Raw genomic sequence first — 57,671 nt, 5'->3', positions numbered from 1 at the left:
GGGGCCGACCTCGGCGACGAACTGCGGCTGGAGGTCGTAGTGGTCGCCCACCAGGAAGCCCTCGATACGGCCGCGGGTCTGGATGAGGCGGGCCAGGTTGCGGGGGCCGGGGACGGGTTCGGTGACGTTGTAGACCGAGATCATGCCGCACACGGCGATCCGGCCGCCCTGGTTCAGCGAGCCGATGGCGGCCTCCAGGTGGTCACCGCCGACGTTGTCGAAGTAGACGTCGACGCCGTCCGGCGCCGCCTCCCGCAGTTGCTTGCTCACCGGGCCGTTCTTGTAGTTGAAGGCGGCGTCGAAGCCGTACTCCTCGACGAGCAGCCGGACCTTCTCGTCCGAGCCGGCGGAGCCGATCACCCGCGAGGCTCCCTTGAGCTTGGCGATCTGGCCGACCTGGCTGCCCACGGCCCCCGCGGCGCCGGAGACGAAGACGCTGTCGCCCTCCTTGAAGGACGCGGTGCGCAGCAGACCGGCGTAGGCGGTGAGGCCGGTCATGCCGAGGACGCCGAGGTAGGCGGAGAGGGGGGCGGCGTCCGGGTCGACCTTGACGGCGTGCTTCGCGTCCATGACCGCGTACTCGCGCCAGCCGAAGAAGTGCAGCACATGGTCGCCGACCGCGATGCCCTCGGCCTCGGAGGCGACGACCTCGCCCACCGCGCCGCCCTGCATGACCTTGCCCAGCTCGAAGGGGGCGGAGTACGACTTGGCCGCGCTCATCCGGCCCCGCATGTACGGGTCGACGGACAGGTACGTGTTCCGCACGAGCACCTGGCCCTCGCCCGGGACCGGGACCTCCGTCTCGACGAGGGCGAAGTCCGTCAGCTCGGGCCAGCCGACGGGACGGCTGAGCAGGTGCCATTCGCGGTTGATCATGTGAGTGCCCTTTCACGGAAATACTTCAGCATCTGAAATAATCATGCGCTTCAATATTTAAGGATGTCAAGTAACGGGTAGGCTTGAGTACATGTCAACGCCATCGAAGCACCGCCGCCCCGACGCTCTGACCATCGAGGTCGTCGAGCTCATCGGGGACGTCGTGGCGCGTTTCTACGCCGACTACGAGGATGCGGCGGGCGAGCACACGTTGACGGGCGCGCAGGCCCGGCTGCTGAGCATGCTGTCGCTGGAGCCGCTGCCGATGCGGAAGCTGGCGCAGAAGCTGAAGTGCGAGCCGTCGAACGTGACCGGGATCGTGGACCGGCTGGAGTCCCGGGGGCTGGTCGAGCGCCGCGCGGATCCGGCGGACCGGCGGGTCAAGCTGGCCGCCGCGACGGACGAGGGACGCCAGGTCGCCCGGGATCTGCGCGACGGCCTGCGGTTCGCCCGGGAGCCCCTCGCGGGGCTGTCCGAGGAGGAACGGACGGCTCTGCGGGATCTGCTGCGGCGGATGCTGGACGCCGGAGCGTCATCGCCGCCGTGACGGCCGGCCGCCGGTCAGGTGCGGATGGCGTCCCGCCGGGTGGCGCAGCCGATCAAGTCGCGGGAATCCGCGGGCCGGCGGCGGCTCGGCCCGACCCTGCGCCCAACGGGCCCGCGCAGGGCGCCTCGTGGACCGTCGGCTCGGTGAAGATCGCCTGGAGCCTCGTACCGGAACGAGTGACGCGACGCGGTAGCACCGGGCGAGGCGGACGACGACGGCCCGGAGCCCGGAGCCGTGGCCGCGAGGCGGCGGACGCAGGCGCCCTCGACGCGCCGGTCGCCTTCGCATCACCAGCACTCCGACGGCCGCACCGGTCAGGTGCACCACCACAGGAACTGCTCGCAGGTCTCCGAGGGAGACGGCGACGCGGTAACACCGGACGACGCGGACGACGACGGCCGGGAACCCGGGGCCGTGGCCCGTGAAGAGGCGGACGCGGGCGCCTTCGACGCCACGGCGCCCGTTCCACCGGGGTTGCCGGTCGCGTTCGCGGCCTCGTCGGCCGCGCCTGACGCGTCCGCGCTTCCCGACGGCGACGCCGACGCCGTCGAGGAGGCCGACGGCGAGTCCGAGGCGCCCGGCGAGGGGGTGGCCCCGCCCGACGCCCCGCCGTCCGCCCCGGCCGTCCCCTCCCCCGTGGAGGGCGACGCCCCGTCGTCCGGCGTGCCGTCCGCCGCCGCGGGTCCCGAACCGGAGAAGCCCGGCGCGTCGGCGCCGAGTTCGGCGAGACCCAGGCCGCCCGCGGCGAGCGCCAGCGCCGCGACGGCCAGCACGGTCCGGCGCCGCCGGCGGCGGTGCGCTACGGCCTTGCGGCCCCGGCGGCCGGCAGCGTCGGGCTGGTCCGTCTCGTCATCGGGTTCATCCGGATCGCCTGGTTCGGCGGCTTCGTCACCCTCGTCGGGTTCGCGCGGCCCGCCGTGATCGTCGAGACGGCCGAGATGGCCGAGATGGCCGAGATCGCGGGCCTCGGCGGAAAAACCAGGAGGACCGGAAAAACCGGAAAGACCAGAAAGATCAGGAGGCCCAGGGTGACCGGTATGACCAGGATCACCCGGCTCGCCGACGGCGCCTTCGCCGCCGTACCCGCCAGGGCCCTCAGAGCCCCGAGAGTCCCCGGATCCGGCGTACGCCCCCCGGACCCCGCCGCGCTCCGCGCGAGGCCCGTCCGCTGGTGCGCCGCACCCCGGGCAGGTGAGGGCGCCGTTGAGGTGTCGTCGGCACGGGTGGCAATAATCCATGACGCGGGAACACTAAATTCCGAGAAGGTAACGTTCCTAGACCGTTCCGTGAAGATTCCGTGTGGGGTCGCATGAGTGTCCGAAGAGATTGCCCGAACCGTTCCCTGCCGCACCCATTGACACCCCGCACGGCTCGTCTCTACTGTCACGCCAGCATTTCGAACGTGTGACGAAATCTCGAACAGCCGAAGGGGTTCGCCGTGCGCATCACCGGAGTCAGCACCCACGTGGTCGGCACGCCGTGGCGCAATCTGACGTACGTCCAGGTGCACACCGACGAAGGTGTCACGGGCGTCGGCGAGACCCGCATGCTGGGACGCACCGACGCACTGGTCGGCTACCTCCGCGAGGCCGAGGCGAACCACATTCTCGGCTCGGACCCCTTCGCGACGGAAGACCTCGTGCGCCGGATGAAGTACGGCGACTTCGGCCGCGCCGGTGAGATCGTGATGTCCGGCATCGCGGTCGTCGAGATGGCCTGCTGGGACATCAAGGGCAAGGCGCTCGGCGTACCGGTGTGGCAGTTGCTCGGCGGCAGTGTGACGGACCGGGTCAAGGCGTACGCCAACGGCTGGTACACCACCGAGCGCACCCCGGACGCGTACCACAAGGCGGCCCGCGCGGTGATGGAGCGCGGGTACAAGGCCCTCAAGATCGACCCGTTCGGCACCGGCCACTTCGAGCTGGACCATGAGCAGACCCTCTACTCCGTCTCCCTCATCGAGGCCGTGCGCGACGCCATCGGGCCTGACGCCGAGCTGATGCTGGAGATGCACGGCCGGTTCTCCCCGGCCACCGCCGTGCGGCTCGCCCGGGAGCTGGCGCCGTTCGCGCCGGCCTGGCTGGAGGAGCCGGTGCCGCCGGAGAACCTGAAGGCGCTGGAGAAGGTCGCCGCCAAGACGGACCTGCCGATCGCCACCGGTGAACGCATGCACGACCGCATCGAGTTCCGCGAGCTGTTCGAGAGCCAGGCCGCCGACATCATCCAGCCCGACGTCGGCCACATCGGCGGCATCTGGGAGACCCGGAAGCTGGCCGCGACCGCCGAGACGCACTACACGCTGATCGCCCCGCACAATGTGGGCGGCTCGGTGCTCACCGCCGCCTCGCTCCAAGTGGGCTTCACCACACCGAACTTCAAGATCCTGGAGCACTTCAACGACTTCGCCGACGCGGAGATCAAGAAGGTGGTCAAGGGCGCCCCGGAGGTCGTCGACGGCTACTTCCAGCTCTCCGACGCGCCCGGTCTGGGCGTCGAGCTGGACACCGACGCGGCCGCCGAATTCCCGCAGCAGCAGGCCCGGTTCGACCTGTGGGCCGAGGGCTGGGAACAGCGCCGGCCCAAGGGGACGCAATGAGTACCGCCGTCGTCATCCAGGCGCCGGGCTCGCACCAGCTGGTCCCGCACGAGCCGCGCGAGCCCGGCCCCGGCGAGGCCCTCGTCGCCGTCCACACCGTCGGCATCTGCGGCAGCGACCGCGAGCTGTACCAGGGCAACCGGCCCGAGGGGTACGTCCGTTACCCGATCATCCCGGGCCATGAGTGGTCCGGGACCGTCCGGTCCGTGGGCAGCGGGGTGCCGGAGCCGTTCGTCGGCCGGAAGGTCGTCGGTGAGGGCTTCCGCAACTGCCAGGTCTGCGACCGTTGCCACGCGGGCGAGACGACGCTGTGCACGGCCGGCTACGAGGAGACCGGGTTCACCCAGCCCGGCGCCATGGCCGCCACGCTGACGCTCCCTGCACGCCTCCTGCACATCCTCCCGGACGACGCCGATCTCACGGCCGCCGCCCTGCTGGAGCCCGCCGCCTGTATCGCGGCCGCCGCCCTCAAGGCGAAGGTCCTGCCGGGCGAGCGGGTGGCCGTCGTCGGCACCGGGACGCTGGGCATGTTCGCCGTGCAGTTCCTCAAGGCGAGCTCCCCGTCCGAGCTGCTGGTGGTCGGTGCCCGACACGACCGGTTCCCGCTGGCGAAGGAGTACGGCGCCACCGACTTCCGCGTCAAGGGCCAGAAGTATCCCGACGACTTCGACGTCGTCATCGAGACCGCCGGGTCCACGACCGCCGCACGCACCGCCGCCTCCCTGCTCAGGCGGGGCGGTCGCCTGGTCCTCACGGGCATCCCGGCGCCGGGGGCGGAGGGTTTGGACCCAACGGCCCTGGTCGTACGGCAATTGGAAGTGTCAACTGTGTTCGGAGCTTCACCGGAGGCCTGGGTGCACACGGTGCGGGTTTTCGGAGCCGGTCTGCTCGATCCGCTGCCGCTCGTCACGCACGAGCTGCCGCTGTCCGAGTTCGCGCAGGCCATCGAACTGGTGGGGTCCGGCGACCCCAAGGTCGGAAAAGTCGTGCTTCACCCCTGGACGTACGCCGGTACGGGGGTGACCTGACGGCCTGCCGTACCGGCGTACCACCTGACCCATTGCAGCCCAAGTCTCGAACACCGTCCGAGATACCGAACACATCGAGCATGCCGAAGGACACCTCGTGACCGACCCAGACCCTCCCGCCACGGCGGCCCGTCGCCCCGGCGAGCCGGCGCTCGCCGCGCTCGGCCTGGGCGCGCCTCCTCTCTCCCCCGCCGACACCTCGCCCCACGCCTTCCCGTGCGGTGGCCGCTGGCGCACCGAGATCCCCTCGTGCGAGGGCCCCGAGGCGCTGGCGATCATCCTCAAGGAGTCCTCGCTGCTCGACGTGCCGGTCCACCGGATCAGCCAGGGCAGCGGTGTGTGGATGCTGACCGACGCCGAGATCACCGAGATGGTCGAGGCCACCGACGAACGCGGCATCGAGCTCTGCCTGTTCACCGGCCCGCGCGGCAGCTGGGACATCGGCGGTTCCATACGCACCGACTCGGGGGGCGCCGGGCAGCGCGCCCGCGGGCACGACGCCGTGGCCGGGTGTGTGGAGGACGCTCTCAGGGCGGCGGAGCTGGGTGTCAGGTGTCTGCTCGTGGCCGACGAGGGCGTGCTGTGGACGCTGCACCGGGCGCGGTCCGAAGGGCTCCTCCCGGCCGACACCACCCTCAAGGCCTCGGCGCTGATCGGTCCGGTCAACCCGGCCTCGTACGCCGTCTACGAGATGCTCGGCGCCGACTCCATCAATGTGCCCAGCGATGTCACGCTCGGTCACGTCACGGAGATACGGCGGGTCTCCGCCGCCCCCATGGACATGTACATCGAGGCCCCGGACGATCTCGGCGGCTATGTACGGATGTACGAGGTCGCCGAGCTGATCCGGCGCGGCGCACCGCTCTATCTGAAGTTCGGGCTCTCCAAGGCCCCCGGGATCTATCCCTACGGCCACCACATGCGGGACGTGACGCTGGCCACCGCACGGGAACGTGTGCGGCGCGGCCGGCTGACGCTGGACCTGCTCGAACGGCACGGCGCCGGGGGCGACATGGCGTCGCTCGGGTCACGGCTGCCCGGGAAACTCAGGCGGTTCGACATGCCAACATAACATTTTTGAAACTAACCTTCACAAAACAAGACGTTGTCAAACATAATCCAACACAATCGGCCTTCCCACCCACCCCGGATCGTCTGCAAACCGCAGACCGGAACTGCCCCACTGACATCAAGGAAGATGATCATGCGCACTCGCAGAGCCGCCCTCACCGCCATAGCCGGAGCCGCTTCCCTCGCCCTGACCCTGTCCGCCTGCGGCCAGAGCGGCGAAGGCGGAAGCAAGGACAAGGGCACCAGCGCCAAGGGCGCCACCATCGGCATCGCGATGCCGACCAAGTCCTCCGAGCGGTGGATCAACGACGGGGCCAACGTCGTCAAGAACCTGGAGTCGAAGGGCTACAAGACCAAGCTCGTCTACGGCGAGGACGACCCCGACCAGCAGGTCTCCCAGGTCGAGAACCTGATCACGCAGGGTGTGAAGGCGTTGATCATCGCCTCCATCGACAACAAGTCGATGAACAACGTGCTCCAGCAGGCCAAGGACGCCAACATCCCGGTGATCTCCTACGACCGGCTCATCCTCGGCACGAAGAACGTCGACTACTACGCCTCCTTCGACAACGAGAAGGTCGGCGAGCTCCAGGGCGGCTACATCCTCGACAAGCTCGGCCTCAAGGACGGCTCGAAGAAGGGCCCGTTCAACATCGAGCTGTTCGCCGGCTCCAACGACGACAACAACACCCGCTACTTCTTCTCGGGCGCGATGAAGGTCCTGCAGCCCTACATCGACAAGAAGCAACTCGTCGTCCGCTCCGGCCAGACCGGCCTGACCCAGGTCACCACCCTGCGCTGGGACGGCGGCACCGCCCAGAAGCGCATGGACGACATCCTGACGTCGGCGTACAAGAGCCAGCGCGTGGACGCGGTGCTCTCGCCGTACGACGGCATCTCCATCGGCATCCTCTCGGCGCTGAAGTCCGACGACTACGGCTCCAAGAGCAAGCCGCTGCCGGTCGTCACCGGTCAGGACGCCGAGGTCGCCTCGGTGAAGTCGATCATCGCCGGCGAGCAGTCGATGACCGTGTACAAGGACACCCGCAAGCTCGCCGACGTGGCCTCCGGCATGGTCGACGCCCTGCTCAAGGGCAAGAAGCCCGAGACCAACGACACCAAGACCTACAACAACGGCGCGAAGGTCGTCCCCGCCTACCTGCTCACGCCGGTCAGCGTCGACAAGACCAACTACCAGAAGGAAGTCGTGGACTCCGGCTACATCAAGGCGAGCGACCTGAAGTGAGTCGGCGGGATTTCCCCGACCGAACCCCGAACCAACGCTGATTGGAAGGCACGACCATGGCGGGACCCGTCCTGGAAATGCGCTCGATCGTCAAGACCTTTCCCGGCGTCAAGGCGCTGTCGGACGTCACCCTCACCGTCCAGCAGGGCGAGGTCCACGCCATCTGCGGGGAGAACGGCGCCGGCAAGTCGACCCTGATGAAGGTCCTCTCCGGCCTCCACCCGTACGGCACGTACGAGGGCGAGATCCTCTTCGAAGGAGAGGTCTGCCGGTTCAAGGACATCCGGGCGAGCGAGCACCAAGGCATCGTCATCATCCACCAGGAACTGGCGCTGCAGCCCTATCTCTCCATCGCGGAGAACATCTTCCTCGGCAACGAGCACGCCACGCGGGGGATCATCAGCTGGACCGAGACGCTGCGGCACGCCACCGAAGTGCTGCGGCGGGTCGGTCTCAGCGATCACCCCAACACCCGCGTCGCCGACATCGGCGTGGGCAAGCAGCAGCTCGTGGAGATCGCGAAAGCCCTGTCGAAGAAGGTGAAGCTGCTCATCCTCGACGAGCCGACGGCCTCGCTGAACGACGAGGACAGCGGCAAGCTCCTGGACCTCATCCTGGAGCTGAAGAAGCAGGGCATCACCTCGATCATCATCTCCCACAAGCTCAACGAGATCCGCAGGGTCGCCGACTCGGTGACGATCCTGCGCGACGGGCGGACCATCGAGACGCTCGATGTGAAGGCCCCGGAGACCACCGAGGACCGGATCATCAGCGGCATGGTCGGCCGCGACCTGGAACACCGTTTCCCGGAGCGGACGCCGCACAAGCAGGAGACCGACACCGCCCCGGCCCTGGAGATCCGCAACTGGACCGTCCACCACCCCATCGACCAGCAGCGCAAGGTCGTCGACGATGTGTCGCTCCAGGTACGGCGCGGGGAGATCGTCGGCATCGCGGGCCTGATGGGCGCCGGCCGCACCGAGCTGGCGATGAACGTCTTCGGCCGCTCCTACGGCCGGTACGCGGGCGGCACGGTCCTCAAGGACGGCGAGGAGATCCGTACCAAGACCGTCGCCGAGACGGTCAAACACAAGATCGCGTACGTCACCGAGGACCGCAAGCACTACGGCCTCAACCTCATCGACAGCATCAACCGCAACATCTCGCTGACCGCCCTGGGCAAGGTCGCAAGGCGGGGGATCGTCGACGAGCACGAGGAGCAGCAGGTCGCCGAGGGCTTCCGCAAGTCCATGAACATCAAGGCGCCGACCGTCTTCGAGCGGGCGGGCAAGCTGTCCGGCGGCAACCAGCAGAAGGTCGTCCTCAGCAAGTGGATCTTCGCGGGTCCCGATGTACTGATCCTGGACGAGCCGACGCGCGGTATCGACGTCGGTGCCAAGTACGAGATCTACACGGTCATCGACCAACTGGCCGCCGAGGGCAAGGCGGTCGTCTTCATCTCCTCCGAGCTGCCGGAGCTGCTCGGCATGTGTGACCGCATCTACACGATGGCTGCGGGACGGCTGACGGGCGAGTTCTCGAGGGCCGACGCCTCGCAGGAAGCGCTGATGCGCCAGATGACTAAGGACAAAGAGGTAACCCGATGAGCACGGAAGTGACCGCCACGACGCCGGCCCCGGCGCCGCCCGGCAAGGAAGGCACGGGTACGGGCGACGGCCTGCTGCAACTGTTGTTGGACGGCATGCGTCGCAACATGCGGCAGTACGGCATGCTGATCGCCCTCGGTCTGATCGTGGTGCTGTTCGCCGTGTGGACCAACGGCGACCTGATCCTGCCGCGCAACGTCTCCAACCTGGTGCTGCAGAACAGCTACATCCTGATCCTCGCGATCGGCATGATGCTGGTCATCATCGCGGGCCATATCGACCTGTCGGTCGGCTCCTTGACGGCGTTCATAGGCTCGATGGCAGCCGTCTTCATGGTCAAGCACGACCTGCCCTGGCCGCTCGCGGTGGTGCTGTGCCTGGCCATCGGTGCCGCCGCGGGTGCCACGCAAGGTTTCTTCATCGCGTACGCCGGCATACCGGCGTTCATCGTGACCCTGGCGGGCATGCTGGTCTTCCGCGGTCTGACAGAGATCTTCCTGGACGGCCAGACCCTGGGCCCGTTCCCGGAGGGTCTGCAGAAGGTCGCCAACGGCTTCCTGCCCGAGGTCGGCCCGGACACGAACTACCACAACCTCACCTTGCTGCTCGGCTTGGTGCTGGTCGCGTTCGTGGTCTTCCAGGAGCTCCGCAACCGCAAGCGGCAGCGCCAGTTTGAACTGGACGTCCTGCCCGCCAACCTGTTCATGCTGAAGCTGGTCGCGATCGGCGCCGCGATCCTCACCCTCACGATGCTGCTCGCCAGCTACAAGGGCGCCCCGATCGTCCTGCTGATCCTGGGCGTGCTGCTCGTCGGCTTCGGCTATCTGATGCGGAACGCGGTCTTCGGCCGTCATATCTACGCCATCGGCGGCAATCTGCCCGCGGCCCAGCTGTCGGGTGTCAAGGACAAGAAGATCACCTTCCTGGTCTTCGTGAACATGGGCATGCTCGCGGCCCTGGCGGGTCTGGTCTTCGCCGCCCGCTTCAACGCGGCCTCTCCCAAGGCCGGCCTCAACTTCGAGCTGGAGGCGATCGCGGCCTCGTTCATCGGCGGTGCGTCGACGAACGGCGGTGTCGGCACCGTACTCGGCGCGATCATCGGTGGCACGGTCCTGGGCGTGCTGAACAACGGTATGAACCTCGTCGGCATCGGCACCGACTGGCAGCAGGTCATCAAGGGCCTGGTGCTCCTGGCGGCGGTCGGGTTCGACGTGTGGAACAAGCGCAAGTCCGGTTCGTAAGCAACGGGCCCCGCATGCACCGCGGTGCATGCGGGGCCCGACCTCATTCGGCTCGGTCCGCCCCCGGAGGTACACCCCCCGCGGCGGACCGGGCCACAGACAAGAGGAGCCGCGCATGGAACTGAACAGACGCACAGTCATCGCAGGAGCGGCAGCGGCGGGTGTGGCCGCCACCGCACTCGGCGGCACGGCCCACGCCTCGGAGGCCTCGGAGGCCTCGCAGGCCCCAGTCGGCGGGAAGCCGACGAAGGCGCTCTTCGGCAAACTCGCCGACGGCACCAAGGTCCACCGGTGGTCGCTGGAGAACGGCGGCACCCGGCTGAAGGTCCTCTCCTACGGCGGCATCGTCCAGTCGCTGGAGATACCGGACCGTCACGGCCGCCACGCGAACGTCTCCCTCGGCTTCGACACCATCGAGGAGTACGTCGCCTCCAGCCCGTACTTCGGCGCCCTGATCGGCCGCTACGGGAACCGTATCGGCAAGGGGACGTTCACCCTCGACGGCAAGAGCTACCAGCTCTCCGTCAACGACGGCGTGAACAGCCTGCACGGCGGCGCCAAGGGCTTCGACAAGCGGGTGTGGGACGTCGAGCCGTTCACCAAGGGCTCCGACGTCGGCCTGCATCTGCACTACACCAGCGTCGACGGCGAGATGGGCTACCCCGGCACGCTGAAGGTGAAGGTGACGTACACCCTCACCCGGCACGGCGACTGGCGCATCGACTACGAGGCCACCACGGACAAGGCCACCGTCGTCAACCTCACCAACCATACGTACTGGAACCTCGCCGGCGAGGGCAGCGGCACGATCGAGGACCACGAGCTGACGATCGCCGCCTCCCGCTACACGCCGACCGACTCGGGGCTGATCCCCACGGGCGAACTGGCGAAGGTCTCCGGCACCCCCTTCGACTTCCGCAAGGCCAAGTCGATCGGCCGGGACATCCGCGCCGGGCACGTCCAGCAGGTGCAGGCGAAGGGCTTCGACCACAACTGGGCCCTGGACAAGGGGATCACCGCGAAGCCCGAGCACGTGGCCACGCTGCACGACCCGCGCTCCGGCCGCACCCTGCGCATCGCGACCGACCAGCCGGGGCTCCAGTTCTACTCGGGCAACTTCCTGGACGGCACCCTCACCGGCACCGGCGGCCGCACCTACCGCCAGGGGGACGCCCTGTGCCTGGAGACGCAGCACTTCCCGGACTCGCCGAACAAGCCGTCGTTCCCGTCCACCACGCTGCGGCCGGGGCAGGTCTACCGCTCGACGACGGTCCACTCGTTCGGCCGCTGACGGCTCCTCGATCTCCTTGAATTTCCGCACACAAAGGGCGGCCCGTGCTCTCCGGAGAGCACGGGCCGCCCTTTGTGTGTCACACACGGGGCTTGGCGGTCAGCCGCCGGTCACCTCCGGGTTGCCGTAGTACGCGTCGGGACCGTGCTTACGGGTGTAGTGCCGGTTGAGCAGGTGACGCGGGGGCGGGGCGGTGGACGCCAGCGCCATGGTGTGGATCGCCATGTCGGCGATGGCCATGGTGTGGATCGCCATCTCCGCGACGGCTTCGCAGATGATGGAGTGTTCCAGGGACTTGCGGGCGGTGCTGCCCCAGGTGAAGGGCCCGTGGTTGGCGACCAGCGCGCCGGGGACCTCGGCCGCCCGGTCGTCGTCGCGGAGCATGTCGACGATGACCTTGCCGGTGTTGTACTCGTAGTCCTTCGCGCACTGGTCGGCGGTCAGGTCCGGGGTGCACGGGATGGGCCCGTTGAAGGTGTCCGCGTGCGTGGTGCCCAGCACCGGTATCTGCTGGCGCGCCTGGGCGAAGGCCACCGCATGGGTGGAGTGGGTGTGGGTGACGCCGCCGATGGACGGGAACGCCAGATACAGACAGCGGTGCGTCTCCGTGTCGGTGGACGGCTTCAGGTCGCCTTCGACGACCGCTCCGTCCGAGAGACGTACCGTCACCAGGTGCTCGGCCCTCAGGTCCTCGTACGGGACCCCGGAGGGCTTGATGACGAACACCCCCGCCTCACGGTCGACCCCGCTCACATTGCCCCAGGTGAGGGTGGCGAGCCCGGCCTTGGGGATGGCCAGGTTCGCCTCCAGCACCTCCTGCCGCAGGGCGTCCCGGTCTTGTGCGGTCATCAGGTGTCTCCTCTTCTCCTGCGTCCCCGGTTTATCCGGTTTCTCCTGCTTTCCTGCGTCACAGGACCTGGGCGAGCCGGTAGTAGGCGGCGTTCCACCTGATTTCCTTGGCGAGCTGACCCGGCGTGCTGTTCTCGTCGATGGTGAGGAGTTCGACGTCCAGCATGGCCGCGTAGTCGGTCAGCGTCTCGACGTCGACGGCCGAGCTGAGCACGGTGTGGTGGGGGGCGCCGGCCAGCAGCCAGCTCTCCGCCGACTCGGCCAGCGACGGGCGCGGTGCCCACACCGCGCGGGCCACCGGCAGATTGGGCAGCGGCTGGCTCGGCTCCACCACGTCGATGGCGTTGGCGGTCAGCCGGAACCGGTCGCCCAGGTCCGAGAGGCCGACGACCACGGCGGGGCCGGGAGCGGCGTCGAAGATCAGCCGGACCGGGTCCTCCCGGCCGCCGATCCCCAGCGGGTGGATCTCACAGCGGGGACGCTGCGCGGCGACGGACGGGCAGACCTCCAGCATGTGGGCGCCTAGGATGCGCTGGGCACCGGGGCCGAGGTGGTAGGTGTAGTCCTCCATGAAGGTGGTGCCGCCGGGCTGTCCGTCGCCCATGACCTTCATCGTGCGCAGCAGCGCCGAGGTCTTCCAGTCGCCCTCGCCGCCGAAGCCGTAGCCGTCGGCCATGAGCCGCTGGACCGCGAGGCCGGGGAGCTGACGCAGTCCGCCCAGGTCCTCGAAGTTGGTGGTGAAGGCGGTGAACCCGCCGTCCGTGAGGAAGGTGCGCAGACCGATCTCGATCTTGGCGGCGTAGAGCAGGGAGTCGTGGCGGGGGCCGTCCGCGCGCAGGATGGGGACCAGGTCGTACTGCTCCTGGTACTCGGCGGCGAGTTCGGCGGCCTCCTTGTCGGTGACGTTGTCCACGATGGCGACCAGGTCGTTGACGCCGTAGGTGTTCACGGAGAACCCGAAGCGCATCTCCGCCTCGACCTTGTCCCCCTCGGTGACGGCGACATCGCGCATGTTGTCGCCGAACCGGGCGAGACGCAGGGTGCGGGAGGCCTGTCGGCCCGCCGCGGCACGGGACCAGGCCGCGACGCGCCGGACGACCCGGGGGTCGGTGGCGTGACCGGCGACTATCTTGCGGGGCACACCCAGCCGGGACTCGATGTGGCCGAACTCGCGGTCGCCGTGGGCGGCCTGGTTGAGGTTCATGAAGTCCATGTCGATGCTCGACCAGGGCAGCGACAGGTTGTACTGGGTGTGCAGATGCAGCACGGGCCGGTCGAGGGCGTTGAGCCCCGCGATCCACATCTTGGCCGGGGAGAAGGTGTGCATCCACACGATCAGACCCGCGCAGCTGTCGGACGCGTTGGCCTCCAGGCACATCCGCCGGATCGACTCGGAGTCGGTGAGAACCGGCTTCCAGACGATGTTCGAGCGGATCTCCGGGGCGGAGCCGAGGAGTTCGGCGATCCGCTGGGACTGCTCGGCGACCTGGCGCAGGGTGTCCTCGCCGTACAGGCCCTGGCTGCCGGTGAGGAACCAGATCTCCTGGGTCCCGTGCGTCTCGTTCGGTGCGGTCATTGGTGCTTTCCTTTCAGGCAAAGGCGGCATGCGGCAGGCAGGGCTTAGGCGGACGCCTCGGCGCGGATCCGGCGCAGGCGGTGCATGACTTCGTTGCTCCCGCGGCCGAAGTAGTCGTGCAGCAGCTTGTACTCCGCGAACAGGCGGTCGTAGGAGGCGGCCCGTTCGGGGTCGGGCTGGTAGACGCCGCGGTGGACCTTGCCCATGGCCTGCGCGGCGGCGTGGATGTCCGGGTACGCGCCGGCCGCGACCGCGGCGTGCATCGCCGAGCCGAGGGCCGGGCCCTGTGCGGAGGCGATGATGCTCAGCGGACGGCGGGTGACGTCGGCGTAGATCTGCATCAGCAGCGCGTTCTTGGTCAGACCGCCCGCGATGATCAGCTCCCGCACCGGGACGCCCGCGTTCTCGAAGGCCTCGATGATGGTGCGGGTGCCGAAGGCGGTGGACTCCAGCAGCGCGCGGTAGATCTCCTCGGGCCGGGTGGAGAGCGTCAGCCCCACCACCACGCCGCTGAGGTCGTGGTCGACCAGGACGGACCGGTTGCCGCTGTGCCAGTCCAGGGCGACCAGACCGTGCTCACCGATCTTCTGCCCGGCCGCGAGGTCGGTCAGGTACTCGTGCGGGGACTGCCCGGCGGCCGCGGCCCGTTCGGCGTAGGCGGCGGGCAGACTGTTGTTCACGAACCAGGCGAAGATGTCGCCGACGCCGCTCTGCCCGGCCTCGTAGCCCCACAGCCCCGGCAGGATGCCGCCGTCGACGACACCGCACATGCCCGGGACCACGCCCTGCTGGTCGGAGCTCATCACATGGCAGGTCGAGGTGCCCATGATGGCGACCATCTGGCCCGGTTCCACCGCGGTCGCCGCGGGTGCCGTCACATGGGCGTCCACGTTGCCCACGCAGACCGCGATGCCCTCGGGCAGCCCGGTCCACGCGGCGGCCTCAGCGGTCAGCCCTCCGGCGGACGCCCCTAGCTCACCGATCGGGTGCTCCAGCTTGTCGGTCACGAAGGAGGCGAAGTCCGGGTTCAGCGCCGCGAGATACTCGGGGGACGGATAGACGCCGTCCTGGAACTGGCCCTTGTAACCGGCGGTGCAGGCATTGCGGAGGTAGGTGCCGCACAGCCTCCACACGATCCAGTCCGCGGCCTCCAGCCAGCGCTCCGTCCGGCCGTAGATCTCCGGGTCCTCCTCCAGCACCTGGAGCGCCTTGGCGAACTCCCACTCCGAGGAGATCTTGCCGCCGTACATCTCCAGCCACGGCTCCTTGCGCTCGGCGGCCAGAGTGGTGATCCGGTCGGCGTGGGCCTGGGCGGCGTGGTGCTTCCACAGCTTGACGTAGGCGTGCGGGCGGCCGGTGTACTCGGGGAGTTCGCACAGCGGGGTGCCGTCGGCGAGCACCGGAAGGACCGTGCAGGCGGTGAAGTCCGTGCCGATACCGATCACCTGCTCCGGCGTCACACCGGCGGCCGCCAGCGCCTGGGGCACGGCGTTGCGCAGGACGTCGATGTAGTCGGCGGGCACCTGGAGGGCCCAGTCGGGCGGCAAGGGCGTACCGTCGGGGAGCTCCCGGTCGAGGACCGCGTGCGAGTAGGCGTGCTCCGCCGTCCCCAGCTCCGCGCCGTCCCGGACCCGGACCACCACGGCCCGTCCCGACAGCGTGCCGTAGTCGACCCCTACGACGTAGAGATCGGCGTCCTTGTGCCCATCGTGCTCGGCTCTCATCTGCCGGCCACCCTTTCAAGATGTTCGAGATATCGACCACTGTTCGAAATCACAGCTCATATTGTGCGGGACGGCGGTCCCGCTGTATAGGCCTGACGGCCTACACGCGAGGGGGCAAACGGCAGTGATGCGCGACACCCCGCCTGCTCCCGGCCTCCTGCCGGGCCCTCAGCAGTCGACGGCCCTGGCCAGGCCTCCTGCCGGCCTCTCAGCGGCCGACCGCCCTGACCCCGTCTCCTGCCGGCCTCTCGGCGGCCGACCGCCCGGGCCCCGCCCCCTCCGGGTCTCTCAGCGGTTGAACAGCGGCACACCTGTCTCCGTATGTAGAGGCGGCCCGTGCTCCCCCGCGCGGGCCACCCACAGACGACGGACCCGGTCCCCCCGCCGGGTCCGCCCCATGACGGTTCCGGTCCTCCCCCGCCGGGTCCGCCCCATACGGAGGTTCCATGGCCGACAACGTCACCTCGTTGTTCCGCAGCACCGCGGCCCACAGCCCCTCGATGGCGGCGCTGACGCGGGAGGGCGGCGAGGGTGCCGGGCCGGTGGACTTCTGCATTCCCTGCAATCCGTACTTCCCGACCCCGGCCATGTTCGAGGACATGGCGGCCAGACTGCGCGACATCATCACGTACTACCCGAGCAGCGCGGACACCATCACCGCCGAGCTGTGCAGCCTGCTCCAGCTGCCGCCGCAGTGCGTGGCGATGGGCAACGGCTCGACCGAACTGATCACCTGGATCGACCATCTCCTGGTCCGGGAGTCCCTGGCGATACCCGTCCCCACCTTCGGCCGCTGGACCGACCAGCCGATGGAGACCGGCAAGCGGGTCGACATGTTCCCGCTCCAGGAGTCCGGCGGTTTCGCCCTCGACCTCGCCCAGTACGCCGAGTTCATCCGGGCGCGCGGCACCCGGGTCGCCGTGATCTGCAACCCCAACAACCCCGACGGCGGTTTCCTCCCCAAGCACACGGTCGTGCAGTTCATGGACGCGATGGCCGACCTGGACCTGGTCGTGGTCGACGAGTCCTTCCTGGAGTTCGCCGACGCCGAGGCCGAACCCAGCGTCGTCCAGGAGGCGATGCTGCGCCCCAATGTGGTCGTGCTGCGCAGCCTCGGCAAGAACTTCGGCCTGCACGGCATCCGCTTCGGCTATCTCGTCGCCAACCCGGCGCTCGCCGGGCGGGTGCGTTCCATGCTGCCCAAGTGGAACCTCAACTCCTTCGCCGAGCACGTGGTGTTCATGCTGAAGGAGCACGGCGCGGAGTACCAGCAGAGTCTCCACCAGGTCCGCCGCGACCGTCTCGACATGGCGAGCCAACTCTCCGCGCTGCCCGGTCTGACGGTCTACCCCTCCCAGGGGAACTTCCTCTTCGTGCGTCTCCCCGTGGGCGCCGAGGGCACCGTGGTCCGGGACCGGATGCTCACCGAGCACCGCATCCTGGTCCGCGAGTGCGGTAACAAGATCGGCTCGTCCAGCCGCTTCCTGCGTCTCGTGGTGCGCCCCCAGGTCGATGTGCGCCGCCTGGTGTCCGGCCTGGAACAGGCGCTCTACGGGACCAGGAGAGGCGCCGCCGTGCCGGAGCTCGCCACAGGGAGCGGCTACAGCTCGGGTACGGCGGCCGTCGACCGGCTGGTCAGCGAGACCAACGGGGCGGGAATGCGGGGCCTCGCGCAGGCCGTCGGCGCCGGCCCCGTCGCGGGGCTGCCTGCCGCCCCGGCCGCCGGCACCGGCATGCCGCTCCCCGTCGCCGCCCAGGCCGCAGTGCCGGGCGCCGTCGGGATGCCGATGCCGGCGGCAGCCGCGCCCGCACCGGTTCCGGTTCCGGCTCCCGTGCCCATGGCCGCGCCCATCCCCGTCGCCATACCGGCCCCGGACCCGCTGGCAGGGAGCCTGTATCCCCTGGGCGTGCCCGAGCCGTTGGCCGCACCCGCTGCCGTACCGGCCGTACCCGCGCCGATGGCCGTACCGGCCGCGGCGGCCGTGCCCGCGCCGATGGCCCCCGCCGCGGCGGCCCTGCCGCCTGCCATGGTCGCGCGCGGCCCGATGCCCGTACCGCCCCCGATGGGCACGCCGATGGCCGCACCGATGGCCGCACCGGTGCCCGGCCCCACCCCGCCCGGTGTCCCCGCCCGCGGCGGCCTCACCGCCGCCCAGGTGCGCGGCACCACCGGCCCCGGCCCCGGCCTCGCCCCTGCCCCGGCGACCGGCTGGCCCAGCGCCGCCGCCCAGGCCCCGCAGAACTGGCCGAACCCGGCGGGCATGGGCCAGGCGGGCTGACGCCGCGGGCGGGTGTCCGGCTGCCGGGGCACACACCGCCACGGCCGCCGGACACCCGCCGGTCCGCGACGGACACCCACCGTTCCGCCGCGGGCACCCGCCGCGGCGGCCCTCACCGCACATGGCGCACCGCACCGCACATGGCGGACAAGAAACTTGACACCTTGTCACTTTACGATTCGCACAGCTCGGCCCCAGGTTGCCTCTCTATTTTGCTGTGCTCATGACAGACACCTCGGATTCCCCCCACGTCGGGCGCCGCACCGTACTCGTCGCCACCGGCACCACGGCCGCCGCACTGGCCGTGAGCGCCGCGGGCGCCTCCCAGGCCGCACCCAACACCCCCACCCCCCACACCGCACAGCAGCAGGCCGCTCCGGCCGCCGCGGCAGCTGTGTGCACCCTCACCAAGGAGATGACCGAAGGCCCCTACTACCTCGACGGACAGCTCGTCCGCGCCAATGTCACGGAGGGCAAGCCGGGCGCCCCGCTCAAGCTCGCCCTGACCGTCGTCGACGACTCCACCTGCGCGGCGATCCCCAACGCGCTGGTGGAGATCTGGCACGCCGACCACCTCGGCGAGTACTCCGGCTACGTCGGCAACAACGGCCACAGCGAGTCCGACGACGGCACCTTCCTGCGCGGCGGGGTGCTGACCAACTCCAGCGGCGTAGCGAACATCACCTCGATCTACCCGGGCTGGTACCGGGGCCGCTGCGTCCACATCCATGTGAAGGTCCACACCGGCGTCACCCTCACCTCCGACGGCTCCTTCACCGGCGGCACGACCCTGCACACGGGCCAGCTGTTCTTCAGCGAGACGATCACCACGGCGATGGCCAAGATCTCGCCGTACTCGGCGAACACCGTCACCCGCACCACCCTGTCCGGGGACTCGGTCTACGACGGCGGAGGCGCCGCGTCCGGCCTCCTCACCCTCACCGCCCTGGGCAGCACCACGTCCGCGGGCTACACGGGCACCCTGACCCTGGGCGTGGACCAGAGCTGACCCAGATCTGACCCGGACGGACACCGCCCGCCACCGCACGACACCGCCCGCCCGGCACGCACCGGGCGGGCGGTGTCTTCTTCGGAGCACCGGGCGGGCGGTGTCTTTCGCACAGCACCGCCTACGGGTTCACGGGTTCTCCCACGACGCCGGCTCCGCCGCCAGCTGTTCCACCGTCTCCGGCAGCGTCCCCGCCGCCAGATCGGCGATCGTGACGCCCTCCAGGATGCGCCGCACATTGGCCCGCAGCGCGATCCACAGCGGCAGCAGCGGCCGGGCGGAGCCCTGGTAGGTCAGCCCCGTGGGCCGTTCCCCCCGTACCGAGACGATCGGGCCGTCGACCGCGCGGATGATGTCGGCGACGGTGATCGCCGCCGCCTCCCGGGCGAGCCGGTAGCCGCCGCCCCCGCCACGCCGACTGCCGATGACCCCGGCGCGCCGCAGATCGCCGAGGATCCCCTCCAGAAACTTGTACGGGATATCCTGCGCGGTGGCGATTTCCTCAGCCTTCACCGTGCCGTCACCTTGCCGTACGGCGAGCTCCAGAACCGCCCGTACCGCGTAATCCGCGCGTGCCGAGATCCTCATGCGTCCATTGTGGGGTGCGCGACCGGGGAGAATGGCCGGGCCCGCGCCCCGTGACATCGCGCAGGAGGCTTTCCTTGGCGCTCAGCAGACGTTCTTTCAGTGCCCTCGCCGGTTCCGCCGCGCTCGGGCTCGCCCTCGGCGGCAGCGGCGGCCCCGGGGCGCCGTCGGCCTACGCGGCGCGCAGTGTGCCCACAGGGCCGCCGCCCGCCCCGCCGAGCGCGGACCGGGTGCGGCACACGGTCGGGTACGACAGCTACTCGCTGCTGGTCGACGGGAAGCGGCTGGTGCTCTGGTCGGGCGAGATGCACCCGTTCCGGCTGCCCAGCCCGTCGCTGTGGCGGGACGTGCTGGAGAAGATGCGGGCGCACGGCTACAACGCGGTCAGCGTCTACGCGGCGTGGAACTATCACTCCCCCGCGCCCGGACAGTACGACTTCACGGGCGTCCGCGACCTCGACCTGTTCCTGCGCACCGCCGCCGAGACCGGTCTGTACGTCATCATGCGTCCCGGCCCGTACATCAACGCGGAGGTCGACGGCGGCGGCTTCCCCGGCTGGCTCACCGCGACCCAGGGTGTCGCCCGGACGGACGACCCGACGTATCTGGCGTACGCCGACGAATGGCTGACGGCGGTCAACTCGATCGTGAAGGGCCATCTGTTCACGCACGGCACCGGCACGGTGCTGCTGTACCAGATCGAGAACGAGTACGACGCCCATGTCACCGAGGACATCGGGCGGGCCTACATGGCGCACCTGTACCGGAAGGTGCGCGCCGACGGCATCGACGTGCCCCTCTTCCACAACGACAAGGGCCGCAACGGCTTCTGGATCCCCGGCTCCTTCGACACCGTGGGCGAGAAGGGGAACTGGCTGTACGGCTTCGACGCGTATCCGGGGCCGTCCCAGGTGCCGCCGGACTGGGGGCGGTTCGGGCCGGGCGGACTCAAGGGCGGGACCACGGCCAGCCCGCACACCCCCGGGTTCGTACCGGAGTTCGGGGGCGGCTGGTTCGACCCGTGGGGCGGCGTGGAGTTCCAGGGCAAGGGATACGCCGAGTCGCGGCACACCCGAGACGCGGCCTACGAACGGCGCTTCTACCTCACCAACCTCGCCAACGGCATCACCCTGCACAACGTGTACATGACCTACGGCGGCACCTCATGGGGCTGGCTGCCCGCGCCGCAGGTCTACACGTCGTACGACTACGGCGCCGCCTTCGACGAGGCCCGCAACGCGACCCCGAAGCTCGCCCCGATGCATCAGTTCGGCCATCTGCTCCAGCGGGTGCCGGACTTCGCCAAGCTGGACCGGGCGGCGGACGTCTCCGCCGGGGCCGCGGACGTACGGACGTACCATCTGACCAACCCGGACACCGGCACCCATGTGTATGTGCTGCGCAACGACGGCGCCGCCGAGGTCACCGCGAAGCTGGCGACCGAGGAGGCCGGCGAACTGCCGGTGCCGGTCCCCGCGCACGACGCCCGGCTGGTGGTCACCGATCTCGCGCTCGGGCAGCGGAAGCTGAAGTTCGCCACGGTGGCGCCGATGATGTGCCTGACCGTGGGACGGCAGGACATCGCCGTCTTCGCCGGACGGCGCGGCGAGATGGCCCGCCTGGTCCTGGACGAGCCGGACGAGCCGACGGTCACCCGGCTCGACGCGGACCCGGCGTGGGTGTACGACCGCGGGGAGCTGCGCATCACCGCGCCGCTCGGCATCGGCGGACTGACCCGCGTCCTGGTCGAACAGGGCGGCTCCGACCGGCCGCTGCTGGTGCTGCTGGCCGACGAGGCGACGGCACTGCGGCTGTTCCAGTACGACACCCCGTCCGGGACGGTCCTGGCGTACGGCCCGGCGCTGCTGCGCTCCGCCGCCGTGCACGGCGACACGGTCCGCCTCACCGGCGATGTGAGGGCGACGACGGGCCTGGAGGTGTGGGCGCCGCGCGGCATCGACCACGTGACCTGGAACGGGACCGCCGTACCGACCGAGGCCACCACGGCGGGCGCGCTGCGCGCCCTGGCGCTTCTGCCCGCGGTGCCCGAGGTGCGGCTGCCCGCACTGAAGGACTGGCGGCGGCACGCCGAGAACCCGGAGGCGGAGCCCGGCTTCGACGACTCGGCGTGGCAGGCGGCCGGGCTGACCTCGTCGTACAGCACGACCCCGGTCCCGGACGGGCAGCCGGTGCTCTTCGCGGACGACTACGGCTTCCACTACGGCGACGTCTGGTACCGGGGCCGCTTCCGGGCCGGCAAGGGCGGGGTGACTCAGGTGTCGCTCGGCTACAGCACCGGTACCCAGGGCATGCTGATGGCCTGGCTGGACGGTGAGCCGCTGGGTGTGCACCGGATGCCGGTGCCGGACAAGTCCACGGTCCGCAAGGGCAGTTGGACCGCGACGGCGGTCTTCGATGTGCCGAAGAAGCTGCGCAGGCGGGGCGGCCGTGTGCTGTCGGTGCTGGTGCGGCGGATGCAGCACGACATGGACGGCAGATCGCAGGACACCCACAAGGCGGCACGCGGGCTGACCGGGGTCGCCCTGGAGGCCGCCAAGGGCGACGACGCCCCGAAGGTGAGCTGGCGCATCCAGGGCGAGAGGGCGCCGGACCCGGTGCGCGGGCCGCAGAACAACGGCGGGCTGTACGGGGAGCGGCAGGGCTGGCATCTGCCGGGGTTCGCGGACGGCGGCTGGGCTCCGGTGTCCTTCCCGCGCGCGGACCGGGAGCAGGGGGTGACCTGGTACCGGACGACGTTCCGGCTGGCGGTGGACTCCCGGATCGACGCCTCGGTCGGGCTGGTCCTGAACGACGACCCGGCGCGCGCCTACCGCGTCCAGATCTTCCTCAACGGCTGGAACATGGGCCAGTACATCAACGACGTGGGCCCGCAGCACACCTTCGTGCTGCCGAACGGCATCCTGCGCACCCGCGGCACCAACACGCTGGCGCTGGCCGTACTGGCCGACGGCACCACCGAGTCGGGACCGCGGGACGTGCGGCTGGCCGTGCTGGGCAGGGCGGCGGGCGGGGTGCCGGTGACTCCGGTGGCCTCGCCCGGGCGGTGAAGGACCACCGAGTCGGGCCCGCGCGACATGCGGCTGACCATGCCGGGCAGGACAGCCGGAGGCACACCGGCGGCTCCGGTGGCCTCCCCCGGCCGCTGAAGGACCACCGGGCCACGGGACCAGGCCGTTGAGGGCCGCCGCTCGCGGTTCAGGCCGGCCGGAGCACGTTCCCGGACAGCGGTTCCCCTACGGGTGAGGGTGCCGTCGGACAGGGCGGCGCCCTCGGCCCGGTGCGGGAGCACCCGCTCCGGGCCGTCGAGGGTGGTGCGGGCGTCCGGGTCGGCGTCCGCGAGCACGGTGTGCTCCACGACCTCCGAGGTCGTGCAAGGTCGAGCGGGGTCGAGCGGGGTCGTGTGAGGTCGTTGCGAGGTCGTTCAACGGGAAAGCACGGTCACCGGATCGCATGACGCGGGCACTTCCGGGCGCGTAGGCTCAAAGCCGCTGCCGACACGCCGCCGTACGGCCGGTGAGATGGGGGTTCGATGGACTTCGCGGGCGCGCGGACGCGGGCGACCCGGTTCGCCGCGCGGCTGAGGCCCCGCCGTCCCGGTTCCGCGATGCGGCAGCTCGCGGCCGATCTCACCGACGCGCTCCGGACCGGGCCCGAACCGCCCTCCGACGTCCGGGAGTTGTGCCGTGCCCTGTGCGCGGAGATGGGAAGGCAGCGCGGCGGGCGACCGGTCGAGCTGCGCTTCGAGCGGTTCCCCGACGAGCTCGAAGTCACCGGACTGTGGGTGGAGTTCCATGACTTCGACCTGGTCATCGTGGAGGAGCGCGCCGAGGCGGTGCAGCAACTGGTCATCCTCGGACATGAGTTGTGGCACATGCACGCCGGGCACCGGCACCACCGGGTGGGCGGTGCCGCCGGGCACGCGCTGGCCCGCTGGGACGACGAGACGCTCTCCCCCGGGCTGTCGGCCTCCCTCGAACGCGGCGGCACCCCCATCGCGGCCCGCAACGGCTCCCGCGAGGCCGACGAGGCGGAGGCCGACGACTTCGGGCACCGGCTCGCCGCCCTGCTGCGCGGCAGGCTGACCGACGGGGGCGGCGGGCGGCCCCTCGGCCCGGTGCAGCGGAGCCTGGGCTACCGCGGCGGCCGGGGTGCGGTGCGGTGACGGCCCTCGGCACGGGCGCCGCCCTCGCGGGCGGAACGTCGTACGTCTCCTTCTGGCTGCCCACGACGGTGCTGACCCTCGCCCTCGCGATCAAGCTGCCCGGCATCGTCAAGATGTGGCGCGATCCTCTGCTGCGCGCGGTGGGCGGACTGCTGCTGTTCGGATGCGCGGTGTTCGTGTTCGCCGCGCCGCGCACCATCGCCTGGACCAACCGGGTCGTCGGCATCCCCAACATCGCGGCGCCCTGGGTCTATTCGCTGCTCACCGCGCTGTGCGCATCCTGGCTGCTGCTGATCATCGCCTGGCGCAACGGGCTGACCGACCGCTCCGCCGCCACCCGCCGGGTCATCCGCTGGGTGGTCGCCGCCTACGCGGGCGTGGTCGTCGCGTTATGGGTGCTGTTCGCGCTCGCCGACGCCCCGGTGGAACGCCCGCGGGACCTCGACACCTACTACGCGAACACGCCGTTCATGCGCGAGGAGATCCTGCTCTATCTGCTCGCGCACACCGTGGCCTGCACCATCACCGCCCGGCTGATCTGGAACTGGGTCCGCACCCCCGGCCTCGACGGCTGGCTGCGCGGGGGACTGCGCCTCCTCGGCATCGGCTACGCCACCAATCTGCTGTTCGCCGCGGCCAAGCTCACCGCCGTCGGGGCCCGTTGGAGCGGCCACGATCTGGACTGGCTGAGCACCGACCTCGCTCCGTCCGCCGCCTGCGTCTCCGCCACGCTGGCCGCGGTGGGCTTCATCCTCCCGCACGCCGGCCAGTACCTCAGCGAGCAGCGGCGGGTACGGTCCGGGCACCGGGCGCTTCGGCCGCTGGAGCGGCTGCTGCGGACCGTCACCGGCGGGCGTGAGCCGTTCACACCCCGCGCCACGGCCGAACTGCGGCTGATCCGCCGCGAGACGTCCATCCGCGACGCCCTGCTCCAGCTCTCCCGGCATCTCGACGAGGACCTGCGCACCCGCGCCCGCGGCGCGGCCCTGGCCCTCGGCCACGACGACGACCGGGCGTCCGCCCTCGCCGCGGCGGTGACGATCCTGGACGCGGTGGAGACCAGGCAGCACACCCCGGCCTCCGTCCCTCCCACCTCTTCTGCCTCCCGTCCCTCGCCCTCGCCCGCCGGCCCGGACACCACCTACCTGCTCCAGGAGATCCAGGCCGTGTCCCGGGCGCTGAGCCGTCCCGACGAGATCCAGGCGGTACGCGCCCGAGCGGCCGCCCCGGCAGAGAGCGTGCCCGCGCATGACTGAACGCCCCTCCCCCGTGAGAAGCGCCGTCGTCCTCGGGGGGTCCCAGGCAGGCCTGCTCGCGGCGCGTGCCCTGGCGGGCTCCGCCCACGTCACCGTCGTCGAACGCGATGTGCTGCCGCGAGGCCCCGAGCCGCGCAAGGGACTGCCGCAGGCCCAGCACGGCCACATGCTGTGGTCGGGCGGTGTGCTGGCCATGGAGGACCTGCTGCCCGGCATCGGCGCGGAACTGGCCGCCGCCGGGGCCCGCCGGTCACCGGTGACGACCGACGTCGTCGCGCTGTCACCGCAGGGCTGGTTCCGGCGCTGGCCCGAGTCCCACCATCTGATCCTGGCGAGCCGGGACCTGCTGGACGCCACGGTACGGGCGCGGGTCCTAGCCGACCCCGGGATCGAACTCCTCGACGGCACCGAGGTGCTGGGCCTCACCGGCACCGACGTCGCGGTCACCGGCGTACGGGTGCGGGAGCGGAACGGCACCGAACGCACCCTGGAGGCCGGCCTCGTCGTCGACGCCACCGGCCGGGGCTCGGCGGCGCCCCGCTGGCTCACCTCGCTGGGGCTGCCGGAGGCTGAACGCCGCGAGGTCGACCCCGGGCTGGTGTACGCGAGCCGGCTGTATCTCGCGCCCGAGCAGGCCCGGAACGGGTTCCCCGTCGTCAATGTGCAGCCCGACGCGCGGCAGGGCGGTCCCGGTCGCTCGGGCGGGGTGCTGCCCATCGAGAACGGCCGCTGGATCGTCACCCTGTCCGGCACCCGGGGCGGCGAACCGACCGCACGGAACGCCGACTTCGTGCCCTTCGCCCGTGACCGGCTGCGCCACCCGCTGATCGGCGAACTGCTGGAGCACGCCGAGCCGCTGACCGACGTGACCCTGACCCGCTCCACCGTCAACCGCCGTCACTACTACGAGCGGATGCCGGTGTGGCCCGACGGCTTCACCGTCGTCGGCGACGCGCTCGCCGCGTTCAACCCGGTCTACGGCCACGGCTTGGCGGTCGCCGCGCAGAGCGCCGTACGGCTGCGGGACGTCGTCCGCCGCCACGGATGGGGCTCGCCCGGACTGTCGCGCCGGATGCAGCGGGCGGTGGCCGGACCGGTCCGCGCGGCGTGGGACCTGGCCATCGGGCAGGACGTCTTCTACCCCGGCGCCACCGAACACGGCCCGACCCTGCGCGACCGCCTCCTCGCGGCCTACATCGCCCGCCTGATGTACACGGCCACCGGCAACGGCCGGACAGCCCGCCGTGTCACGGACGTGACGTCCCTGGAGCGCGGCGCGGCGGCGCTTCTCGCCCCGCGGGTCCTGCTGGCGGCGGCGATAGGCCCGTTGAAGCCCCCGCTCACCCGGCCGCCGCTCATGGCGGAGGAACGGAAGGCGGCGGGGTTGTAGGGACGGGCGGCTGCGCCGAGCTGCGCTGGGCTGGGGCGACGGGGGTGGCGGGGCCCGGTCCGGGGGGCGCGCCCCTGCTCCGGGAGGAGGGTCGGCTGAGGGTTTTCGCCCCCGCCACCCCTTCCCGTTCCCGACCCTGGGGGCTGCGCCCCCAGACCCCCCTGTCGGCCCTTCGGGCCTCGTCCTCAAACGCCGGACGGGCCGGAGGAGTCAGCCCCCGAAAGCCGGCTGCGGCAGGCCCTTGCCCGCGCCCGGGATCACCAGGAGGGAACCCGCCACCGGGTGGGGGCGGATGAGGCCCACGCGGGCCGTCGTGATGTAGAGGTCCGTGAGGTCGGGGCCGCCGAAGGCACAGGCCGTCGTACGCGGGACCGGGAGTTCGATCACGCGGTCCAGTTCGCCGTCGGGCGTGTAGCGCCGTACCGCAGCGCCGTCCCACATCGCCACCCACACACAGCCGTCGGCGTCCACCGTCAGCCCGTCCGGGAGGCCCACGCCCTCCTCGATCTCCGCGAAGCGGCGCCGGTCGGTGACCCGTCCGGCGTCGTGATGGAAGACGTCGATGCGGCGGGTGGGCGTGTCGATGTAGTACATCAGGTGCCCGTCCGGACTCCAGCCGATGCCGTTGCTCACCGTCACGGCGTCGAGGACCGTCTCGGCCGAGCCGTCCGCAGTGATCCGGGACAGCGTGCCGCCGCCCGCCACCTCGTCGTAGCGCATGGTGCCGGCCCACAGCGAGCCGTCCGGGGCGACGGCGGCGTCATTGCCCCGGCGGCCGGGCACCGGCTCACGGCGCAGCCAGCGGAAGGTGCCGTCCGGGTCGGTGAGGCCGATCCCGTCGCGGAGGTTGAGGACGAGACCGCCGTCCGCCCGCGGCTTGGCGGCGCCCACATGCTGCTCGACGACCCGCACAGTACGGCGCCCGGTGACCGGGTCGTAGGTGTGCACCCGCGAGCCCATGACGTCGACCCAGATCAGCCGTCCGGCGGCCGCGTCCCAGGTCGGGCCCTCGCCCAGGGTCGCCTCGGCGCACACCGCCACCTCGTAGGCCCTCATGCCGCGCCCCGGTGGCCGAGCCGCTCGGACAGTTCGGCGGCGCCCTTCAGGGCCAGCTGCTCCAGCTCGCCGCGGCGGTCGTCGCTCCAGCGGATCATGGGCACCGAGATGGACAGCGCGGCGACCACATGGCCGGTACGGTCCCGCACGGGCGCGGCGACACAGCTCACGTCCGGGTTGGACTCCCGGTTCTCCCCGGCGATGCCCCGCTGCCGGATCTCCGCCAGGGCCTCGCGCAGCTCGGCCGGGTCGGTGATGCTGTTGGGGGTCATCGCGGCCAGCTCGGCGCCGTCCGGGATGCGCGCGGCGAGCTCGGGTTCGGGGAGGGAGGCCAGAAGCATCTTTCCCACGGAGGTGCAATGGGCGGGCAGCCTGCGTCCCGCGGCCGACACCATGCGCACGGCGTGCGTCGAGTCCACCTTGGCGATGTAGATCACATCGGTGTCCTCCAGGATCGCCACATGCACCGTCTCGTCGCAGGTCTCGGCGACGGAACGGGCGACCTGCTGGCCCTCGGCGGCGAGGTCGAGCTGCTCGGCGTAGCGGCTGCCGAGCTGGTACGGCCGCACGCCCAGCCGGTAGCGCCCGGGCTGGCCGGTCACCGGCACGATGTACTTCCGGGCGGCGAGTGTGGTGACGAGTTCGTGCACGGTGGTGCGCGGGAGCTGGAGTCGGCGCACTATGTCGGGGGCGGACAGCGTGCCGTCCCCGTCCAGGAAGAGCTCGAGTATGTCGAGTGCCCGGGTCACGGCTGGTACGAGGCGTCCCACGACCGGTTCCCTCCCTTGTCGTCTGATGTCGCCGATATCGGCCGAGCTGTCCGTTGTCGGTCGGTTCGGCGATCGGTTCGGTTGAACTCGGTTGACGTCGGTTGATGTTTGTTCGAAATTTCAACGGGCGATCGGGATGACGAACACAGGCTAGTCATCCCCGGTCGTGTGGGCAATGCAGCGGGTGGGAAACATGTGCAGGGACCGCTGTCAGTGGTGTGCGGGACGATGGGTCCCATGCCCGCCTCCGGAAAGCGCCCCGCCGGTCCGTTCACCCCGCTCGACTTCCAGCTGGTGCTGCTGCGCCGCATGGCCGACCACAACCCGGGGCTGGTCGAGGACGCCCGCCGTGAGCTGGGGGTGTCCATCGCGGAGATGCGTGAGGCCAACAGACGCTGGCAGGCCATGCTGCACGCCCCGCACGGCCGCTCCGCCGCGTCGCGCTACCGCTCGGTGCTCGGCGCCCCGGAGTCCGTGACCGCCCGCCGGATCGGCGACCTGGACTGCGAGGCCCGCCGGTGGCCGGTGCCGCTCTGGCCGGACCTGCGGTTCGAGGTGCTGGTGGGCGCGAACGGAGCGGTATGGAACGAGTGGCTGGTCCGCGCCCCCGGCGCCCCCGGCCCCGCCCTGCGGGGCCTCGACGACCTCACCCCCTGGTCCTGCACGGTCGACGAGGCCGCCCGCGCCTTCGCCCCGGCCCGTCCTCTGGAGGGCACCGCCCCGACCCGTTGGGGCCTGACCTTCACGGCACCGGACGCCACCGGCACGCCGCGCCCGGTCGTCGCGGAGTTCACCTGGGGGCTGCTCCAGCGGACGGCGACCAGCGTCAGCGAGCAGGCCGGCGTCAGCGAGTAGCGGTGCCGGAACCGTCGGGGGAGGCGGCCGCGAGGACCGCCGTGACGACCTTGTCCAGCGACCCGGGATGCAGAGAGAGGAAGAGGTCGGGCTCGACGAGCTCCAACTCCATCACCATCGGCTCCCCGTCGTCGCCGGTGACGAGGTCCACGCGTGCGTACAGCAGCTCGGGCGTGTTCGGGACGGCGGCCAGCGCGCGTGCGGCGACGGCGAGTTCCGCCGGGGTCGGGGTCCAGGGCTCCAGACCGGGGTGGGCCACCTTCTTGTCGTCGTGGCCGGTGCCGGGGGCGAGGACGGCACGCTTGCGGCTGGCGTGCAGCAGTTCGCCGCCGATGAACTGGAGGGCGCGCTCACCGCTGACGTCGACGCCGGTCACATACGGCTGGACCATGGCGGTGAGCCCCTCGCCGTGCAGCCACGCCAGATGCTCCAGGGCCCGCTCGTACTCACCGGGCGCGTAACGGGCGGCGTGCCGGGCGCCCGCGTCGGAGGTGGGCTTGACCACATACCCGGAGGACCCGGAGGACCCGGCGAACTCGGCGAACTCGGCGAACTCACCGCCGAGTTCCTCGCCAGGGGCGACGTAGCGGGTCGGGACGACCGGCACACCGGCCGCCGCGAGATCGCCGAGGTAGCGCTTGTCGGTGTTCCAGGCCACCACTCCGGCCGGGTTCGCCAGCCGGGTCACCGCGCCGGTGCGCCGCGCCCACGTCACGAACTCGGCCGCACGCCAGGTGTAGTCCCAGGTCGACCGTATGACGACGAGGTCGAAGCGGCCCCAGTCGGTGTCCGGGTCGTCCCACGGCACGGCGACGGCGTCGGCCCCGGCGTCCCGCAGCGCGGCGAGCAGCACCGGCAGATCGCGGTCGGGGTGGGGTTCGGGGGCGGGGTCGAAGGTGGCGAGTGCGACACGGGGCACGGCGGGCTCCTTCTCCGTACGGCCGGAAGGCGATGCGTCGGACAAGTTGTACGCCGGACAGTTGCACGTCGGACAATGGTACGTCGTCATGAGCGACAGGCATATGACTACTGGCCGTTTCGAAGGCTCACCAACTTCATTAATTATCCCTAGTGTTGTGCATGTATGGTTGCGTGCATGGAGTTGCTGCGTATGTCCAAGGCTGCGAAGCGTCTCGGGATACACCCGATGACGCTTCGCCAGTGGGCGTTGGACGGCAAGATCCCGTTCACGTGGGTCGGCCGGGAGCGCCGGTTCTCCTCCGTGGATGTGGAGAACATGAAGCGCGGCAGCGACTCCTCGGCTTCGCGACCGCGCCTGGAGTTGCTGTATGTGCGAGCGTCCGGCTCGTCCGGGCAGGAGTCCTCTCTGGAAGCGCAGGAGGGCGAGCTGCGGGCCACCGCAACGGGCGAGATCGTCAAGGTCGTCAAGGATCGTGGCTCGGGACTGAAGGAGAACCGGCCGGGTCTCAACCGGGTGTTGGCAATGGTGTCGGACGGCTCGGTGACTGTGGTCCGCGTGACGCATGAGGACCGGCTGGCCCGTTTCGGGGTCGGCTGGCTCAAGCGACTGTTCGCCGTGTACGGGGTCACCGTGGAGGTGCTGCACCCGAAGAAGCTCGGCGGCCGGGATGAACTCCTCGCAGACTTCGCCTCTTTGGTGACGACGTTCGCGGGCCGCTTGTACGGGATGCGCAGTGCGCAGAACCGCAAGCGGCTGCTGGCCGAGTCCGGTCAGTGCAGCGACGAGGGCCGTGCCGCGTGAGCCGGAAACTGCCGCTCGCCGAAGGCGAGACGTCCCGAACCGCCTGCGCCCGCACCCTGGCGCGCGGGGGTGTGGACGAGAAGACCGGCGAACTCCTCACCGCCACTGCCCTTGCCGAACGCGTGGGCTGGTGCACCGAACTGGTGACGGGGATGACCGGCTCGCTGCTGTCCGGGCACTGGACCACCCCCGACGTGGACGCTCTCGCCTCCGGGCAGGACGCCGGCGGCAGGAAGCTGCCCTCGAACGCGTGGATGGCCTTGCGCCGCCTCGGCTGGACGGTCGCCTCCGAGGCGAAGGTGAACGACCGGACCGTACGCATGGCCCAGGAGCAGGCCGGACGTATCCTCCGCTCGGTAAAGTGGCGCGCCGGTGTGACTGCCGGGGTTCTGGCGACCTGGCCCGCTGATCCGAACAAGCGCACCCCGGCCGAGTGGGACGCGGTGCGCGAGGCGATCCCGGGCGGCGAACACCTGCCGTCCGGCATCATCCGCTCACGCACCCGCCAAGTCACCTCCTTCGAGCGCAGGCACGGCCGTCTCCCGACCGACGTGTTCGAACTGGAGCCCACACCCCGCGTCCCGCGCATGCTGCTGCTGGCCGCGTGCGACGGGCAGCAGGCCACCATCGAGCGGTCCACGACCGAGCCGACGCACGTCCTGCTGCGCCTGCAGCTCCCCACCCGTCCCGACCCGCAGGCATACCACGACTGGACCTGGGTGGAGTGCCCGGTCACACTGCCCCCGACCGTTCCGGCGAACGCGGTCATCCACCTGCCCACCCTGCGGATCGCCGGAGGCAAGGTGCGCGCCGACCTCGCCTACACCCATCCCGTGCCCAAGACCCGGCGCACCGGGCACACGGTCGCGCTCGGCGTGGACTGGGGCCTGAACACCCTTCTCTCCGCCGGGGCCGCCCGGCTCCACGACGACGGGCGTATCACCACCCTCGGAGCGGGCGCCCAGTTCCGGGCCTCCGGAGTGCTCGCCAAGCAGCACAGGCTGCGCCGCATCAGCGAGCGCCTGCACGCCAAGACCGACCACTACGCCCGGCTTGCCAACCCCGCGCTGGACGCCAGGGCGGCGATGCTGGCGGAGGAGATCCGCCACGTCTGCGAGCGCCGCTCGAACCTCAGCGACGCCTTGTCGTGGGCTGCTGCCCGCTGGGCCGTCGACCAGGCCGTTGCCGCCGGGGCCACGGCCATCTACCTGGAAGACCTGCGGTCGATGGAAGCCGGGGGAATGGGCCGCACCCACAACACCCGCCTGTCGCAGACAGTGCGCGGGCAGATCACCGACCGCACGCGGCACCTCGCCGCCGAAGTCGGCATCGCTGTGGTCGTCGTGCCCGCACGCAACACCTCCAAGCACTGCCCCCACTGCCTCACCCCACTCCGCCACCGCAAGGCCCCCGACCGGACCACCGTGCCGGGCTGGAAGTGGGCCATCTGCCCCGGCTGCGGCTGGCAGGGCGACCGCGACCGGGGCGCCTGGCGCCGCATCGCAGCACGCGGCCTCGCCCACCAGGCCAGGACCGTCGTGGACCGTCCGAGCGGCGCCATGGTGATCCGCGCCGTGGCGGACACGATGGAGGCCAAGGCCGTCATCACGACCAACCCGAAGACCAGCCGGACGGACCGGTCCAAGAACGGCCCCACCCGACCGCGAACCAACCGCCTCACGCCCAGGCGACGTGAGGTTCCCTCCCCAGTACGTCCTTCGGGCCGCGCTGGCCAGTGTCCGGAGGGACACGCACCAACGGACCGGACCCGGCTGCCCCGCGCAGTCCACCGGCACCAGGACGTGACCACGATCAGCACACCCACCAGCCGACACCGGCCACGCGGAGCAGCACTAGGGCCTGTCTGGAGTTGTGATCTGGATCAGGGAGCGGGGCGTGGTGCGTGCGATCGCAAGGCGCCGGAAGGTCCTCGTAGCGGAGCTACTAGGACCTTCCGGCAACGCCGCGAGCGTGCGTGCCACGCCCCGCGAGCCCAGATCACAACTCCAGACAGGCCCTAGGCGCGGGATTCCATCTCCACGCTCACGCTGCCCCACCAAGGCGGGCAGAACCCACACCGGACCTTACAGTCCGCATGGGATCGCATAGCTGATCAGAGACGCTAGCAACGGCCCCGGGGGGGGTTCGGTCAAGGGCTGTGGGCTTGGTCAGGCTACTTGAACCGCCCCGGCTCTACTCCCTCAGCCCTCGTCGCTGGTGTAATCGTGGTAGAGCTGCTCGGCCAGCGGAATGCTGTCGCGGGGTCAGGTCGTGACGGGCTCGTCCTCTAGCTGGTGTGCGCCAGCGGCGACGAGCCTGGCGACGGCGAGCGGCCGGCACAGGGACCCAGCCGACTCCATGGGCACGGCCCAAAACGGGTCACGCATCATGGGCTCGCGGGTGCGGTCCGGGCGCGGTACCCCGAGGTAGGTGTCACGCCCGAGCGCGTCAACGTCCTGGCCGCGCCAGTCGTCGAAGGCGGCGGTCCAGGTGCGGGGCATGCTCGCGGGCACGAGCGCGTAGTACCGCTGGTGGCGCGGGTCACAGATGACCGGGCCGCCGTCGAGGACTTCGGCGAGGAACACATCCAGCTCCTCCGGCGACGGGCACCCACCGGCCGCCGCGGTGACGAGGGCGGCGGGCAGGCGGACGGCGGAGAACAAGGTGCCCAGGCGGAGCAACGTCACCCCCTGCTCCAGCCACTCCGCCCGGGCCCGGGTGCGGGCGTCGTCGGGGAGGGTGCAGAGGAGCCACTGGGTAACCGCGAGACGGCGGTCAGCGGCTGGGTGGATCAAGACTCCGGGTTCAATCTGAACAGGTCCTACGGCTGCCGTGGCAGCCTGCGGGGCTGTACGGTGCGTCATGTCGATGCTCCCTAGAAGCGTTGGCCAGCCTCCGGCCGGTAGCACGGCGCGGGGGCCTTCTCGTGCCCGCAAGGATAGCCTAGCTAGCTAGGTCCGCTAGTCGCTCTTGGCCATCTCGTCTCGCTGAGCGTGATGAGAGCGCCTAGCGTCGAGCTCATGGAATGGGAGCCGGACGTGCCGAGGTGGCAGCAGGTATACGCGGTCTACGAGGAGCGCATCACCGACGGCACCTACCCGCCCGGCACGAAGTTGCCGGGCGTGATGGCGATCGTGGCCGAGTTCGGGATCGCACAGATGACGGCCCGCCGCGTGTTGACCGAGCTGCGGGTGGCTGGGCTGGCGCAGATGCAGCCGGGTATCGGGACCTTCGTCACGGAGCTGCCGAAGGCGGACGGGTAGGCATGACGAAACGACCCCACCCCCGTGCTGCTGGGCAGCTGAGTCCCTACCCGCGTGATGCGTCCTTCATGGTCAGTGAGCTGCCACTGATGGCCGTCACACAACTTGCCCACTCGGCTCGCTACCGCTCGCCGCGCGCGTCCCGGCCCCCGGCCGGGCCTGCGCTCCTGTCTCCGCCCCGCTCCGCCCCGGCCAGCGCCCGGACCGCGCTCTCAGCACCAGCCGACTGACGCCAGAAAATGGACGTCGTTATGTGATGAAGATCGAGTTCTACGGCTGCCTCTACACCCGGGCGGATGCGCTCTTCGAGCTCACCGACGCGGTGCTGTGCTCCGACGGCCCGGTGACGTCGCTGGTCGAGCTGACGCTGACGGCCGAGCACCGGCGCGGGCACGGGGCGATGTACGACGCGGTCAATCACGGCTGGCTGGAGCCGCGCCGCCTGCGCAGGCTGCTGGCCTCCACGCCGCTGCCGCGTGCCGCCGACGGGCGGATCGTGCTCGCCGTCGACGTGAGCAACTGGCTGCGGCCCGACGCCCCGACCAGTCCGGAGCTGTTGTTCTGCCACGTCTACGGCCGGGGCCGCAGCGCGGATCAGTTCATCCCGGGCTGGCCCTACTCCTTTGTCGCCGCGCTGGAGACGGGACGCACGTCCTGGACGGCCGTGCTGGACGCGATCCGGCTGGGGCCGGCCGACGACGCCACCGCGATGACCGCCACCCAGCTGCGCGAGGTGGTCACCCGGCTTGTGCACGCCGGGCAGTGGCGGCCGGGCGACGCGGACATCCTCGTCGTCATGGACACCGGCTACGACGTCACCCGCCTCGCCCACGTCCTGGCCGACCTGCCCGTCGAGCTGGTCGGCCGGCTCCGCTCGGACCGCGTCATGCTCCGGGACGCCGGCCCGCGCCGTTCCACCCCGCGCGGCGGACAGCCCCGCAAGCACGGCGGCGTCCTCACCTCCTCCAAGCCGGACTCCTGGCACACCCCCGACCAGACCACCACCTGCGACACCACCCGCTACGGCACGGCCGAAGCCCTGGCCTGGGACCGGATGCACCCCCGATTGCAGGCCCGTGGCCCCTGGCTCGACCACTGCGGTGAACTCCCCTTGATCCACGGCACGTTGATCCGACTCAAAGTTGAGCATCTACCCGGTGACCGCGACCCGAAGCCGGTGTGGCTGTGGTCCTCGCGCACCGGGACGACCGGCGCAGGCGTCGACCTGCGCTGGCAGGCGTTCCTCCGCAGATTCGATCTTGAACATACCTTCCGGCTGTTCAAACAGACCCTGGGCTGGACCGTCCCCAAGGTCCGCGATCCGCACACGGCCGACCTGTGGACGTGGCTGATCATCGCCGCCCACACCCAACTCCGCCTTGCCCGGCCCCTCGCCGAGGACCTGCGCCGGCCCTGGGAACGACCGGCGCAGCCTCGTCGGCTCACCCCTGCCCGGGTCCGCCGGGGGTTCCGCCACCTCCGCGTGAAGACCGCCCGTCCCGCCGACGTGCCCAGACCCTCCAAGCCCGGCCCCGGACGCCCACCCGGCTCGAAGAACCGCAGGTCAGCCCCGCGTCACGAGCCCGGGAAGACCGTGAAACGCATCGAAACCCTCACCGAACACGTCCGCCTGAAACAGCAGCGAGGTTAATGATCAAGCCGAGATCATGCTTCGACGATACGACCCGCGGACCGCCGGACAGGCCGCCCACGTGATAGGGATGTAATGATCTTGCGCGGGCAAGGGCCCGCAGCCGCTCCGTCGCAATTCAGGGCCCTACAGCCCGAAACCGTCGTCTGGTCTCCGGAACCGCTCCACACCCTTTGACCTTCCCCCTTGGTGAAGCCCCACAGTGCTAGCGGAACGAGGAACGACGGGAAACGACTGGTCACGAAGTACTGACACGGGGGTGCGCACGTGGATCTCGGCAGGGACATGCTGACGATCGGGGCCTTCGCGAGGGCGAGCCAGCTGTCGCCGAAGGCACTGCGGCTGTACGACGAGCTGGACCTGCTGCGCCCCGCCCGGGTCGACCCGGACACCGGATACCGCTACTACACCCTCGCCCAGTTGGAACGGGCGCGGCTGGTGGCGTGGCTGCGGCGGCTGGGGATGCCGCTGGCGGAGATCCGGCAGGTCTGCGCCCTCGGCCCCGCGTCCGCCGCCGGGGAGATCCGGGCCTTCTGGGCCCGGGTCGAGACGGAGACGGCGGTACGGCGTGACCTGGCCGCCTTCCTCGTGGACCACCTGACCGCGACAGCGGCATCGGGATCACCAGGACCGGGATCACCGGTCACGGACTCGACGAAGGAGACCGCCATGCTGGAACTGCGCTACTCCGCCCACTCGGACATCGGGCGGGTACGCCCCGCCAACCAGGACACCGCGTACGCGGGCCGCCGGCTGCTCGCCGTGGCCGACGGCTACGGCCCCGCCGGTGCGCCCGCCAGCAGCGCTGCCGTGGAGGCGCTGAAGTTCCTGGAGACCGAGGAGCCGCCGGCGGCGGGCGGCGTCCTCAACCTGCTGGAGGACGCCGTGGAGGAGGCGGGTCAGGCCGTCCGGGACGCGGCGGGCGGCTGGGAGGCGGGGACGACGCTGACCGCGCTGCTGCTCACGGGGTCGCGGCTGGCGCTGGTGCACATCGGCGACTCCCGGGCGTATCTGCTGCGCGACGGCGGCCTGTTCCGGATCAGCCACGACCACACCATCGTCCAGGCGATGATCGACGAGGGGCGGCTGACGCCGGAGGAGGCGAGCACCCATCCGCAGCGCGCGCTGCTACTGAAATCCCTGTCCGGCGGCACGCCCGGCACACCGGCCACGCCCGATCTGAAGCTGCACGACGCGCTGCCCGGTGACCGTTATCTGCTGTGCTCGGACGGCCTGTCGAGCGTCGTCGACGACGACCGCATTGCCCGTCTGCTGGCCACGAACGACGGCCCGGAGGACGCGGTGCGCACGCTGGTGGCGGAGGCGAACGGCGCGGGCGGCCCGGACAACGTGAGCTGTGTGGTGGCGGACGTGATGGAGCGGGCGGCGGCAGCCTGAGCCGTCCTCGGGGAACCACTCCCCCGGCCCCACCTGCACGCGACCGAACCGCGGCTTGTGTCGGGCCTGAGCACCGTCGTACGGGTGGGGCGGCTGGGGTAGGAAGGAGGCAGTCGTACCGCAAGCTCAGCTCCGTTGTCCTGCCCGACTCGAAGGAGTGCGCCGCGTGTCCTCCCTCTTCCCGGCCCTGGAGGGCCGCCCGGACCCGACCGTCCGCCGCCCCGTCGCGGCCGATCAGGTCGCCCTGAGCTTCGGCGCCCGGTCGCTGACATACGCCGAGCTCGCGGCCGCCGCGGGCGCGGTGGCCGAGCGGGTCACCGGGGCGGGGCGGGTGGCGGTGTGGGCGACGCCTTCGCTGGAGACGGCGGTGGGGGTGGTGGGCGTGCTGCTCGCCGGGGCGGCCGTGGTGCCGCTCAACCCGAAGTCGGGCGGCAAGGAACTGGCCCACATCGTGGCCGACAGCGCCCCGGCCCTGGTGCTGGCGGCGCCGGACGACGAACTCCCGGCTCTGGTGTGCGACTTGAAGCGCCTGGACATCGACGTGCGAGACGTGCGGGCCACCGGCACAGCCGCCCGAGCGGGGGAGAACGCGGACGAGGGCTCCCCGGCCCTGGTCGTCTACACCTCCGGCACCACCGGCCCGCCCAAGGGCGCCGTCATCCCGCGCGGGGCGTTGGCCTCGACGCTGGACGCGCTGGCCGACGCCTGGCAGTGGACCGAGGACGACGTCCTCGTGCACGGGCTGCCGCTGTTCCATGTGCACGGCCTGGTCCTGGGCGTGCTCGGCCCGCTGCGGCGCGGCGGTTCGCTACGCCACCTGGGCCGCTTCAGCACCGAGGGCGTGGCGCGGGAACTGAAGGACGGCGCGACCATGCTGTTCGGGGTGCCGACGATGTACCACCGCATCGCCGAGGCGCTGCCCTCCGACCCCGCGCTGGCCGAGGCGCTGGCCGGGGCCAGGCTGCTGGTGTCGGGGTCGGCGGCGCTGCCGGTGCACGACCACGAGCGGATCGCGGCGGCGACCGGGCGGCGGGTGATCGAGCGGTACGGCATGACCGAGACGCTGATGAACACCAGCGTGCGGGCGGACGGCGAGGCACGGGCCGGCACGGTCGGGGTGCCGCTGCCGGGAGTGGAGCTGCGGCTGGTGGAGGAGGACGGCTCGCCGGTGACGTCGTACGACGGTGAGACGGTGGGCGAGATCCAGGTGCGCGGCCCGAATCTGTTCACCGGGTATCTGAACCGCCCGGACGCCACGGCGGCGGCGTTCACGGCCGACGGCTGGTTCCGCACCGGCGACATGGCGGTACGGGACCCCGACGGCTATGTCCGCATCGTGGGCCGTAAGGCAACCGACCTGATCAAGAGCGGGGGTTACAAGATCGGGGCCGGGGAGATCGAGAACGCTCTGCTGGAGCACCCGGGGGTGAAGGAGGCGGCGGTGACCGGCGAACCGGACGCGGATCTGGGCGAGCGGATCGTGGCCTGGATCGTCCCGGCGGACCCGCAGTCACCGCCTCCCGCCGAGGAGTTGGCGTCCCATGTGGCGACCCGTCTGGCCCCGCACAAGCGCCCCCGGGAGGTCCGCTACCTCGATGTGCTGCCCCGCAACGACATGGGCAAGATCATGAAGCGGGCGCTGCCCGGTGGCTGACCGCCGAAGCGCCCGCGCCGTCCTCGCCCTCGTCACGGACCCCGGCACGTTCACCGAACTCCCGCACCCGGCACCGGAGTCGGTCCCGGACGGCCCGATCGCCTGGCCGGGCTACGACGCGGCGCGCGCCCGGGCGGCGGACCGCACCGCCGAGCAGGAGTCGGTGGTGACCTGCACGGCGAAGGTGATGGGCACTCAGGCGGTGCTGATCGCCTTCGAGTTCGGCTTCCTGGGCGGCTCGCTGGGCCGGGGCACCGGCGACCGTCTGGAGGCGGCGTACAGCCACGCCCGCGAGCAGCGGCTCCCAGTGGTGCCGCTCATCGCGACGGGTGGCAGCCGGATGCAGGAGGGCATGATCGCGCTGACCCAACTCCAGCGCGTGGCACGGCAGTCGGCGCTGACGCGGGAGGCGGGTCTGCCCCAGATCGCTGTCCTGCGCGACCCGACGACCGGCGGCGGCTGGGCCACCCTGGGCGCGGGCGCCGATGTGATCCTGGCCCTCCCAAAGGCCCAGGTGGGCTTCGCGGGCTCCCGGGTACGCCCGGCGGACGCGGACCCGGCGGCGTACACGGCGGAGGCGCAGCAGACGGCGGGCGCGGTGGACGCGGTGGTGGCGCCGCAGCACCTGCGCCACGAACTTGGCACCTGGCTGGCCCTGTTGACCCCCCGCCCGCACGGCAGCACCCCACCCCCCGTGCCACCGGCCCAGGGCACCCCCGCCCTCCCCGCCACGGGCTGGGAAGCGGTCCGCCGGGCCCGCTCCCCCGAGCATCCGCGCGCCCGGTCCTACCTGGACGCCTACTTCACCGACCGCCGCCCCCTGAGCGGCGACCGCTTCGGCGGCACGGACGACGGGATGCTCTGCGGCTTCGGCAGGCACCAGGGCCGTACGATCGCCTACGCCGCCCAGTGCGGCACGGCGACCCGGCCCGCCGGTTACCGCAGCGCCGCCCGGCTGATCCGGCTGGCGGACCGGCTCGGCATCCCGGTGCTGACGCTGGTGGACACCCCGGGCGCGGCGAACGACGCCGAGGCGGAGCGGCAGGGCGCGGGTGCCGCCATCGCCGACCTGTTCGCGGCGGTGGCCGCGGCCCGCACACCGATCACCACGCTCCTGATCGGGGAAGGCGGCTCGGGCGGCGCCCTGGCCCTGGCGTCCCCGGGCAACATGTGGGCCACCCCGGACAGCTACTTCAGCGTCATAGCCCCGGAACTGGCGGCAGCCATCCTCAAGCGCCCCCCGACACCGGCGGAAACCGAAAGAACGGCCGACCAGCTCCACCTCCGCCCCCAGGACCTGCTGGTCCTGGGCCTCATCAGAGGCATCGCGCCCCCGGCTCCGTCCCGGCCCGGCTCGACGCCACCGGAGTGACCGAACCGGAGCCACAGCGCACGGCACAACCGCAGAACGGCGGCCTCCGCGTATCCCCAGAACGGGCCTTGCGCACAACCCGTACCGGTGACCTCCGCACAACCCCAGAACGGCCCCCTCCCCAAGAAATCCCCCTTCCGGCCGCACCCCGCCCGGCCCCCCACAACAGGCGCAGCACTCCCTCCCACCGCAGGATGCAACAGAGGACCGGCCACCGGCCGGCCCCGCGCCCCGCGCGCGCACGCACCCACGTACTGGCTCGCCTGCTCGCTCGCACTCGGGAGGACCGTCATGACCACCACGACCGCCAGTCTGGAGCAGCTGCGCCGCTGCCACTTCGCCGTCGATCTGGGCGCGGCGCGGACGCGGGTGTGGGTGAAGGGTGCCGGGCTGGTGGTGGACCAGCCGTCGGCCGCGGCCGTGAACACCCGCAGCGGGGCGCTGATCGCGGTGGGTGATTTCGCGGAGCGGATGACGGGCCGTACGCCGGACTACATCCGTGTGGTGCGCCCGGTCTCCGGCGGCACGGTGGTGGACATCGAGATGGCGCAGCGGATGCTGCGTCATCTGATCGGCGACAAGGTGCGCCGCGCGCTGCGCCGCAAGCCGAGGCTGCGCGCGGCGGCCTGCACACCGCACGACGCGGATCCGCTGGCGCAGCGGGCGGCGATCGAGACGCTGGTGGGTCTCGGCGCGCGCCGGGTCGAGCTGGTCGACACGCTGATCGCGGCGGCGGTGGGGTGCGGGCTGCCGGTCGAGCAGCCGGAAGCCACCATGATCCTGGTCTGCGGGGCGGCGACGACCCAGGTGGCCGTGCTGTCGCTGGGCTCGATCGTGACGGCGGCGCGGGTCCCGGTGGGCGGTGAGGCGGTGGACCACGCGATCGTGCAGCTCCTGCGCCACCGGCACGAGCTGATGCTGCCGAGCCAGTCGGTACGGCCGCTTCAGCTCGCCTTGTCGGGCAACGGGCTGAGCCCGCAGGGCCCGGCGTCGACGGAGATCCACGGCAGGGACGTCGCGACGGGACTGGCCCGGTCGGTCCAGGTCGACACCGCCGCGGTGCGGGACGCCATCCAGACCCCGCTGACGGCGGTCCTGGACGGTATCGGCAGGGTGCTGCGCGAGTGCCCGCCCGACCTGGTCGCGGATCTGGGCGACCGGGGGATCATGATGGTCGGCGGCTCGGCCCTGCTCCCCGGCTTCGACCAGATGCTCCGTCAGGCGACCGGCATGCCGGTGCACATCGCCGATCGCCCGGACATCTGCGCAGCCCGCGGCCTGGGCGCCATGCTGGAGGGCAGGATCAAGCCCCTGACCCTCAACCCGCTGGCTCCCTGACCCGCTGACCCTGGCCCCTGCCCCCGGGCCCACGCCTGATCCGGTACCGCCCCGCACGCCCCACACACCCCGCTGCCGTCTTCCTCATCCTCTTCCTCCTCTTCCTCCTCTTCCTCCCCTTTCACCTTCTCACCGATGCGTTGCCCGCTCCCGGCCATGGCATTCCCCGGTCGCGCGCCCTGGCAGACCTCGGTCCACGTCCGCCCTTGGGCCCGCCCCCGGGCCGACGTCCGGCGAGGCGCCGCGAAAGGCGGAGGAGTACCATCCCCCGCATGATTCCGGGCCGCAGCCGTGAGCATGTCAGTGCCACCGCCACGGCGGCACCGGCCCGTGCCCACACCCCGGTCCGCCGGGACCCGGCCGCGACCGTCGCGCCCGCCGCGCCCGTCACGCCCGCCCTCGCACGGCGAACGGCGTCCGACACCCGCACCAGCACCCGGTGTCCGCGGCGCCCGGAACCCGTCGTATCGCCAGGTCCCGCACCCGTGCCTCCGGGCCATGTGAAGGCTTACGACTTATGGAAAAATCGCACCAGGCAGCCCCAAGGGAGACTCTCGTGAGCAGCAGCTCCACCGACCAGGCCGACTACTCGGGCCTTCCGCTCGACCGCACGGGCCAGGCCGAGGCCTTCGACGCCATCGGCAACCGCTACGACGAGGCCTTTCCGCACAAGGAGGGCCAGGTCGCGGCTGTCGAGTGGCTGGTCGGGGAGCTGTCCGACGGGGCCCGGGTGCTGGATCTGGGATGCGGCACCGGACTGCCCACCGCACGCCAGCTGGCCGACGGCGGGCTCGACGTCGTAGGCGTCGACCTGTCCGGCGGGATGGTGGACCTCGCGCGCAAGCAGGTGCCCGAGGCGACATTCCACCAGCTCGACATCGCCGATCTGCGGGTGTCCGGCCCCGTCGACCTCGGCCGGTTCGACGCCGTGGCGGCCTTCTTCTCCCTGCTGATGCTGCCCCGCGCCGAAATCCCCCTGGCCCTGGGGACCGTCCACCACCTCCTGAGGCCCGGCGGCCTGTTCGTGCTGTCGATGGTGGAGGCGGACGTGGACAACTTCGCGATCCCGTTCATCGGCAGCACCGTCCGGGTCTCCGGCTATCTCCGGGACGACCTGCGCGCCGTCGTACGCGGCGCCGGTTTCGAGATCGTCGACGAGACCTCCTACACCTACGCACCGGCGACCGCGGACGTCCAGCCCGAAGAGCAGATCTTCCTGCGCTGCCGGCGTCTCGACTGATCGCGCCAGCCCGCCGACGGGACATCCACGGAAGCACTTTCTCGTGACCAAGCATCTCGGAGCCGACGGCCCTGGCGGCCGCACCACCGCCAGGGCCGCCCGGCGCACCGGTACACCACGGCGGCCGCGTCTGCGGGACAGGGCCGCGGCCCCCGCCGACCAGTTGCGGTTCCTCGACGACGCCACCCGGCGCATCGCCGGCGGCATGGACGTCGACGAGACGCTGCTGGAGCTGCGCCGGGCCGCCGTTCCCGCATTCGCCGACCGGGTGCATGTCCTGCTGCGCGAGCCGCTGGCCGTAGCGGACGACGCGCCCGCCGTCCCGGCCACCCTCCTGCGCCAGGGGAACGGGGACCACCCGTCGGCGCCGCCCGGCGTGATCCACCCCGACGGCGACGGCAGACTCGCCGAACTCCTCCTCGCCGGTCGCCCCGTGTTCGCCAACGCCCCCGGGAACGCCGTCGCGGCGGCGGAACTGTTCGACTCCCCCGACGCCGACGACCCCCCTGCGCTCCCGCCCGGCCGCCGCCTCCTCATCGCGCCGCTGCACGGCCGTTCCCATGTCCTCGGCACCCTCGTCCTCGCCCGCGACCCCTCCCGGCCGCCCTTCACCGGCGAGGATCTGCTCGCGGCGTCCCTGCTCGCCACCCACACCGCGATCGGCGTCGACAAGGCCGTGTTCTACGGCCGTGAGGCCTCCGTCACCGACGCGCTCCAGCGCACGATGCTGCCGCCGTCCCTCCCGGAGCCGACCGGGATCCGGCTGGCCAGCCGGTATCTGCCCGCGTCGAAGACCGCCCGGGTCGGCGGCGACTGGTACGACGCGATCCCGCTGCCCGGCAACCGCGTCGCCCTGGTCATCGGCGATGTGATGGGCCACTCGGTGACCTCCGCCGCGATCATGGGGCAGCTGCGGACGATCGTGCAGACCCTCGCCGGTCTCGACCTGCCCCCCGACGAGGTCCTGCACCATCTCGACGAGCAGGCCCAACGGCTCGGCGGCCAGCACATCGCGACCTGCCTCTACGGCGTCTACGACCCCGCGCTGCGCCGTCTGGTGCTGGCCAACGCGGGTCATCCGCCGCCGCTGCTGCTGCACCCGGACGGCCGGGGCGAGATCCTTCTGGTGCCGCCCGGGCCGCCGATCGGCGTCGGCGGCGGCGCCTTCGAGACCACCGACCTGTCCGCGCCCAGCGGGGCGACCCTGGTGCTCTACACCGACGGCCTCGTCGAGTCGCGCGACTCCGACCTGCTGACCGGCGTGGAGGAACTCCTCGGCCGGCTGCGCGCCACCACCGACGGCACGACGCTGCCGCCGCTGGAGGCGCTGTGCGACGAGGCGCTCGGCCCGCTCGGCAAGGCGGACCGCGACGACGACGTCGCCCTGCTCGCCGCGCGCTTCATGGGCGTCGCTCCGGAGACCGTCGTCTACTGGTACCTCGCGCCCCATCCCCAGACCGCGGGCCAGGCCCGCCGTCTCGCCCGCCGCACCCTGTACCGCTGGGGGCTGGAGGATCTGCTGGAGACGACAGAGCTGCTGGTCAGCGAGGTCGTCGCGAACGCCGTGCGCTACGCCAACCGTCCCATAACGCTACGGCTGCTGCGCACCGACGTCCTGCGCGTCGAGGTCGGCGACGACTCCCCGCTGGTCCCCCGGATGCGGCACGCCCTGCTCAGCGACGAGGGCGGCCGGGGACTGTTCCTGGTCGACCAGCTCGCCGACCGCTGGGGGGCGAACCGGCTGAGCACGGGGAAGCTGGTGTGGTTCGAGCAGTCGCTGTCCGGAGAGGCCGGTGAGACCGGGGATGCCGGGGATGCCGAGGCACGGCCCACTTCCCTCTGGGCCGCGCCCGTCATGCCTGTCCCTGGTAAAGCCAAGTGGCTAGGTACTAAGCCAACCGACAGACCCCCACCGTCCGCTTCGCCATCCGGCTGAGCGCTGCCGAGCTCAAGGGGCCACACCGTTCCCGGCGTAGAGGAAGCCGCCAGGCCGGGCCGGGTTGGCGGTCAGCAGGACCTGGTCGCCGGCGCGGGGGATGCGCAGCTTGACCGGCTCCCGGCCGACGAAGCACGCTCCCTCCATGCCACCCCCGAGCCGACCGACCGGCGAACGCCGACCGCGCGCAAACCCGCGCGGCGCCGGGCGGGGCATGCTCCTGGTCCAGTTGCACGGAGTCGATGCCGGGCAGCCCTGGGCGCCGGTCGCGGCCCGCCGGATGCTCGGCCGGGCCGCGACCACGTGCCGGACTGGTGAAACCCCATGCCTGCCGGCACACTTCCACCTCCGCGGTTCTCGACGCGGCCGACGTACGCATCGATCCTGCTCCGCCGTAACCACAACCGCCGCCGGGTCTGACGACAACCCGGCCGATGCTGATCGCCGTCCGCCCCGGCGTGCTCACGGTGCTGGGCGCGCTGGCCGTGTACCCGCTCAACCAGGAACGCAGCGACAATGCCGTGGTCGTCTGTCTGCAAGACGTACCCACCGTGGTGCCGCTTGTCGGCGTCCTGCTCGTGTTCGGCACGTTCGGGCCTCAGCACACGGCGTTCGGCCTCCACGTCCACACTGTTGGCGGCAACGCAGAAGCTGCCCGCCGGGCGGGCGTCAACGTCGCGTTCATAAGGATCGCCGCATTCGTCATCTGCTCGGCCATGGTGGCGGTCTGCTGCGTCATCGCGGCTTCCCGGGGCAGCTCCGTCGACCCCGACACCGGCGGCAGCAACGTCCTGCTGCTCACCATCGGCAGCGCCGTGATCGACGGCACGAGCCTCTTCGGCGGGCGAGGTCAGGTCATTGACGCCGTCCTCGCGGAAAGGTGGTGGCCGTGATCCAGAACGGCATGGGTCTCATGGGATACAGCTCCGGTGTCAAGTACACTGTCACGGGTTGGGCCCCCCTGGTGGCCGCGGGCGTGGACTCGCTGTCCCAACGCCGAGCCGTACAACGATGAGCGTTCCGTGTTCACGCGATGATGGGGTTCCTGTGCGATGAAAGCCGGTCCTTCCCAGGAGGAGATGCGACGGCACAACCTCAGCGCCCTTCTGCGTCACGTGCATAGAGAAGGACCCGTCTCCCGGGCCGTCCTCGCCGACCGCATGGGGGTCAACCGCAGCACTATCCTGGGCCTGGTCACGGATCTGACCGCGGCTGGGCTGGTCCGGGAGGTGCTTCCCCGCGACACCGGCCGGGCGGGCCGGCCCTCACTGGTCGTACAGCCCGAATCGTCGCAGGTGTACGTACTCGCGTACGACGTCGGAGTCGACCGCCTCGCCGCCGCCCGCATCGGACTTGGCGGCATCTTTCTCGACCGCCGTGAAAGCGCCTGGCCCCTGGACGAGCCGAACGATCCCGGAAAGGTCGCCGATGCTCTCACGGGGTTCGCCCGGCAGATGCTGGCGACCGCCGAGCCCGGCAGCCGGTGTGTCGGCGTCGGCGTCGCGGTACGGGGAATCGTCCGTCAGCCCGATGGCCTGGTGCGGCGCGCGCCGAACATGGGCTGGGCCGATCAGGACGTCCGCTCGGAACTCGCCCGCCGACTCGACCTCGGCGTCCCCGTCGAGGTCGACAACGAAGCAAACCTCGGCGCCCTTGCCGAACATCTTCGGGGCGCCGGAGCCGACAGCGACAACGTCGTCTACCTCCACGGGGACATCGGCATCGGCGGCGGCCTCATCACTGACGGCCGCCTGCTGCGAGGCACGGAAGGGTACGGCGGCGAGGTCGGCCACATGATCGTCAACCCGAAAGACGGCAGCCTCTGCGGATGCGGCGCCCGCGGCTGTCTGGAAGCCGAGGCCGGTGAACGAGCGTTGCTCGCCGCTGCCGGCCGTGACCCGCAGGCAACCGGCCAGGAGGTGGTGCAGGCCGTCGTGACCGCCGCCGACCGAGGAGACATCGTCGCACGCGCCGCACTGCAACAAGTCGGCGACTGGCTCGGCATCGGCGTCGCCAACCTGGTCAACATCTTCAACCCCAGCGTCGTCATCTTCGGAGGCATGCTTCACGAGGTGTTCCTCGGCGCGGGCGCACAGATCCACAGCCGCGTCAACGCCAGCACGCTCGCCGCCTCCCGTGAGAACGTCCGTCTACGCGCCAGCGCGCTTGGCAATGACGCTGTCCTCGTGGGCGCCGCCGAACTGGGCTTCTCCACGTTGCTGGCCGATCCCTTGGCGATCCCGGCCGACGCTTCCGAAGAACAACCGGCCCCGTTGCCCAGATGACGCCGATTCACGGCGACCTGCCGCGATGATCGCCGCTCGTCCCGGGCCCGGATCACCGAACCGCCCATAGTGAACGTGGCCCTTACCATTCGCAGCGTCACCACCGGCAGGCTCGTGCCACCGCAGCGACACCCGAACACCTTTGTTTTGTCCACCAAGAAGACTCTGCTGTGCAATTCCGGGGTCAAGCCGTAAGCCGGTCGTCGTGTTCAAGGCGGCTGCTGCGGGTGTGGTGTTGGTCGTGTCGGGTCCAGTACGCCTCGAGTCGGATCACGTTGAGCGCGGTGGCGGAGAAGGCTGCTGGAGGCGGACTTTCGGCAGTCGCCTCCAGCGGGCCCGGAGCATGCCGGTGACGTCCAGGGCCTGGTCGATGGTGCCCTCGACTCCCGCACGCAGGGCGTACTTGGCCTTCCAGTTCTCGGCCTTCTGCTCGGCGCGGCCCGGACGAGGGCCTCGTGCGGGCCCCGGGACCGCAGGGTGAGCATGTGCCGGCCCAGCGCGGAACTGCTGCACTGTTCCTGGAAGGGACGGGGGTGGCAGGTTGGATGCTGAAGGTGATGACGATCGCGTCCGCGCCATGCTGCTTCACCGGGTTCCAGTGCGCGCTGCTCTTCCCGGCGGGACAGCGGACGTGGCTTTCCGGTCGAAGGCGTTCGGCCGCACCTCGATGAGACCTTCGACGCCGACGTCATGTGCCGCTTCCTGGACCGGCTCGCAGGCCATTTCGGCCGCACGGTGCACCTTGTCCTGGACGGGCACTCCGCACATCGCTCGCGCAAGGTTCGTGCCTGGCTCGCCGATCATCCCGTTGGCGTAGTTGCTCCAGCCGAACATCGTGCCCGCTATTGCCGTTATGGACCCGTGACTAGCCCGTGATGGCGTTACCGGCACAGACACAATATGTTCGGGGCTGCAACAATCAGCTCCCCGGCGAGCCAGGGGCTTGACGGGTCGACCCTGCGGTCCACATCTGTGCCCAACCGCTAGAAAGGACACATCGAGGTGTCCAAGAAGCTCAGCATCTTCGCGACTGTGACCGTCGTCACGACACTCGCCATGGCGTCGACGGGCTGCAGCAGCACCCGTTCCTCTGACAGTGGCGATTCCAAGGGTCCCGCCCTCATCGGCATCGCGATGCCGACCCGCAGCCTGGAGCGCTGGAACAATGACGGCGCTCACCTCACCAAGCTGCTGAAGGAGGCGGGTTACAAGACCTCTCTGCAGTATGCGGACAACAAGGTCGACCAGCAGATCACGCAGCTGCAGAACATGATCAACCAGAACCCGAAGGTTCTGGTCGTCGCGTCGATCGACGGTACCGCCCTCGGCCCGGTCCTGGAGAAGGCCGCCCAGCAGAAGATCAAGGTCATTGCCTACGACCGGCTGATCAACTCGACGAAGAACGTCGACTACTACGCGACGTTCGACAACTACCAGGTCGGCAAGTTGCAGGGCCAGTTCATCGTCAAGCAGCTGGGCCTCGACAAGGGCAAGGGCCCGTTCAACCTGGAGCCGTTCGCAGGGTCGTCCGACGACAACAACGCGAAGTACTTCTTCTCCGGCGCCTGGGACGTGCTCTCGCCGTACGTCAAGAGCGGCAAGCTGGTCATCCGGTCCGGCAAGAAGCTCTCCAGCAACGACGATTGGAAGAACGTCAGCATCGACGGCTGGAGCTCGCAGAAGGCCCAGTCCGAAATGGACAACCGGCTCAACTCCTTCTACACCGGCGGCAAGAAGGTCGACGTCGTCCTGTCGCCCAACGACTCGCTGGCGCTGGGCATCGAGCAGTCACTCGCCTCCCAGGGTTACAAGGTCGGCAAGGACTGGCCTGTGATCACCGGGCAGGACGCTGACCTGGCCAACACCAAGAACATGCTGGCCGGCAAGCAGTCCATGACGGTCTGGAAGGACACCCGCACGCTTGGCGACTCGGTCGCCAAGATGGTCGACCAGCTCGTCAAGGGACAGAAGGTCGACGTCAACGACACCAAGACCTACAACAACGGTGTCAAGGTCGTCCCGTCCTACCTGCTCCCGCCCATGGTCGTGACGAAGAGTGACGTCCAGTCGAAGCTGGTCAAGTCTGGGTTCTACACCGCCGACGCACTCGGCCTGTAGCGGATAACCGCCCCTACCGGGGCTCGGTCGGGTTCATGCCCTCGGGCGCGGACCCGGCCGTGTCCCAGGCCCCGAACCCGACCAGCAAGCGAGTCGTCATGCCGATCGACACGACCCCGATCCTCGAAATGCGAGAGATCACCAAGACCTTCCCCGGCGTCAAGGCGCTGCAGGACGTCACGATGTCAGTGAAACGAGGGGAGGTCCATGCCATCTGCGGAGAGAACGGCGCGGGCAAGTCCACCCTGATGAAGGTGCTCAGCGGGGTGTACCCGTACGGGACCTACGAGGGCGACATCGTCTTCGAGGGCCGGCCCTGCCGCTTCAAGAGCATCCGTGACTCGGAAGAGCGCGGAATTGTCATCATCCATCAGGAACTCGCCCTGAGCCCGTATCTGTCGATCGCCGAGAACATCTTCCTCGGCAATGAGCGGGCCAACCGAGGCGTCATCAGCTGGACCAGGACCAACCAGGAGGCGGCTCGGCTCCTGGCCCGGGTGGGCCTCGACGAGCTGCCCGACACGAAGATCCTGGACATCGGCGTCGGCAAGCAGCAACTCGTCGAGATCGCGAAGGCGTTGTCCAAGGAGGTGCGGCTGCTGATCCTCGACGAGCCGACCGCCGCGCTCAACGACGAGGACAGCGCCCATCTCCTTGAACTGATCCGCCAGCTCAAGGGTCAGGGGATCACGTCCATCATCATCTCGCACAAGCTCAACGAGATCGCCGCGATCGCCGACACAACGACGATCATCCGCGACGGCAAGAGCATCGACACCCTGGACATGCACGGCACCGAACCGGTCACCGAGGATCTCATCATCCGCGGAATGGTCGGCCGTGACCTGGCCCATCGATTCCCCGAGCACACCGCGAACATCGGCGATGAGGTGCTGCGCATCGAGGACTGGACGGTCCGCCACCCCATCGACCACAACCGGGTCGTCGTCGACAATGCCACCCTCAACGTCCGCAGCGGTGAGATTGTCGGCATCGCGGGACTCATGGGTGCCGGGCGCACCGAGCTGGCGATGAGCGTGTTCGGGCGCAGCTACGGCAGCGGCATCTCCGGTCGGCTCCTGCTGCATGGTGAGGAAGTCAGCATCCGGACCGTCGACTCGGCCATCGCACACGGCATCGCGTACGCCACCGAGGACCGCAAGCACTACGGCCTGAACGCCATCGAGGACATCAAGCGCAACACCTCCGCTGCGAAGCTGCAGAACGTCTCCCGCCTCGGCGTCGTGGATTCCGCGAAAGAGATCAATCTGGCGGAGCATTACCGCAAGGAGATGAACACCAAGGCCGAGAGCGTGGACGTCCGTGTCGGGACGCTGTCCGGCGGCAACCAGCAAAAGGTCGTCCTCAGCAAATGGCTGTTCGCCGAGCCTGAGGTCCTCATCCTCGATGAGCCGACGCGCGGTATCGACGTCGGCGCCAAGTTCGAGATCTACGAAATCATCAATGCCCTGGCCGACGCAGGCAAGGCGGTCATCGTGATCTCCTCCGAACTACCGGAGCTCCTGGGCATCTGCGACCGGATCTACGCCATGAGCCAGGGGCGGATCACGGGTGAGGTTTCCCGCGCAGAGGCCACCCAGGAGGGACTGATGCGTTACATGACCATGGAGAAGAGCGGAGCATCACGGTGAGCACGTCCACCACGCTGGAGCAGCCCCAAGAGGAGCAGCCCGGCGGCAAGAACAGCAAGCCAGGAGCGCTGACCGCGTACTTCGGCCAGAACCTGCAGCAGTACGGAATGATGGCGGCTCTGGGCGTGATCGTCATCTTGTTCCAGATCCTCACGGACGGTCGGCTTCTCTACCCGAACAATGTGGCATCCCTGATCCAGCAGAACGCCTATGTGCTGGTCCTCGCCATCGGCATGGTCATGGTCATCGTCGCCGGGCACATCGACCTGTCGGTCGGTTCGGTGGTGGCCTTCATCGGTGGACTGTGCGCGTTGATGATCACGGATATGAAGTTGCCGTGGTTCCTGGCCGTCGTGGTCTCGATCGCGATCGGCGGGCTCGTCGGCTGCTGGCAAGGCTTCTGGATCGCCTACGTCGGCATCCCCGCATTCATCGTCACCCTGGGCGGCATGCTTCTCTTCCGCGGCCTGGCCATCGTCCTGGTCGGCACGACGGTTGCGGGGCTGCCCGAGGGGTTCAACGCGATCAGCAACAACTCCCTGCCGAACGCACTGGGCTTCCTCGGCGTGCTGGACGGCCTGACGCTGCTCATCGGCATCGTCGCCATCGCCGGCCTGGCCCTCAGCCAGTTCAGCACTCGCCGGGCACTCGTGCGCAGCGGGCTTCGGGTCGATCCGTTCGTCGCCTTCATCGGCAAGATGGTGCTGTCGGCAGTGCTGATCGCCTACATCACCTACCTGCTGGCCAAGAGCGCCGGCGGCACCCCGATCGTGCTGATCATCGTCGGCGTGCTGGTGATCCTCTACACGTTCATCATGAACAACACCGTCTTCGGCCGGCACATCTACGCGATGGGCGGTAACCTCCCCGCCGCCATGCTGTCCGGCGTGAAGACCAAGCGCCTGAACTTCATGATTTTCGTGAACATGGGTCTGCTCTCCGGCGTCGCGGCCGTCATCACCACGTCCCGTGCCGGTGCTGCGGTGGCCGCCGCCGGGCAGAACTTCGAACTCGACGCGATTGCCGCAGCGTTCATCGGTGGTACGGCGGTCTCCGGCGGCATCGGCAAAGTGTCCGGCGCCATCATCGGTGCGTTCATCATGGGCGTCCTGAATATGGGCCTGTCCATCATGAACGTCGACCCGGCATGGCAGATGGCCGTCAAGGGCCTGGTGCTCATCGTGGCCGTCGCGTTCGACATCCTGAACAAGCGGCGCGCGAAGTAGTGACTCCACACCCCTCCGGTACGGAGCGTCCCGTGGTCCGCCAGCGGCGCTCCGTTCCGCATTTCTTGGCGGACAGGAAGGCAGAGCGCTGCCATTCGACCGGCCGGACTGGGCACCAGACGGGGTCGATGTCCTCCAGGTGCTCGCGCCGCTCGTCGGACAGTGCCCCAGCCGACGGCTTGATCGGCAGGCCCTCGGCCTGCCGCTGTTCGGTCTCCTGCGTCTTCCTGACTGCGGCCCGCGCGTTCTTCAGCCAGATGCCCACCCGGTAGCCCTGGTGGGTGGCGTGCAGCGGGGCCAGGAGGTGGCCCGCTTCGGATGCCCACCCGCTGCCGCTACCGAGGACAGGGAAAAGCCCACATCCAGCACGTCCTATTCGGCCATCGCCGTCAACATCGAGCGCCTCAGCGGACTGCCACCGGCCGAAGCCCCCCTCGCCCCGCCGGCCGACCGCCTTCCAGAACTACCTCGACCAGCGCGAGATACCCCGGCCGAAGTCCTGGCGGACCCTGGGCAGCTGACCTCGGCATCCCCAAGATCACCGACAGAGTCAAGCCAAGCGGCGCCAGCGAAGTCGACTCCGGTTCGGCAGCACCCCCAAGGGGCGCGGGGCTGTGATGATATGCGGCTCCGCCGCGTGGGCGCGACCAGCCACGACGGTGCCGCAGACGACAAACAACAGACGACAGAAGGCACATCGCGGCACTTCCAGCGGAGCGCTTACTTGCCGTTGTCGACAATCACCGGCGTGCCGTTGGAGTCCGTCCCGCACGGAACGGCGTACACCGGGTTGGCCTTGGCGGCCTCCTTGTATGCCTCCAGGCACTGGTTGTAGAGGACCTTGTCGCTGAGCGACCGCTCGATGATCTTGTTGGCCCGGGCGATGCCCTCGGCCTCGATGCGCTTGCGCTCCGCCTCCGCCTTGGCCGTACGGGACGCCTCGACGGCGCGCTCGGTGGCCTGCTCCTGCTGGATCTTCTTGTCGATCTGCTCCTGGAGCGTCTGCGACGGCTTCACATTGCGCAGATTGACGGCCGTGACGTCGATCCCGCGGGGCGCGAGGCGCGCCTTGATCAAGGTGTCGATCTGCGACTCGATCTCCTCACGCGCCGAGGCGTACCCCTGCTCGCTGGTGTGCTTGGCGAAGACGTTGCGGATGATCTCGCGGCTGTCCGGCAGCACCATACGGGCCTGGATGGCGCCCTCGCTGCCCGCGAGCCGGTACAGCGCGGTCGCCTTGCCCGGCACCACGGCCCACTTGATGGTGACGTCCACATACAGCACCCCGCCCTGCGAGGAACGGACCTCGACGACGTCCTTGTCGTAGAGGTTGAGGTCGACGGGCCGGGTGGAGAAGGAAGTGACGTCGGTGAACGGCGACTTGAAGTGGATGCCGGACCTCATGGGCGTCCCGATCTTCCCGAAGGTCACCGGCACCCCCACCTCGTAGGCGCTCACGACGTACACACAGGAGAACACCCCGGCAAGCAGCCCCGCGACAGCGCTGAGCACCGCCCCGAGCCGCCACCCCCCTTCGCTGCGCGAGCGTCCGACGAGGAAAAGCACAACCGCCGCTATGAGCAGCAGCACAGACATCACGAACATGGAAATCCCCCCTCTGGAAACGGAATCCACGCCCGCCCCGGGCGTGATCCGCAGCGCATGGTAACGACCCCCGGCCGCGCGGCATACAGCCGCCGCACGTCCCGGGAACGTCAGGCGAGAGTGCGTCTCCAGGGTGACCTCCGGATGAACTCCAGGGGGAGCGTCACGGCCGCGCCCGCAACAATCGGTCCACAGTCGCGTTCGTCGACGGTCTTCCACCGCCCGTCCGCGTTCCCTCCAGCCGGGCGCGGCCGGCCAGGCGACCGAGCCGGGTCGGACCGGGCTACACGCGTCCGTGACCGTTCGGCCGGTCCGGTGCGTAGAGTGCCTCGATGTCCGCGGCGAACTCGGCGGCCACATAGGCGCGGCGGACCTTCAGCGAGTGCGTCAGTTCCTCACCCACGACGAACCCCCGGCTCAGGATGCGGAATCTCCTGATGGCCTCGGCCCCGGACACCGTCCGGTTGACCTCGTCCAGCGCGGTCTGGATGGCGGACCTGAGGTCGGGGTCGTCACGGAGTTCCGCGGCACCGGCGGCATCCGGCCGGTCGTGTTCGAGCTTCCACCGGGTGAGGAACTCGGCGTCGAGCGTGATGAGCGCACCGACGTACGGCCGCCGGTCGCCGACGAGCACGCACTGGTCGATCAGCCAGTGAGCCCGGAGCCGGTCCTCCAGCGGAGCGGGGGCGACGTTCTTGCCGACGGCTGTGACGATGAGGTCCTTCTTGCGGCCGGTGATGGTCAGGTACCCGTCGTGCAATTCGCCCACGTCACCGGTGCGGAACCAGCCATCGGCGTCGAACGCATCGTCCGTCGCCTCTTTGTTGTGCAGATAACCGCCGAAGACGTTGGGGCCCTTCACCAGTACCTCGCCGCCGGGACCGATGCGTACGGCACAGCCTGGCAGCGGGCGGCCCACGCTGCCGACGCTCTGCGCGGCCGGCAGATTGAGCGTCACTCCGGAGGCGGTCTCGGTCAGCCCCCAGCCCTCCAGAACGTTGACTCCGGCGCCGCGCAGGAAGTGCCCGAGACCGGCTCCCAGCGGTGCGCCGCCGCTGCACGCGTAGTCGACCCGGCCGCCCAGCGCGGCCCGCAGCTTCCTGAACACCAGCCGGTCGAACAACCGCCTTCTGGCCCGCAGCCACAGGCCCGGCCCACCGTGGTCCAGCGCCTCGCTGTAGGCCACAGCCGTGGCTTCGGCGGCACGGAACAGTCTCGTGTGCCCGCCCTCCACAGCCGTGCGCTCGGCGGTGTTGCGCAACTTCTCGAACACCCGTGGAACGGCCAGCAGCAACGTGGGCCGGTAGGCGCGCAGTTCGGCGGTGATGTTCTTGAGGTCGCTGGTGTGCGCGATCTGCGCTCCGTTGTGCATGGCGGTGAGCGCGACGGCCCGCGCCAGGACGTGGGCCGGCGGCAGGAACACCAGGATCCTGGTGCGGTCGGTGACGACGTTCTCCCCGATCCCGTCGGCGAGGGCGACGTTGCGCACCACGGCGACCAGATTGCCATGGCTGATCAGACAGCCCCGGGGCCTGCCGGTCGTACCGGAGGAGTAGACGATGGTCGCCAGTGTGTCGGCGCCGGCCGCGCACCGCCGCCGCTCGACGAGTTCCGGGGACACCGACCGGCCCGCCTCGGTGAGTCGGCCGAGCCCGCCGTCCATCCGCCACACCTGGCCCACCGACGCCACCCCGGCCTCGGCGACGACGCGGGCCCGCTCCTCGTCCTCCACGAACGCGGCCGTGGCGCCGCTGTCACGGAGGATCCACTCGACCTGCGCCGGGGAGGAGGTCTCGTACACCGGCACGCTGACGGCCCCCGCGGTCCAGATCGCGAAGTCGCACAGCATCCACTCGTAGCGGGAGCCCGACATCAACGCGATCCGGTCGCCCAGCTCGATCCCGGCCGCGATCAGTCCCGCGGCCAGCGCCCGGACCTCGTCGGCGAACTCCCTGGAGGTGACGGCCTGCCAGATCCCGTCCTTTTTGCGGGCGAAGGCCTCATGATCGGGCCGGTGACGGGCGTTGTCGACGAAGTCGTCGGTCGCGTTCGCCTGAGGCGATGTCACGTACTTCGCCTGGGTGCGCCATGTCCCCGAGTCCGATGGCTCCTCCATACCCCCATGTTCCCGCGCCGACGCCCCACCCCAAGGGGCCCAACGGCACCGGCCGAGGACCCACCGGCCCACGCCGACCGGCAGCGCGACGCAGACGAGGGCAGAGAACGACAGAGAACGACAGAGAACGGCAGAGAAGGGACAGACAAGCCGCAGAGAAGCGGCAGAGAGGGCGCACCACAGTTCTTGCCAGGAAGCCCACACGCATCGCACAGCGCGATCACATCGGCGAGCACGAGGGTGCTGGACAAGGCCGTCGCAGGCGACCCGTGCACGGCCCCAGGCACTGACCCGCGCACTGCGAGCATCCACCGGAGGAATCGATGAACAGCCGACCGACCGCACACCGTCTGTCTACGTCCGTTCTCGCGGCCACCGCCCTTGTCGCCTCCCTCGTGCTGGTCGGCTGCGGCTCGGGCGAGAGCACCACCGCCTCGGCATCGGCCTCAGCCTCCGCGGGTGCCCAGGCGGGCGGCCCTGGAGGCACTCCGCCGTCCGGCGCACCAGGTGGACCGGGCGGCGGTCAGGGCGGGCCGGGTGCCTCGACGAAGCAGTACACGGCCACCGGAACGTACACGCTCAAGACCGGCACGGTGTCCAAGTCCGGGGCGTCGTACACCTCCTCCACCAAGGACCGGTCCGCGGTCCTGGTCACCAAGACCGGCAAGCTGACACTGAAAGACGCGAAGGTGACCAGCTCGGGCACCACGTCGTCGTCGGACGAGAGCAGCTTCTACGGCCTGAACGCGGGCGTACTGGCCGAGAGCGGTGGCGACATCACCCTTTCCGGCGGCACCGTGAGCACCACCGGAAAGGGCGCCAACGGCGTCTTCGCGTACGGTTCCGGCTCCTCCGTGACGCTCACGGGCACGAAGATCAACGCCACCGGCCGGTACGCGCACGCCGTGATGGCCTCCGGCGGCGGCAAGCTGACGTTGAAGAACGTCACGGCCGACACCACGGGCGCCAACTCGGCGACCGTCGCCACCGACCGCGGCAGTGGCACGGTCGACGTCACGGGCGGGACGTTCACCACGAGCGGGCAGGACGCTCCCGGTGTCTACTCCACCGGCAAGATCACGGTGACCAGGGCGACGGTCACCGCGACCGGCGCGGAGGGTGCGGTCGTCGAGGGCGCCAACTCGGTGGTCTTCAAGGACAGCACGGTCACCGGCGGCAAGAACGGCGTCATGCTGCACCAGAGCGGTTCCGGCGACGCCCTCGTCGGCACCGCCGCGTTCACCCTGGACGGCGGCTCCCTCACCGCGAAGGGCGGCGACCTGTTCTATGTGACGAACACGAACGCCACCATCACCCTCAAGGGCGGGGCCGAGGTCAAGGAGAGCAACGGCAAGCTCCTCGACGTGACCACCAAGAGCAAGGCGACGCTCACCGCGTACGGGGAGAAACTCACCGGCAGCGTGCTGACGGACAGCACCAGTTCCGCCACGGTGACGCTGAAGCAGGGCAGCACTCTCAAGGGCGCGATCGACAAGGCGGCGCTCACCCTCGACTCCAGCAGCACCTGGACGGTCACCGCCGACTCGACCCTGACCGGCCTGACCGGCGCGGAGATCTCCGGCACGAAGATCACCAACATCACCGGCAACGGCCACACCGTCCGCTACGACAAGTCGCTCGCCGCCAACAAGTCCCTCGGCGGCAAGACGTACACGCTGGCGGGCGGGGGCAAGCTGGTCGCCCAGTGACGGCGGGCGTCAGCCTCGAAGGGGGCTGACGAGCCGGCCGTCCCTGTCGTCCGCACCCTCCACGGCCCACCGGGGGGCTGCGCGGGGCCACAGGATCAGGGCGAACAGCACCAGCAGCGGGCCGGTGCCGGGGTCGGTGGCGTGACCGGTGAGAAGGCCGCCGAGATCCTGGGCGAGCAGGCCGGTGGCGGTCGCCAGGACGATGCCCGCCGACAGCGCCAGGCGTCGTGTGCGGGAGGACAGGACGCCCACGCCGATGGCCACCTGGAGCAGTCCGAGGACGACGACAAAGGTCATGCCCCACCCGCCGACCAGCCCGCCGACCGTGTGATTGACGGCGGCGACCGGGG

Annotated in this window: 46 protein-coding genes and 1 pseudogene (2 of these 47 running past the window's edge); 31 read left to right on the top strand and 16 right to left on the bottom strand. The window is 70.4% G+C overall.

The features are described from left to right. A protein-coding gene (locus ACSYGN_RS28670) for an NADP-dependent oxidoreductase (protein ID WP_460400584.1) crosses the window boundary here: on the bottom strand, nt 1-876 show its 5' portion. 123 nt of this gene lie to the left of the window's left edge; 876 of the gene's 999 nt are visible here — the first part of the coding sequence; its start codon is at nt 874-876; its stop codon lies beyond the left edge, outside the window. 91 nt (nt 877-967) lie between these two features. Between ACSYGN_RS28670 and ACSYGN_RS28665 the strand changes: the two genes are divergently transcribed. After that, on the top strand, nt 968-1,423 hold the full coding sequence (locus ACSYGN_RS28665; protein ID WP_460400582.1) for a MarR family winged helix-turn-helix transcriptional regulator: 456 nt from the start codon (nt 968-970) through the stop codon (nt 1,421-1,423). Nucleotides 1,424-1,737: 314 nt separating this feature from the next. Here the strand turns inward: ACSYGN_RS28665 and ACSYGN_RS28660 are convergent, their stop codons facing one another. Next, the gene (locus ACSYGN_RS28660; protein WP_460400580.1) at nt 1,738-2,661 is read right to left on the bottom strand and encodes an SCO2400 family protein; all 924 of its coding nucleotides are present in this window, start codon (nt 2,659-2,661) and stop codon (nt 1,738-1,740) included. 200 nt (nt 2,662-2,861) lie between these two features. On the opposite strand from ACSYGN_RS28660, the gene ACSYGN_RS28655 reads away from it, so the two are divergent. The 7 genes from ACSYGN_RS28655 (at nt 2,862) to ACSYGN_RS28625 (ending at nt 11,503) form a co-directional block, all read left to right on the top strand. After that, nucleotides 2,862-4,019, top strand: coding sequence for a mandelate racemase/muconate lactonizing enzyme family protein (locus ACSYGN_RS28655; protein WP_460400578.1), 1,158 nt, complete (start codon nt 2,862-2,864; stop codon nt 4,017-4,019). Further along, a complete protein-coding gene (locus ACSYGN_RS28650) occupies nt 4,016-5,047 on the top strand; it encodes a zinc-dependent alcohol dehydrogenase (protein ID WP_460400576.1) in 1,032 nt (343 codons plus the stop codon). Before ACSYGN_RS28655 ends, ACSYGN_RS28650 begins: the two co-directional genes overlap by 4 nt. 97 nt (nt 5,048-5,144) lie before the next feature. Beyond that, a complete protein-coding gene (locus tag ACSYGN_RS28645; protein ID WP_460400574.1) occupies nt 5,145-6,119 on the top strand; it encodes a hypothetical protein in 975 nt (324 codons plus the stop codon). 126 nt (nt 6,120-6,245) lie between these two features. After that, nucleotides 6,246-7,364 (top strand): multiple monosaccharide ABC transporter substrate-binding protein, encoded by a 1,119-nt coding sequence (chvE, locus tag ACSYGN_RS28640; protein WP_460400572.1) that lies wholly within the window; start codon nt 6,246-6,248, stop codon nt 7,362-7,364. A gap of 56 nt (nt 7,365-7,420) precedes the next feature. Beyond that, nucleotides 7,421-8,971: a multiple monosaccharide ABC transporter ATP-binding protein gene (gene mmsA / locus ACSYGN_RS28635; protein WP_460400570.1), complete on the top strand. Its 1,551-nt coding sequence runs from the start codon at nt 7,421-7,423 to the stop codon at nt 8,969-8,971. After that, nucleotides 8,968-10,212: a multiple monosaccharide ABC transporter permease gene (gene mmsB, locus ACSYGN_RS28630; RefSeq protein ID WP_460400568.1), complete on the top strand. Its 1,245-nt coding sequence runs from the start codon at nt 8,968-8,970 to the stop codon at nt 10,210-10,212. The genes mmsA (ACSYGN_RS28635) and mmsB (ACSYGN_RS28630) overlap by 4 nt, the downstream gene beginning before the upstream one ends. A gap of 115 nt (nt 10,213-10,327) precedes the next feature. Further along, nucleotides 10,328-11,503 carry an aldose epimerase family protein gene (locus ACSYGN_RS28625; protein ID WP_460400566.1) on the top strand — a complete coding sequence of 392 codons (1,176 nt, stop codon included), beginning with the start codon at nt 10,328-10,330 and terminating at the stop codon, nt 11,501-11,503. 99 nt (nt 11,504-11,602) lie between these two features. Here the strand turns inward: ACSYGN_RS28625 and araD are convergent, their stop codons facing one another. From araD to araB, 3 genes are read right to left on the bottom strand one after another with little or no spacing between them, the layout of a single operon-like run. Continuing rightward, entirely contained in the window at nt 11,603-12,352 is a 750-nt protein-coding gene (gene araD / locus ACSYGN_RS28620; protein ID WP_460400564.1) for an L-ribulose-5-phosphate 4-epimerase AraD, read from the bottom strand. A gap of 58 nt (nt 12,353-12,410) precedes the next feature. Further along, the gene (gene araA, locus ACSYGN_RS28615; RefSeq protein ID WP_460400562.1) at nt 12,411-13,928 is read right to left on the bottom strand and encodes an L-arabinose isomerase; all 1,518 of its coding nucleotides are present in this window, start codon (nt 13,926-13,928) and stop codon (nt 12,411-12,413) included. Between the two features lie 44 nt (nt 13,929-13,972). After that, nucleotides 13,973-15,652, bottom strand: a complete 1,680-nt coding sequence (gene araB, locus ACSYGN_RS28610) for a ribulokinase (RefSeq protein WP_460400560.1) — start codon at nt 15,650-15,652, stop codon at nt 13,973-13,975. Nucleotides 15,653-16,098: 446 nt separating this feature from the next. Here araB and ACSYGN_RS28605 point away from each other — a divergent pair, with 446 nt between their 5' ends. Both ACSYGN_RS28605 and ACSYGN_RS28600 read left to right on the top strand, forming a co-directional pair. Next, nucleotides 16,099-17,931 carry a pyridoxal phosphate-dependent aminotransferase gene (locus ACSYGN_RS28605; protein WP_460400558.1) on the top strand — a complete coding sequence of 611 codons (1,833 nt, stop codon included), beginning with the start codon at nt 16,099-16,101 and terminating at the stop codon, nt 17,929-17,931. 223 nt (nt 17,932-18,154) lie between these two features. Beyond that, nucleotides 18,155-18,940, top strand: a complete 786-nt coding sequence (locus ACSYGN_RS28600) for an intradiol ring-cleavage dioxygenase (protein WP_460400556.1) — start codon at nt 18,155-18,157, stop codon at nt 18,938-18,940. 129 nt (nt 18,941-19,069) lie between these two features. On the opposite strand, the gene ACSYGN_RS28595 is transcribed toward ACSYGN_RS28600, so the two are convergent. Continuing rightward, nucleotides 19,070-19,528, bottom strand: a complete 459-nt coding sequence (locus ACSYGN_RS28595; protein WP_460400554.1) for an RrF2 family transcriptional regulator — start codon at nt 19,526-19,528, stop codon at nt 19,070-19,072. 74 nt (nt 19,529-19,602) lie between these two features. Between ACSYGN_RS28595 and ACSYGN_RS28590 the strand changes: the two genes are divergently transcribed. After that, on the top strand, nt 19,603-22,593 hold the full coding sequence (locus ACSYGN_RS28590) for a glycoside hydrolase family 35 protein (protein WP_460400552.1): 2,991 nt from the start codon (nt 19,603-19,605) through the stop codon (nt 22,591-22,593). 148 nt (nt 22,594-22,741) lie between these two features. Here ACSYGN_RS28590 and ACSYGN_RS28585 read toward each other — a convergent pair. Beyond that, nucleotides 22,742-22,910: pseudogene (locus ACSYGN_RS28585) on the bottom strand (alpha-N-arabinofuranosidase); the annotation flags it as partial. A 165-nt stretch (nt 22,911-23,075) separates the two neighbouring features. Here ACSYGN_RS28585 and ACSYGN_RS28580 point away from each other — a divergent pair. From ACSYGN_RS28580 to ACSYGN_RS28570, 3 genes are read left to right on the top strand one after another with little or no spacing between them, the layout of a single operon-like run. After that, nucleotides 23,076-23,708 (top strand): toxin-antitoxin system, toxin component family protein, encoded by a 633-nt coding sequence (locus tag ACSYGN_RS28580; protein WP_460400550.1) that lies wholly within the window; start codon nt 23,076-23,078, stop codon nt 23,706-23,708. Beyond that, nucleotides 23,705-24,964 (top strand): MAB_1171c family putative transporter, encoded by a 1,260-nt coding sequence (locus tag ACSYGN_RS28575; RefSeq protein WP_460400548.1) that lies wholly within the window; start codon nt 23,705-23,707, stop codon nt 24,962-24,964. The genes ACSYGN_RS28580 and ACSYGN_RS28575 overlap by 4 nt, the downstream gene beginning before the upstream one ends. Then, on the top strand, nt 24,957-26,354 hold the full coding sequence (locus tag ACSYGN_RS28570; RefSeq protein WP_460400546.1) for an NAD(P)/FAD-dependent oxidoreductase: 1,398 nt from the start codon (nt 24,957-24,959) through the stop codon (nt 26,352-26,354). The genes ACSYGN_RS28575 and ACSYGN_RS28570 overlap by 8 nt, the downstream gene beginning before the upstream one ends. A 210-nt stretch (nt 26,355-26,564) precedes the next feature. On the opposite strand, the gene ACSYGN_RS28565 is transcribed toward ACSYGN_RS28570, so the two are convergent. Then, nucleotides 26,565-27,410, bottom strand: a complete 846-nt coding sequence (locus ACSYGN_RS28565; protein ID WP_460400544.1) for an SMP-30/gluconolactonase/LRE family protein — start codon at nt 27,408-27,410, stop codon at nt 26,565-26,567. Next, nucleotides 27,407-28,180, bottom strand: coding sequence for an IclR family transcriptional regulator (locus ACSYGN_RS28560; RefSeq protein ID WP_460400542.1), 774 nt, complete (start codon nt 28,178-28,180; stop codon nt 27,407-27,409). The genes ACSYGN_RS28565 and ACSYGN_RS28560 overlap by 4 nt, the downstream gene beginning before the upstream one ends. A gap of 228 nt (nt 28,181-28,408) precedes the next feature. Here ACSYGN_RS28560 and ACSYGN_RS28555 point away from each other — a divergent pair, with 228 nt between their 5' ends. Beyond that, on the top strand, nt 28,409-29,035 hold the full coding sequence (locus ACSYGN_RS28555) for a hypothetical protein (protein ID WP_460400540.1): 627 nt from the start codon (nt 28,409-28,411) through the stop codon (nt 29,033-29,035). On the opposite strand, the gene ACSYGN_RS28550 is transcribed toward ACSYGN_RS28555, so the two are convergent. Further along, nucleotides 29,025-29,954 carry an ATP-grasp domain-containing protein gene (locus tag ACSYGN_RS28550; protein ID WP_460400538.1) on the bottom strand — a complete coding sequence of 310 codons (930 nt, stop codon included), beginning with the start codon at nt 29,952-29,954 and terminating at the stop codon, nt 29,025-29,027. The two genes, ACSYGN_RS28555 and ACSYGN_RS28550, sit on opposite strands and share 11 nt — an antisense overlap. 177 nt (nt 29,955-30,131) lie before the next feature. Here ACSYGN_RS28550 and ACSYGN_RS28545 point away from each other — a divergent pair, with 177 nt between their 5' ends. Next, the gene (locus ACSYGN_RS28545; protein WP_460400536.1) at nt 30,132-30,758 is read left to right on the top strand and encodes an IS607 family transposase; all 627 of its coding nucleotides are present in this window, start codon (nt 30,132-30,134) and stop codon (nt 30,756-30,758) included. Beyond that, nucleotides 30,755-32,779 (top strand): zinc ribbon domain-containing protein, encoded by a 2,025-nt coding sequence (locus ACSYGN_RS28540; protein WP_460400534.1) that lies wholly within the window; start codon nt 30,755-30,757, stop codon nt 32,777-32,779. Before ACSYGN_RS28545 ends, ACSYGN_RS28540 begins: the two co-directional genes overlap by 4 nt. Nucleotides 32,780-33,022: 243 nt before the next feature. Here ACSYGN_RS28540 and ACSYGN_RS28535 read toward each other — a convergent pair whose 3' ends face one another. Further along, on the bottom strand, nt 33,023-33,553 hold the full coding sequence (locus tag ACSYGN_RS28535) for a hypothetical protein (RefSeq protein WP_460400532.1): 531 nt from the start codon (nt 33,551-33,553) through the stop codon (nt 33,023-33,025). 225 nt (nt 33,554-33,778) lie between these two features. On the opposite strand from ACSYGN_RS28535, the gene ACSYGN_RS28530 reads away from it, so the two are divergent. The 8 genes from ACSYGN_RS28530 (at nt 33,779) to ACSYGN_RS28495 (ending at nt 44,610) form a co-directional block, all read left to right on the top strand. Continuing rightward, nucleotides 33,779-34,021 carry a winged helix-turn-helix domain-containing protein gene (locus tag ACSYGN_RS28530; RefSeq protein WP_460400530.1) on the top strand — a complete coding sequence of 81 codons (243 nt, stop codon included), beginning with the start codon at nt 33,779-33,781 and terminating at the stop codon, nt 34,019-34,021. Nucleotides 34,022-34,277: 256 nt separating this feature from the next. Beyond that, entirely contained in the window at nt 34,278-35,672 is a 1,395-nt protein-coding gene (locus tag ACSYGN_RS28525; protein WP_460400528.1) for an NF041680 family putative transposase, read from the top strand. A 285-nt stretch (nt 35,673-35,957) separates the two neighbouring features. Further along, a complete protein-coding gene (locus ACSYGN_RS28520; RefSeq protein WP_460403795.1) occupies nt 35,958-37,070 on the top strand; it encodes a MerR family transcriptional regulator in 1,113 nt (370 codons plus the stop codon). A gap of 166 nt (nt 37,071-37,236) precedes the next feature. Further along, the gene (locus tag ACSYGN_RS28515; protein ID WP_460400526.1) at nt 37,237-38,724 is read left to right on the top strand and encodes an acyl-CoA synthetase; all 1,488 of its coding nucleotides are present in this window, start codon (nt 37,237-37,239) and stop codon (nt 38,722-38,724) included. Further along, nucleotides 38,717-40,096 (top strand): carboxyl transferase domain-containing protein, encoded by a 1,380-nt coding sequence (locus ACSYGN_RS28510; protein ID WP_460400524.1) that lies wholly within the window; start codon nt 38,717-38,719, stop codon nt 40,094-40,096. The genes ACSYGN_RS28515 and ACSYGN_RS28510 overlap by 8 nt, the downstream gene beginning before the upstream one ends. 291 nt (nt 40,097-40,387) lie before the next feature. Continuing rightward, a complete protein-coding gene (locus ACSYGN_RS28505) occupies nt 40,388-41,434 on the top strand; it encodes a rod shape-determining protein (RefSeq protein ID WP_460400522.1) in 1,047 nt (348 codons plus the stop codon). Between the two features lie 556 nt (nt 41,435-41,990). Next, nucleotides 41,991-42,674 carry a class I SAM-dependent DNA methyltransferase gene (locus ACSYGN_RS28500; protein ID WP_460400520.1) on the top strand — a complete coding sequence of 228 codons (684 nt, stop codon included), beginning with the start codon at nt 41,991-41,993 and terminating at the stop codon, nt 42,672-42,674. Nucleotides 42,675-42,717: 43 nt separating this feature from the next. After that, complete coding sequence (locus ACSYGN_RS28495; protein ID WP_460400518.1) at nt 42,718-44,610, top strand: ATP-binding SpoIIE family protein phosphatase; 1,893 nt, start codon at nt 42,718-42,720, stop codon at nt 44,608-44,610. Nucleotides 44,611-44,622: 12 nt separating this feature from the next. On the opposite strand, the gene ACSYGN_RS28490 is transcribed toward ACSYGN_RS28495, so the two are convergent. Beyond that, nucleotides 44,623-44,757: a hypothetical protein gene (locus tag ACSYGN_RS28490; RefSeq protein WP_460400516.1), complete on the bottom strand. Its 135-nt coding sequence runs from the start codon at nt 44,755-44,757 to the stop codon at nt 44,623-44,625. Nucleotides 44,758-45,044: 287 nt separating this feature from the next. Here ACSYGN_RS28490 and ACSYGN_RS28485 point away from each other — a divergent pair, with 287 nt between their 5' ends. From ACSYGN_RS28485 to mmsB (ACSYGN_RS28465), 5 genes are all read left to right on the top strand, one after another. After that, nucleotides 45,045-45,503 (top strand): ABC transporter permease, encoded by a 459-nt coding sequence (locus tag ACSYGN_RS28485; RefSeq protein ID WP_460400515.1) that lies wholly within the window; start codon nt 45,045-45,047, stop codon nt 45,501-45,503. A 186-nt stretch (nt 45,504-45,689) separates the two neighbouring features. Beyond that, entirely contained in the window at nt 45,690-46,895 is a 1,206-nt protein-coding gene (locus ACSYGN_RS28480; protein ID WP_460400513.1) for an ROK family transcriptional regulator, read from the top strand. Nucleotides 46,896-47,897: 1,002 nt separating this feature from the next. Then, nucleotides 47,898-49,013, top strand: a complete 1,116-nt coding sequence (gene chvE, locus ACSYGN_RS28475) for a multiple monosaccharide ABC transporter substrate-binding protein (protein WP_460400511.1) — start codon at nt 47,898-47,900, stop codon at nt 49,011-49,013. 98 nt (nt 49,014-49,111) lie between these two features. Beyond that, nucleotides 49,112-50,665 carry a multiple monosaccharide ABC transporter ATP-binding protein gene (mmsA, locus tag ACSYGN_RS28470; protein WP_460403793.1) on the top strand — a complete coding sequence of 518 codons (1,554 nt, stop codon included), beginning with the start codon at nt 49,112-49,114 and terminating at the stop codon, nt 50,663-50,665. Continuing rightward, nucleotides 50,662-51,891 (top strand): multiple monosaccharide ABC transporter permease, encoded by a 1,230-nt coding sequence (gene mmsB / locus ACSYGN_RS28465; RefSeq protein ID WP_460400509.1) that lies wholly within the window; start codon nt 50,662-50,664, stop codon nt 51,889-51,891. Before mmsA (ACSYGN_RS28470) ends, mmsB (ACSYGN_RS28465) begins: the two co-directional genes overlap by 4 nt. On the opposite strand, the gene ACSYGN_RS28460 is transcribed toward mmsB (ACSYGN_RS28465), so the two are convergent. From ACSYGN_RS28460 to ACSYGN_RS28450, 3 genes are all read right to left on the bottom strand, one after another. Next, nucleotides 51,842-52,267, bottom strand: coding sequence for a helicase associated domain-containing protein (locus tag ACSYGN_RS28460; RefSeq protein WP_460403791.1), 426 nt, complete (start codon nt 52,265-52,267; stop codon nt 51,842-51,844). The two genes, mmsB (ACSYGN_RS28465) and ACSYGN_RS28460, sit on opposite strands and share 50 nt — an antisense overlap. A 344-nt stretch (nt 52,268-52,611) precedes the next feature. Beyond that, nucleotides 52,612-53,496: a prohibitin family protein gene (locus ACSYGN_RS28455; protein WP_460400507.1), complete on the bottom strand. Its 885-nt coding sequence runs from the start codon at nt 53,494-53,496 to the stop codon at nt 52,612-52,614. Between the two features lie 283 nt (nt 53,497-53,779). Then, the gene (locus ACSYGN_RS28450) at nt 53,780-55,612 is read right to left on the bottom strand and encodes an AMP-dependent synthetase/ligase (RefSeq protein WP_460400505.1); all 1,833 of its coding nucleotides are present in this window, start codon (nt 55,610-55,612) and stop codon (nt 53,780-53,782) included. 323 nt (nt 55,613-55,935) lie between these two features. Here ACSYGN_RS28450 and ACSYGN_RS28445 point away from each other — a divergent pair, with 323 nt between their 5' ends. Further along, on the top strand, nt 55,936-57,321 hold the full coding sequence (locus tag ACSYGN_RS28445; RefSeq protein WP_460400503.1) for a right-handed parallel beta-helix repeat-containing protein: 1,386 nt from the start codon (nt 55,936-55,938) through the stop codon (nt 57,319-57,321). Between the two features lie 9 nt (nt 57,322-57,330). Here the strand turns inward: ACSYGN_RS28445 and ACSYGN_RS28440 are convergent, their stop codons facing one another. Beyond that, nucleotides 57,331-57,671, bottom strand: the end of a protein-coding gene (locus tag ACSYGN_RS28440) for a hypothetical protein (RefSeq protein WP_460400501.1). 640 nt of this gene lie beyond the right edge of the window; the window shows 341 of its 981 coding nt (coding positions 641-981); its start codon lies off the right edge, out of view; the stop codon is at nt 57,331-57,333.

The sequence above is a fragment of the Streptomyces sp. YIM S03343 genome, assembly GCF_054729195.1.
Note: the sequence above shows the minus strand (reverse complement) of the source record. Positions and strands in the feature narration are given on the sequence as shown.

What these genes read in the sequence shown, in the direction of transcription:
- ACSYGN_RS28605 (WP_460400558.1), top strand. Translation starts at nt 16,099, where the DNA reads ATGGCCGACAACGTCACCTCGTTGTTCCGCAGCACCGCGGCCCACAGC.
- ACSYGN_RS28505 (WP_460400522.1), top strand. Translation starts at nt 40,388, where the DNA reads ATGACCACCACGACCGCCAGTCTGGAGCAGCTGCGCCGCTGCCACTTC.
- ACSYGN_RS28520 (WP_460403795.1), top strand. Translation starts at nt 35,958, where the DNA reads ATGCTGACGATCGGGGCCTTCGCGAGGGCGAGCCAGCTGTCGCCGAAG.
- mmsA (WP_460400570.1), top strand. Translation starts at nt 7,421, where the DNA reads ATGGCGGGACCCGTCCTGGAAATGCGCTCGATCGTCAAGACCTTTCCC.
- araB (WP_460400560.1), bottom strand. Translation starts at nt 15,652, where the DNA reads ATGAGAGCCGAGCACGATGGGCACAAGGACGCCGATCTCTACGTCGTA.
- ACSYGN_RS28595 (WP_460400554.1), bottom strand. Translation starts at nt 19,528, where the DNA reads ATGAGGATCTCGGCACGCGCGGATTACGCGGTACGGGCGGTTCTGGAG.
- ACSYGN_RS28450 (WP_460400505.1), bottom strand. Translation starts at nt 55,612, where the DNA reads ATGGAGGAGCCATCGGACTCGGGGACATGGCGCACCCAGGCGAAGTAC.
- ACSYGN_RS28525 (WP_460400528.1), top strand. Translation starts at nt 34,278, where the DNA reads ATGAAGATCGAGTTCTACGGCTGCCTCTACACCCGGGCGGATGCGCTC.
- ACSYGN_RS28580 (WP_460400550.1), top strand. Translation starts at nt 23,076, where the DNA reads ATGGACTTCGCGGGCGCGCGGACGCGGGCGACCCGGTTCGCCGCGCGG.
- araA (WP_460400562.1), bottom strand. Translation starts at nt 13,928, where the DNA reads ATGACCGCACCGAACGAGACGCACGGGACCCAGGAGATCTGGTTCCTC.
- araD (WP_460400564.1), bottom strand. Translation starts at nt 12,352, where the DNA reads ATGACCGCACAAGACCGGGACGCCCTGCGGCAGGAGGTGCTGGAGGCG.
- ACSYGN_RS28445 (WP_460400503.1), top strand. Translation starts at nt 55,936, where the DNA reads ATGAACAGCCGACCGACCGCACACCGTCTGTCTACGTCCGTTCTCGCG.
- chvE (WP_460400572.1), top strand. Translation starts at nt 6,246, where the DNA reads ATGATCATGCGCACTCGCAGAGCCGCCCTCACCGCCATAGCCGGAGCC.
- ACSYGN_RS28660 (WP_460400580.1), bottom strand. Translation starts at nt 2,661, where the DNA reads ATGGATTATTGCCACCCGTGCCGACGACACCTCAACGGCGCCCTCACC.
- ACSYGN_RS28545 (WP_460400536.1), top strand. Translation starts at nt 30,132, where the DNA reads ATGGAGTTGCTGCGTATGTCCAAGGCTGCGAAGCGTCTCGGGATACAC.
- ACSYGN_RS28625 (WP_460400566.1), top strand. Translation starts at nt 10,328, where the DNA reads ATGGAACTGAACAGACGCACAGTCATCGCAGGAGCGGCAGCGGCGGGT.
- ACSYGN_RS28665 (WP_460400582.1), top strand. Translation starts at nt 968, where the DNA reads ATGTCAACGCCATCGAAGCACCGCCGCCCCGACGCTCTGACCATCGAG.
- ACSYGN_RS28480 (WP_460400513.1), top strand. Translation starts at nt 45,690, where the DNA reads ATGCGACGGCACAACCTCAGCGCCCTTCTGCGTCACGTGCATAGAGAA.
- ACSYGN_RS28650 (WP_460400576.1), top strand. Translation starts at nt 4,016, where the DNA reads ATGAGTACCGCCGTCGTCATCCAGGCGCCGGGCTCGCACCAGCTGGTC.
- mmsA (WP_460403793.1), top strand. Translation starts at nt 49,112, where the DNA reads ATGCCGATCGACACGACCCCGATCCTCGAAATGCGAGAGATCACCAAG.
- ACSYGN_RS28555 (WP_460400540.1), top strand. Translation starts at nt 28,409, where the DNA reads ATGGGTCCCATGCCCGCCTCCGGAAAGCGCCCCGCCGGTCCGTTCACC.
- ACSYGN_RS28490 (WP_460400516.1), bottom strand. Translation starts at nt 44,757, where the DNA reads ATGGAGGGAGCGTGCTTCGTCGGCCGGGAGCCGGTCAAGCTGCGCATC.
- ACSYGN_RS28565 (WP_460400544.1), bottom strand. Translation starts at nt 27,410, where the DNA reads ATGAGGGCCTACGAGGTGGCGGTGTGCGCCGAGGCGACCCTGGGCGAG.
- ACSYGN_RS28570 (WP_460400546.1), top strand. Translation starts at nt 24,957, where the DNA reads ATGACTGAACGCCCCTCCCCCGTGAGAAGCGCCGTCGTCCTCGGGGGG.
- ACSYGN_RS28485 (WP_460400515.1), top strand. Translation starts at nt 45,045, where the DNA reads ATGCTGATCGCCGTCCGCCCCGGCGTGCTCACGGTGCTGGGCGCGCTG.
- ACSYGN_RS28530 (WP_460400530.1), top strand. Translation starts at nt 33,779, where the DNA reads ATGGAATGGGAGCCGGACGTGCCGAGGTGGCAGCAGGTATACGCGGTC.
- ACSYGN_RS28455 (WP_460400507.1), bottom strand. Translation starts at nt 53,496, where the DNA reads ATGTTCGTGATGTCTGTGCTGCTGCTCATAGCGGCGGTTGTGCTTTTC.
- mmsB (WP_460400568.1), top strand. Translation starts at nt 8,968, where the DNA reads ATGAGCACGGAAGTGACCGCCACGACGCCGGCCCCGGCGCCGCCCGGC.
- ACSYGN_RS28600 (WP_460400556.1), top strand. Translation starts at nt 18,155, where the DNA reads ATGACAGACACCTCGGATTCCCCCCACGTCGGGCGCCGCACCGTACTC.